This window comes from Streptococcus cristatus (genome assembly GCF_003943515.1).
Lineage (GTDB): Bacteria > Bacillota > Bacilli > Lactobacillales > Streptococcaceae > Streptococcus > Streptococcus cristatus_D.
On the sequence record NZ_RJPT01000003.1, the window covers coordinates 115,343 to 160,672 of the forward strand.

The following is a 45,330-nucleotide window of genomic DNA, read 5'->3' on the forward strand; positions in this document are numbered from 1 at the left end:
TGCGTAAATATGGGTTTGGTGGCGGTGGTGGATCTGACTAAAAAACAGCTCATTTTCGTGGATAAAGGCTGGGAAGTCTCGAAAAAATCCTAGCACCCCCATGTCATTATATTACTTTTTTAACAATTCCATGACAAGGGGCTCCTATTCTTGCCTATCCATTAAAAATTGTATAAAATGAAGGAGCTTCATTATCCGATTAGGCAAATGTCTGAAAATGTGTTATAATAAAACGATATATGAAAAGAGGTATTTATGGACATTTCAGAAATTCGTCAAAAGATTGACGCAAATCGTGAAAAATTAGCTTCTTTCAGGGGGTCTCTTTGACTTAGAGGGCTTGGAAGAAGAAATTGCCATCTTAGAAAATAAGATGACAGAGCCTGACTTTTGGGATGATAATATTGCAGCTCAAAAGACATCTCAGGAGCTCAATGAACTCAAGCAAACCTATGAGAATTTCCATCAGATGACCGAGCTTTTTGATGAATCGGAAATCTTACTTGATTTTCTAGCTGAGGACGACTCGGTTCAGGAAGAGCTGGAAGAAAAGTTGACCGAGCTTGAGAAGATGATGACTAGCTATGAGATGACTCTCTTGCTGTCAGAGCCTTATGATAATAACAATGCCATTCTCGAAATTCACCCAGGTTCTGGTGGAACAGAAGCTCAGGATTGGGGCGATATGCTGCTGCGGATGTACACGCGCTTTGGTAATGCCAAGGGCTTCAAAGTAGAAGTCTTGGATTATCAGGCTGGTGATGAGGCGGGTATTAAGTCAGTGACCCTTTCCTTTGAAGGGCCGCATGCTTATGGTCTACTTAAGTCAGAAATGGGTGTTCACCGCTTGGTTCGAATTTCGCCATTTGATTCAGCGAAACGCCGTCATACTTCCTTTACTTCAGTAGAGGTCATGCCAGAGTTGGACGATACTATTGAAGTAGAAGTCCGTGATGATGATATTAAGATGGACACTTTCCGTTCAGGCGGAGCCGGCGGACAGAACGTCAATAAGGTATCAACTGGCGTGCGATTGACCCATATTCCGACAGGAATTGTCGTACAGTCTACCGTTGACCGGACCCAGTATGGCAACCGTGACCGAGCTATGAAAATGCTGCAGGCTAAGCTCTATCAGTTGGAGCAAGAGAAAAAAGCAGCAGAAGTCGACTCGCTCAAGGGAGATAAAAAAGAGATTTCTTGGGGCAGTCAGATTCGTTCCTATGTCTTTACCCCTTATACAATGGTCAAAGATCATCGAACCAGCTATGAAGTAGCTCAGGTGGATAAGGTCATGGACGGAGACTTAGATGGCTTTATTGATGCCTATTTAAAATGGAGACTCAACTAAAAACAGAGTGAAATCGCTAGATAAAAACTCTGATGAAAGGAATTGTACTAATTCATGTCAATGATTGAAATGAAAGACGTTGTTAAAAAGTATGACAACGGGACAACTGCTCTACGTGGTGTATCTATACATATCGAACCAGGTGAATTTGCCTATATTGTAGGTCCTTCAGGAGCAGGTAAATCAACTTTTATTAGACTCCTCTATCGTGAAATTAAAATCGATAAAGGAAACCTTGCTGTAGCAGGTTTTAACTTGGGAAAAATCAAGAAACGGGATATTCCAATGCTGCGCCGTAGAGTAGGTGTGGTTTTCCAAGACTATAAACTACTTCCTAAAAAGACTGTTTATGAGAATATTGCCTACGCTATGGAAGTTATTGGTGAGCGTCGTAGAAATATCAAGAAACGCGTTATGGAAGTTTTGGATCTGGTTGGCCTTAAGCACAAGGTTCGTTCCTTCCCGAATGAGTTATCAGGGGGAGAACAGCAGCGGATTGCGATTGCGCGTGCCATTGTCAACAATCCTCAGGTCTTGATTGCTGACGAGCCGACTGGTAACTTGGACCCAGATAATTCATGGGAAATCATGAATTTGCTGGAGCGCATTAACCTGCAAGGAACTACAGTTCTGATGGCGACTCACAATAGTCAGATTGTAAATACCCTACGTCACCGCGTCATTGCTATCGAAAATGGTCGTGTGGTGCGTGATGAGGCGGAAGGAGAATACGGATACGATGATTAGAAGGTTTTTCCGTCATTTAATTGAATCGCTTAAGAGCCTTAAGCGGAATGGTTGGATGACAGTCGCAGCTGTGAGTTCAGTCACGATTACTCTCAGTTTAGTTGCTATCTTTGCCTCTGTTATTTTAAATACCGCAAAGCTAGCGTCTGATATTTCAAATAACGTTCGTATTGTTGTCTATATGCGCAAAGACATCGCTGATAACAGCACAACAATCGTTAAAGAAGGTCAGACAGTTAAAAATACTGATTACCACAAGATTTATGACGCCCTAACTTCAATGGATCATGTCTCAAAAGTTACTTACTCAAGTAAAGAAGAGCAGTATGAAAAGCTGACAGAGACAATGGGAAGTGAATGGAAGGTCTTTGAGGGGGATTCAAACCCACTTTATGACGCTTACATTGTCGATACGACAGAGCATAAATATGTAGATTCCGTTGCGGCAGAAGCCAAGAAGCTGGAAGGCGTTTCGGAAGTGCAGGATGGTGGAGCTAATACGAAAAAACTCTTTGCTCTATCTGATTTTATCCGAGTATGGGGACTGGTAGGAGCAGGCTTGCTCATCTTTATTGCAGTCTTCCTGATTTCCAATACTATTCGGATTACCATTATCTCACGGAGCCGTGAAATTCAGATTATGCGTTTGGTAGGGGCAAAAAATAGCTATATCCGCGGTCCCTTCTTATTTGAAGGCGCTTGGATTGGCTTGCTAGGTTCAGTTTTACCAGTAGCTTTAGTTTATTTTGGTTATAATATGGCCTATCAAACCATGAATAAAAATCTTGTTGCGCAAAATCTTTCCATGATTGAGCCACACTTGTTTGTCCCTGCTATGATTGGGGCTGTATCAGTCTTGGGAATCTTTATCGGTTCACTTGGTTCATCCATCTCCATGAGACGCTTCTTGAAGATTTAATAAAAAAACAGCCGTGTAGGCTGTTCGGATTGAAAACAAACATCATTTGGTGTTTGTTTTTTTATTGCATTAAAAGTATAAATTATTGCTATCGCTTTGTTTTCGATAGGCCGAGGCTGATTATAATGAGGGTAAAAAAGAATGCAGACAAGAGGCCTTTTGTGGTACTGTTTAGAAAAGGCTTGTCAAAAACATAAAAATTATAAGCAGAAAAACCTAATCCAAGGAGAGTTATCATGGCTGAAATAGCCAGCAGAATTAACCAAATTTTTCTTTTATCCATCATGAAGACCATCCTTTTTTTTCTATGGACTAAGTATATCATAATAAGCAAAAAGCGACAAGACATGGAAGTCAGGTGGCTGAATAATTTTCTGCCCTTTTTCTAGAGCCTTCTCTTTCCATTCTTATATAGAAATAGTCATTTAGCAACTAATTAAAAATGAGACAGTCTTGTTATCTGCCTCATTATCAGTTTATTGGAAAAATGGATTGAAATTCTTTTCGTGGCCAATCGTTGTGTCATTTCCATGGCCGGGATAGACACGATAGTCTTTGGGCAAGACAAATAACTCTTCGCGGATGCTAGCAAGGAGCTGGTCCATATTACCAGTTGGTAGATCTGTACGGCCGATGGTTTCACGGAAGAGGGCATCACCAGTCAGGACGACCTGATCTTCTGGGAAAATAATGGAAACTCCTCCGATAGAATGACCAGGGGTTGGAACAACGTAGAAAGAAAAGTCATCCAGCTGGTAGTCCTCGTGATAGTTGAAAAAATATTCAGCAGGTCTGAGAATGACGTCTTCCAAATCTGCATGGCGGTCGAGACCTGAAAGATTATCAGTAGGAGTATAGAGCCAGCTTGCTTCGCTCTCAGCTACATAGACGGGTGGATTGGCAAAATTATCTCGGACCTTATCCAGACTCATGATATGATCGTAATGCGTATGAGTCAGTAAAATAGCTGTGATGGGTTTAGCAATTTCTTCTAGCTTGCGTTGAATCTTCCGCCAGTCGCTGCCAGGGTCAACGACGATGACATGACGGTCATTTTCAAGGACATAAGTATTTTCAAAAGCAATGAGATTGACAATTTTGTGAACTTTCATTGGGCTTCCTTTGCGTATGTTTTCTCACTAAAGAGTGTAACAAAAAAGCAGAAATTTTGCACAAAATTAATTTTGAGGCTCAGCTTATTTTCAGATGTTTCAAGCTGGCATTTGTGATATAATCATAGCAGTATGACACAATCGAACTATAAATATGCTGTCATCGACTTGGAGGCTACAAGTGCGAACAGCAATGCAAAAATTATTCAAATCGGCATTGTCATCATTGAAAATGGGGTGATTTGCCAAACGTATGAAACAGATGTGAATCCGCATGAGGATCTGGATGAGCATATTAAACAGCTGACAGGATTGGATGATCAGCGCTTACGCCAAGCTCCGGATTTTTCACAGGTTGCCCGTGAAGTTTATGAACTGATTGAAGATGCGATTTTTGTCGCTCATAATGTCAAGTTTGATGCCAATTTATTGGCAGAAGCTCTCTTTTGGGAAGGCTTTGACCTGCTGACTCCGAGAGTGGATACGGTGGAACTGGCTCAGGTTTTTTACCCGACCTTTGATAAATATGCCTTAGGAAATCTATGCGAGCTTCTGGAGATTCCTCTGGAAAATGCTCATACCGCCTTAGCAGATGCTCAGGCAACAGCTCAGCTATTTCTAAAAATCCAGAAAAAGATGGCTGGACTGCCAAAAGCTTTGCTGGAGAAGGTGCTGGAATTTTCCGATAGTCTCATCTATGAGTCACGGTTAGCGATCGAAGAGATTTTTCAGTCGATGCCAGACTATTCTGGTCAGGCTTTGCAAGAGACGCATGGTATCTTTTTGAAAAAGCCAAGAATCCTGCCGCCTGAAAAGAAACTTTCGCAGGACTTTCTAACCAACCTTTATCTGCTGGGGCTGGACGAGCGCCCCGACCAGCTGAGATTTGCGCAGTATGTGACTGAGGCACTTAGTCAGACTGCGGCTAGCTTTTTGGAGGCTCAGACAGGACTTGGCAAGACCTTTGGCTATTTATTACCTATTTTAGTTCATGGTCAGGAAAGAGTTTTGGTGACCGTTCCGACGAAGATTTTACAGGACCAGCTGATGCAAAAGGAAGGCCGACTCTTAGAGGAAGTCTTTCATATCTCCTTCCATAATCTCAAAAGTTCCGAAAATTATCTGAAATTAGATCATTTTTATCAAAGTCTATCGGTCTTGGATGATAATCGACTTGTTAATCGTTGCAAAATGCAGCTTTTGGTTTGGCTGACAGAGACCGAGACGGGTGATTTAAATGAAATCGGTCAAGCTTATCGTTTCGAGTCTTACTTTAGTCAGATACGCCATGATGGGAAATTAAGTAAGCATTCACTTTTTTATGAAGAGGATTTTTGGCGACTGGGGCAGGTCAAGGCAGCTAGCAGTCGTGTCGTGATTACCAATCATGCTTATCTTTTGACGCGCCTTGAAGATGACCAGTCTTTGCTGGACAATCGGACGCTGGTGGTGGACGAGGCCCAGAAAATGTTTTTTGCCTTGGAAAGTTTTTCGCAGGCCAGTATCAATTTGACCAAACAATTGCAAACTATCAGTCAGGCTCTGCAGACAGAAAAACGGATTTTACAAGAACGCCTCTTGCAAAGCATCCAATTTGAATTGGCGGATGCTGCTGAAAAGCAGCGGGGTAAGACCAGTGAATTGGATTCCCAGAAGATAGCCAAGCTACGTCAGGATGTGTCTGAGCTGGATGAGAGCTTGCTGCCAGAGCTCAGGGAATTGTTTTCAATCAAGTACCAATACTATTGGCTAACGGAAGAACAATTTGCAGACCATCGGGTGACAAGGCTTCATGCTGGGCGCTCAGAACTGATGAGATTTAAGGATTTCCTGCCTGATACAGTTAAGGTAATCTTAGTTTCTTCTACTTTGGAGATTAGTTCCAAGGTGAATTTGCCTCAATTACTAGGTTTTAAGGATTATCATTTTTACAAACTTCCTCAGCAAAAGAAGCCCCTGCAAAAACTTTTTTTAGATCTTGATTTTTCAGATGTGGTGGAGTTATCAACGCAGGAATATGCTGAGGGGATTGTTGCAAGCTTGGAGAGCTTAGCTCTACTGAATCTGCCGATGGTGGTTCTCTTTACCTCCAAGGATTTATTGCTGGCCACTTCAGACCAGCTGACCTTGCCACATTTGGCCCAGTATAAGAACGGCGAGCCAGCCAATATCAAGCGTCGTTTTGATAAGGGAGAGGCGCCCATCTTGCTAGGAGCAGGCAGTTTTTGGGAAGGAGCGGATTTTGCTCAGCAAGAGCAAATCATTCAGCTCATCACGCGGATTCCTTTTGACAATCCCAAAGATTTTTTTGTTCAAAAAATCAATCATCATCTGAAGGAAGAAGGCAAAAATCCTTTTTACGATTATCAGTTACCGTCAGCTATTTTACGATTGAAGCAGGCCATGGGGCGAACCCGTCGTAATGAACACCAGAAGTCGGCGGTTATTCTTTTGGACAAGCGTATTTCAACCAAACGTTACGGTCGGCAAATCCAGCAAAATCTAAATCAGCTGGCATCTTTAGAAATGCTTTCTCAGCGGGATATTGTAAAGGAATTAAAAGAATTTTTCGACTAAAACTGCTTGAAAACAGTCAATTTTATCTGGCTGTTTTTCTAAATGATTGCAAATTTTCTCGGCACTGATGCCAAAAATCTGCTATAATGAAAAGAATAGAAAGAAGGTTATGACATGAAAAAGAATCTACCAGGAATTGCTCTATCATTTGCAATAGCAGCTATTGCCATTTATTTAGGGAATTGGTTTCCGCTGATTGGATCCAGTGTTTTTGCCATTGTTTTAGGAATTTTGCTTAGTAATTTATGGAAACTACCAGACTCCTTTCAGCCGGGCTTGACCTATTCAGGAAAGAAACTGCTTCAATATTCTATTATCTTTTTAGGCTTTTCCATGTCAATCGGCAAGGTCTCTGTAACGGGCTTATCCTCTCTGAAGATTAGTATTTTGACTATTTTGATCACTTTTTTGGCGGCTTATGCCGCTGGGAAATTCTTCAAAATGAGACGTGTTTTAACCATTTTGATTGGCTTTGGAACGGCTATCTGCGGTGGATCGGCTATTGCAGCAGCTTCGCCTATTTTAGAAGCAGAAGAAGAGGATATTGCTCTTTCCATTTCAACCATCTTCTTTTTCAATATTTTAGCTGTTTTCATCTTTCCTTTTCTGGGGCATCTCATGCAAATGTCCGATGCCTATTTTGGGACTTGGGCAGGGACGGCCATCAATGATACTTCGTCAGTCGTCGCGGCAGGTTATACTTACAGTCAAGCGGCGGGCGATTTGGCAACCATTGTCAAACTAAGCCGAGCGCTGATGATTGTACCCGCCTGTCTCATCTTTGCAGGCTATCGCTATGTTCGAGATAAGCGGTCAGCTCAAAAAGTAGACCTCAAGAAGATTTTTCCTTGGTTTATTTTGTGGTTTGTCTTGGCTTCTGTAGTGAGTAGTTTGGGAATTTTCCCATCAAATCTAGTTCCTTACACAAAGCTGTTGTCTCAATGGCTGATGGCTATGGCCTTAGCCGGGATTGGAGCCAAGGTTTCATTCAAACAGTTCAGGGAGGCTGGAGCGGGACCTTTATTAACTGGAGCTTTTGCTTGGTTCTGCGTCGCAGTTTCTAGCTTGATTATCCAATATTTTTTGTAAGAAAGGAAAATTATGCCTTCACAGCGAAGAACATTTGAGTCTCGGATTGATTACAGCTTGCTTTTACCTGTCTTGCTCTTACTATCAATCGGAGTTACAGCTATTTATATAGCGGTTAGTCATGATTATCCAAATAATGTCTTGCAGATTGTTGGTCAGCAAGTAGTTTGGATTTTATTAGGCTTTCTGATTAGCTTTATCGTTATGTTTTTTAACACTAAGTTTCTTTGGAAGATGACGCCTTTTCTGTATGTTTTAGGCTTAGGACTTATGGTTCTTCCGCTTGTATTTTATAGTGAGAGCTTAGTGGCTTCTACAGGGGCGAAAAACTGGGTATCTATTCGCGGGGTTACTCTCTTTCAGCCATCTGAATTTATGAAAATCTCTTATATTTTAATGCTGTCACGAGTCGTAGTGAAGTTTCTGCAGCAAAATAAGAACTATGAGCGAACCATTGCTTTAGATCTCTTTTTGATTGTAAAATTAGCATTATACACCTTGCCAGTCTTGTTTCTTTTAGCCTTGCAGAGTGATTTGGGGACAGCTCTAGTATTTGCTGCGATTTACTGCGGCATTGTTCTCTTATCTGGTGTTTCGTGGAAGATTATTCTACCGGTTTTCTTGACAGTATCCCTTCTTTTTACTGTCTTTATGTTGATCTTTATTTCAAATGGTGGCCGTGCTTTTCTCCATGGGTTAGGGATGCCGACTTACCAGATCAATCGGATCTCAGCCTGGCTCCATCCATTTGAATATGCTCAGACAGTAACTTATCAGCAGGCACAAGGACAGATTGCTATTGGAAGTGGTGGTTTGCTAGGTCAAGGATTTAATGTCTCAAATCTTCTAGTACCTGTCCGTGAAAGTGATATGATTTTCACTGTAATTGCAGAGGATTTTGGTTTTCTTGGTTCGAGTTTGGTGATTGTTATTTATCTGTTCTTGATTCATCGTATGCTTCAGATTACTATCAAGTCCAACAATCAGTTCTATACCTATATCTCGACCGGTCTCATTATGATGCTGCTCTTTCATATTTTTGAAAATATTGGTGCTGTGACAGGGATTTTGCCTTTGACAGGGATTCCTCTCCCCTTCATTTCTCAAGGGGGGTCCTCCATTGTCAGCAATCTCATCGGAATCGGTCTCTTACTGTCTGTCTCTTATCAAAATAGCCTAGAAGAAGAGAAGCATGCGGTGACTCCGTCTGTTCGTAAAAAAATTGTCCTTAGAAAAATAAAATAAGAAATGGATACCTCGTATCCTAGAAAGGTGTTTTATATGAAAAAAGTAGCTCTTATGTTAGCCAATGGCTTTGAAGAAATAGAAGCTCTCACCGTTGTTGATGTCTTGCGTCGCGCAGGCTTTATCTGTGATATGATTGGTTTTGAGGAGGCTGTGACAGGTTCTCATCAGATTACTGTCAAAGCGGATCAAGTCTGGAATGGGAATCTATCTGCCTATGATATGGTTGTTCTTCCAGGCGGTATGCCAGGATCAACAAATCTGCGAGATGATGACCGCCTAATGGAAGTTCTACAGGAATTTCAAGCAGAAGATAAATTTGTCGCAGCGATTTGTGCGGCTCCTATTGCCCTTGACCGCGCAGGCCTGCTGAATGGCAAGAACTTCACTTGCTATGATGGAGTGGAAGCCAACATTGAGAAGGGTAGCTATCAGAAGCAGACCGTTGTCGTAGATGGAAAGTTAATCACCAGCCGTGGCCCATCTACAGCCCTGCCTTTTGCCTATGAGTTGGTTCACCAGCTAGGTGGAGATGCGGATCAATTGGCAAGTTCTATGCTTTTTAAAGACGTTTTTGAGAAGTAAAAAATTCACTCGATTTTCGAGTGAATTTTTTCTGTCTAAGTTGGATGAAAAATCTATGAAAATATGCTATTTCATCATAAATAAAAGCCCCTTTTTTTCAAAAAATATGGTATAATAAAGGGTATGAATTATCAAGATTACATCTGGGATTTAGGTGGGACTCTCTTGGATAATTATGGGACTTCTACCGCAGCTTTTGTCCATACCTTGCAGGACTTTGGTCTAACTGCGAGTCATGATGAAGTTTATAAGGCTCTCAAGGTTTCGACAGAGTATGCAGTCCGCCAGTTTGCCCCTAGAAACAAGGAATTTTTAAAGGCTTATAAGGCCAACGAGGCTAAGGCATTAGAGCATCCGATTTTATTTGACGGTGCATCAGAATTATTGGCGCAAATTATCCAGCAAGGTGGCAGAAACTTTTTGATTTCTCACCGAGATGATCAGGTGTTAGAGATTTTGCAGAAGACGCAGATTGGTCTTTATTTTACAGAAGTAGTGACGGCTATTAATGGTTTTAAACGTAAGCCAGATCCTGAGTCTATGCTGTATTTAAAAGACAAGTACCAGATTCAGTCTGGGCTGGTTATAGGAGATCGACCGATTGATATCGAAGCTGGTCAGGCGGCAGGATTTAGCTGCTATCTCTTTGATAATATGAGAAATCTTGAAGAATTTGTAGATATTGAACTAGAAAAGGAATAACATGACAGAAGAAAAGCAACAAGACATACAAGCGCAAGAATATGACGCCAGTCAGATTCAGGTCTTGGAGGGCTTAGAAGCCGTTCGGATGCGCCCTGGTATGTATATTGGTTCGACCTCCAAGGAAGGTCTGCACCACTTAGTATGGGAAATTGTTGACAACTCGATTGATGAGGCCTTGGCTGGCTTTGCCACTCATATTCAAGTCTTTATTGAAAAAGATAATTCGATTACAGTTGTTGACGATGGTCGAGGCATTCCCGTTGACATTCAGGAGAAAACAGGTCGCCCAGCTGTGGAAACTGTCTTTACTGTCCTTCACGCAGGAGGAAAATTCGGCGGTGGTGGCTACAAGGTCTCAGGAGGTCTGCACGGTGTAGGCTCTTCCGTTGTAAATGCCCTGTCTACTCAGCTAGATGTCCGCGTTTATAAAAACGGCCAGATTCATTACCAAGAATACCGTCGAGGTCATGTAGTCGCGGATCTAGAAGTCATCGGTGAGACAGATCGTACAGGTACGACAGTCCACTTTACACCAGATCCAGAGATTTTCACTGAAACAGTAGAATTTGACTTTGAAAAGCTCAATAAGCGGGTACAAGAACTGGCCTTCCTCAATCGTGGCCTTAGAATTTCCATCACAGATAAGCGGGATGGAATGGAGCAGGTCAAGGATTACCACTATGAGGGTGGGATTGCCAGCTATGTCCAATACATCAATGAAAACAAGGATGTAATCTTTGAAACGCCGATCTATACCGACGGCGAAATGGACGACATTACGGTTGAAGTAGCTATGCAGTATACGACTGGCTACCATGAAACAGTCATGAGCTTTGCTAATAACATCCACACCCACGAGGGTGGAACGCATGAGCAAGGCTTCCGGACAGCCCTGACACGGGTTATCAATGACTATGCCAAGAAAAACAAGCTTCTCAAAGAAAATGAGGACAATCTGACTGGGGAAGATGTGCGTGAGGGACTGACAGCGGTCATTTCTGTCAAGCATCCTAACCCTCAGTTTGAAGGTCAGACCAAGACCAAGCTGGGCAATAGCGAAGTGGTCAAGATTACGAATCGCCTCTTTAGTGAAGCTTTCTCGGATTTTCTTTTGGAAAATCCTGCGGTGGCTCGAAAAATCGTTGAAAAGGGAATTTTGGCTTCTAAGGCTAGAATTGCTGCTAAGCGAGCTCGTGAAGTAACCCGCAAGAAGTCTGGATTGGAAATCTCTAATCTGCCAGGGAAATTGGCTGATTGCTCGTCCAACAACCCACAGGAAACAGAACTCTTCATCGTGGAGGGAGACTCAGCGGGTGGTTCAGCTAAGTCTGGGCGTAACCGTGAATTTCAGGCTATTTTGCCGATTCGCGGTAAGATTCTCAACGTTGAAAAAGCTAGCATGGATAAGATTTTGGCTAATGAAGAAATTCGCAGTCTCTTTACTGCTATGGGAACGGGCTTTGGAGCGGACTTTGATGTCAGCAAAGCTCGCTATCATAAATTAGTCATCATGACCGATGCGGATGTGGATGGAGCTCACATTCGGACTTTGCTCCTAACTTTGATTTACCGCTACATGAAGCCGGTTCTGGAAGCAGGCTATGTCTACATCGCCCAACCACCAATCTATGGTGTCAAGGTCGGTAGCGAGGTAAAAGAATACATCCAGCCAGGTGCTAATCAAGAAGAAGAACTGCAAGCTGCTCTCGAGCGCTATAGCGAAGGTCGCTCTAAGCCGACGATTCAGCGCTACAAAGGTTTGGGAGAAATGGATGACCATCAGTTGTGGGAAACGACCATGAACCCAGAACACCGCCTAATGGCGCGAGTTTCTGTCGATGATGCAGCAGAAGCTGATAAGATTTTTGATATGCTGATGGGAGATCGTGTAGAGCCTCGTCGTGATTTTATCGAAAAAAATGCAGTATATAGCACACTTGATGTCTAAAAAGTTAGAAAAAACAACCATTACAGATAAATTTGTGATATAATCAATGTGTTTGCTTTTTAGTAAAAGAATGAAGGAGTTTTATATGTCTAATGGACTGATTATTCTCATTATTGTAGTAGCGGCACTATTAATTTTAGGCTATTTTACTGCTATCTATATGAGAAAACGAAATGAAGCGAAGCTTCGAAGTTTGGAGGAGAAAAAAGAGGAACTTTACAATCTTCCCGTGAATGATGAAGTGGAAGAAGTTAAAAATTTACATTTGATTGGGCAAAGTCAAGTGACTTTCCGTGAATGGAATCAAAAATGGGTAGACCTCTCTTTAAATTCATTTGCTGATATTGAGAACAATCTCTTTGAGGCAGAGGGCTACAATAATTCTTTCCGTTTCCTCAAAGCCAAGCATGCGATTGAAAACATTGAAAGCCAAATTGATTTAATCAGTGAAGATATTCATGCAATTCGTCAAGCTTTAGAAGATCTGAAAAAACAAGAATCTAAAAATAGCGGACGAGTTTTACACGCTCTGGATCTGTTTGAAAATTTGCAGCATACTGTGGCTAGCAATCCTGACGCCTATGGACGAGCTCTTGCAGAAATTCAGAAGCAAATGGAAAATATTGAGTCTGATTTCTCTCAATTTGTTACTCTCAACTCTTCAGGGGATCCTGTGGAAGCGGCAGAAATCTTAGACAAAACAGAAGATCGTATCTTGGCACTAACACAGATCGTCGAAAAAGTTCCAGCAATTGTAGAAGACTTGACTGAGAAATTACCAGATCAATTAGAAGATTTGGAGTCTGGCTACCGTAAATTATTGGAAACCAATTATCATTTTATTGAGACTGACTTAGAGGCGCGTTTCCAACAACTTCGTGCCAGTTTGAAACGAAATGAAGAAAATATTGCGGCGTTGGAGTTGGATAATGCCTTGTATGAGAATGAACAAATTCAAGAGGAAATCGATGCTCTGTATGCCATCTTTACTCGAGAAATTGAGGCTCATAAAGTCGTTGAGAAGTTGGTGAACTACCTTCCTGACTACCTAGAACACACTAAAGAGAATAACCAACAGCTTCAAAGCGAAATGGAACGTTTATCACATTCCTTCTTGCTACCAGAGCCTGAAATAAATCATATCAAAGATTTGAAATCTGAATTATCTGCTCAAGAAGCAGTCGTTCACTCTTCACTTGAAGATACAGCTGAAATGAAGAAACCTTTCTCAGTGGTTAGAGAAGAGTTGGAAGCTATTCAAGACCGATTGAAAGAAATCGAAGATGAACAGATTGAACTTGGTGAGCAGCTAGAAAAGATCGAAAAAGACGATGTCAATGCCCGTCAAAAAGTTACGATTTACGCCAATAAATTGCATACGATTAAGCGATTTATGGAAAAACGTAATTTACCGGGTATTCCAGAGTCCTTCTTAACAATTTTCTTTGGAGCAAGCGACTATATTGAGGAGCTGGCTAGAGAGTTGGAGGCAACTCGTGTGAATATCGAATCTGTTAACCGCTGGTTAGAGATTCTGGCAAATACAATGAATGAATTGGAAGAAGAGACATATCGAATCGTTCGAAATTCTACCTTAACAGAGCAGTTGCTACAATACTCTAACCGTTATCGTTCATTTGATGACAATGTGCAGGCAGCCTTCAATGAATCCCTTCATGCTTTTGAAGTTGAATTTGATTACGCAAAATCTTTGGAAATTATTTCAAAAGCCTTGGATGTTGTTGAGCCTGGAGTTTCAGCTCGTTTTATCAATTCATATGAAAAAACACGCGAAAATATTCGCTTCTAAGAAAGTTCCTTCGGGAACTTTTTTCTTTGCAATCTAGCTTGTCTTGTCACTGAAAATCCTGTATAATACAACAAATCATAGAAAACATGAGGTGAACAGATGAGTCGGGTCAAAGGCTTATTGGTGATGGATGTCGATAGCACGCTTATTATGGAAGAGGGCATTGATTTGCTGGGCGAGGAAGCTGGAGTTGGGCAGCAAGTGGCTGCTATCACTGAGCGAGCTATGCGCGGGGAATTAGATTTCGAGGCTGCCTTACGGGAGAGGGTTTCACTTTTGGCGGGACTTCCGGAAACTATCTTTTCTCGGATAGCTGACAAGATTCATTTCACGCCTGGCGCCAAAAAATTAGTAGATGAGCTGCATGCGCGGGGCTACAAGGTTGGCTTGGTTTCAGGTGGCTTTCATGAAACGGTGGATAGACTGGCTGAAGAGCTAGGAATTGACTATGTAAAGGCCAATCGCTTAGAAATCAAGAATGGCTTGCTTACAGGTCATGTGTTGGGAGACATTGTTAGCAAAGATACTAAAGTTCAGATGCTGAAAGAATGGGCTCAAGAAAACAATTTGGAATTAAATCAAACCATTGCTATGGGGGATGGCGCCAATGATTTGCCCATGATTCAAACGGCAGGTATTGGAATTGCTTTTAATGCCAAGCCAATTGTAAGAGAGCAAGCACCCTATCAAATCAATGTTTATGACCTCTATCAAGTAATGGATATTTTAGATGGGAAGGAAAAATAGGAGGCACGATGCATATCTTGTTAGCACCAGATTCTTTTAAGGAAAGTTTGTCTGCCGCTCAGGTAGCAGAAGCCTTGAAAGAAGGTTTTTCCCAAGCCTTGCCAGAGGTGACTTTTGACTTACTGCCTATTGGAGATGGCGGCGAAGGGACTGTGGCTGCCTTGATTTCTGCTATGAAGCTAAAAGAGTTTCGTCATTGGGTGACTGGACCTTTTGGCCAGCCAGTCGAAATGAAATATGCTAGACAAGACCAGCTAGCCCTTTTTGAAATGGCAGATTTAGTGGGACTGGCTTTAATTCCTAAGGAAAAACGCAATCCTTTAGACTTGGAAACCAGAGGTCTGGGAGAGCTGATTCTTCACCTGGCTGAAAATGGAGTCAGGAAGATTCTGGTCGGTGTTGGCGGCTCGGCAACGAATGATGGTGGAATCGGTATAGCAGCTGGTCTGGGCTATGACTTTTTTGATGAAAACAATCATCGACTGCGGCCTGTCGGCTCTTCTTTAGGGAGAGTTGCCCGAATTTCTGCGGAACATGTTCCAGCTTGCTTGGATGATATTGACATCGAAATTTTGACAGATGTTTCCAGTCCTTTATGTGGGCAGCAGGGAGCGACTCAGGTCTTTGGACGACAGAAAGGCCTGTCTGAATGGCTTCTTTCATCTGTCGATCAGGAAATGAGGAACTTCTATGAACTGGCCAATCCGCAGATTTTCACCCAAGCTGGTGCTGGTGCAGGAGGAGGCATGGCAGCAGGGCTAGTCACATTTGCCAAGGGGAAAGTCGTGTCAGGAATTGATACCTGCCTGGATTTGCTGGATTTTGACCGCAAGGTTAAAGAAGCGGACTTAGTTGTTGTTGGTGAGGGCCGCATGGATAAGCAGTCCTTGGCCGGAAAGGCTCCAGTTGGGGTAGCAAGGCGGACGCCAAAAGAGATTCCTGTTCTTGCGATCTGTGGCAGTTTGGCTGATGATTTGCCTCCATTTCCTAGGGAGAATATCCATGCAGCTTTTCCCATTATCTCGCAAGTGGCGGATTTGGACGTAACCTTAGCTCAAGCGAGGGAAAATCTGGTTCGTACAGCTTGCAATATTGGCAACCTATTAGCCATCAAAAAAAGAGAGTGGGACAGAAATCGGTAATTGGTTAGAATTCGATTTCGTCGTCCCACCTCCGCACAGTTGAGCAGGGCTGTAAAAGCTGATGAAATCAGCGTAGTAGAGCCCGCTCAACCACTGCGTCTTGCTCGACAATCTAAAGACAATTGAGAGGCTAGGACTTTTGTCCCAGCCTCTTTTTCAGTAAATATTCGATTTCTTTGACGATTAAGCCGTTTGCAAATTCAAATAGATCGCAGGAAAGTTCCCCGTGGTCATTAACCAAAATTGTTAGAATCCGACTTTGCTCAGAATTGCTGTGATAGTATTGGCAACTAAACTGTGCGGAACTGTTCTGATAGGCCTCCTTTATCCTGTGGAGGTAGGCTTCTTTTCCCTGAATGATTTCTGAGGATTCTCCATGCAGCTCCCAGACGACATGCTCGTCTAAACAAGTTTGATAAATGTCCCAGTCACGCTGATTTTCCGCCTCGAAAAAGGCAAATAATTTCTCTAAATTTGTCATTTATGAAACATTTTTTTCCAAAGGGAGGTTTTCTTGTGGGTAGATGGTTTACTCTCTGCTGGGTGGAGGATGTCGGCAAATTGTTTGCTCAAGTCCTTTTCTTCTATGGTCACAGGATGATCGCTATGAATCACCAAACCAAAAGGAGAGGATTGGCAAAAAGCAGAGACGATGGTGGCCTCGCAGCCTAAATCTTTGGCGGTTTTTAGGTAGAAAACCTGCTGGCTGGATATGACTTCAGGAGATATTTTGACTGTGACGGGATGGTAGCTTTCAGTGATGTATTCGACTATTTCTTTAAAATGCTTCTTTAGAAGCGAGGAATTGGCATCCGAAATAGAGCAGTAAGCAATCACCCGCTCTTCAAAAGTTTCCAAAAATTTGCGCTGTTCATCAGGATTGAGCTTAGCATTTCCCTGAGATTTTTCCATGATAATGTTATTTAGATCTGTCATATTTCTAGTATATCATAAATAAAGGATTTCTGATTTTCAAACTGTTAAGAAAAAGATAGAATGTAACCGATTGCATTTTAAAAATTGTGATTTTTCAAGCAAAGCTGCTGTTTTTCCTTGAAAAAAAAGCGCTTTTGAGGTATCATAGACTAGTAAATAATTTTAAACAATAAGGAGAGTCAAAATGTCAATTATTACTGATGTTTATGCTCGCGAAGTCCTAGACTCACGCGGTAACCCAACACTTGAAGTAGAAGTTTATACTGAATCAGGTGCTTTCGGACGTGGTATGGTTCCTTCAGGAGCTTCTACTGGTGAACACGAAGCAGTTGAACTTCGTGATGGTGACAAATCTCGTTACGGCGGTCTTGGTACACAAAAAGCAGTTGACAACGTGAACAACGTTATCGCTGAAGCTATTATCGGTTACGATGTACGTGACCAACAAGCTATCGACCGTGCAATGATCGCTTTGGACGGTACTCCAAACAAAGGTAAATTGGGTGCGAACGCAATTCTTGGTGTGTCTATCGCTGTAGCTCGTGCTGCTGCTGACTACCTTGAAATCCCACTTTACAGCTACCTTGGTGGATTCAACACTAAAGTTCTTCCAACTCCAATGATGAACATCATCAATGGTGGTTCTCACTCTGACGCTCCAATCGCTTTCCAAGAATTCATGATCGTACCTGCTGGTGCACCATCATTCAAAGAAGCTCTTCGTTGGGGTGCTGAAATCTTCCACGCTCTTAAGAAAATTCTTAAATCTCGTGGTTTGGAAACTGCTGTTGGTGACGAAGGTGGATTTGCTCCTCGTTTCGAAGGAACTGAAGATGGCGTAGAAACTATTATTGCTGCTATCGAAGCTGCTGGTTATGTTCCAGGTAAAGACGTATTTATCGGATTTGACTGTGCTTCATCAGAATTCTACGATAAAGAACGTAAAGTATACGACTACACTAAATTCGAAGGTGAAGGAGCTGCTGTACGTACTGCTGCAGAACAAATCGACTACCTTGAAGAATTGGTAAACAAATATCCAATCATCACTATCGAAGATGGTATGGACGAAAACGACTGGGATGGTTGGAAAGCTCTTACTGAACGTCTTGGTGGTAAAGTTCAATTGGTTGGTGACGACTTCTTCGTAACAAACACTTCTTACCTTGAAAAAGGTATTGCAGAAGGCGCAGCTAACTCAATCCTTATCAAAGTTAACCAAATCGGTACTCTTACTGAAACATTCGACGCTATCGAAATGGCAAAAGAAGCTGGTTATACTGCCGTTGTATCACACCGTTCAGGTGAAACTGAAGATTCAACAATCGCTGACATCGCAGTTGCAACTAATGCAGGACAAATCAAGACTGGTTCACTTTCACGTACAGACCGTATTGCTAAATACAACCAATTGCTTCGTATCGAAGATCAACTTGGTGAAGTTGCTGAATACCGTGGATTGAAATCATTCTACAACTTGAAAAAATAATTCCTTCTAATGGAATGAAGCAAATCCCTTGAGGCTAACTCAAGGGATTTTTAATAAATAAGGGGAGACTTTTGGGATGTTGTATTTCATTTTGTATATCCTAAGCAGAGAGTGGCTAGCTCTTACTGTTTTATTTATAGGCCTCTTTTTGGCTTATAAACGCAAATCATGCTCTCTGGCACTTTTGGCAGTTCTATTATTTCTTATAATTACCAGTATATTCTGGTATCCTCGGTTCAGCCCATGGTTTGCTTTTCCCTTTTTGTTTCTCGCTTTCTATTTATTGGTAAAAAGATATAGGTGGGTTCTTTATCCCGCTCTTGCTCTAGGAGTATTGTTAGTGGCATTTTCTCCTATTCTTGGGATATTTTTTACGGTTTATGTTCCGGTGAACCATTATGCCTATCTTGAGGAAAAAGGGCAGACAGTTGTGGTTCGGGAAGATTACTATGGAGCATTTTTTAGTGAAAGCGATATAGAAATCACGACCTATGTAAATGGTCAACTCCCTCTTGCTAATAAGATAGTTTATAAAAGGGTTGCTCAACCCTTGACAAGCGAACGACTGGAAGAATTACATGTTTTTATGAATCGGAAATGGACTAAATAAGGCTCGATCAAATAAAAAAGCTGTTGGATTTTCATCCAACAGCTTTTTTTAATTAAGATTTTAGAAAATAGACTTAACTTTGTTGATGACGTCGTTGAGCCCTTTTGAATTTGCTACTAAATCTTTTGCCTTATCTAAGTATTCGCCCAGCTCATCCTTGTGGTCTTCGACAAACTTCTTAGCTGCATCAAAATCTTTCTTTTCGATCAATTCTTTTACTTGATTAAACAATTCTACTGGATTCATTTTGAATGCTCCTTTGATAATTTTCTTTTGATTATTGGAAGGTCACGCAGACAGCTTCTGGCACATAGAAATCATGAGAAATTTCTGTTAATCGGCCTGTTTCAGGATCGCGTTTGAAAATAGTTGCATTGTCCGAGTCTTGGTGAACAGCGATGAGGTAGTTTTGGTCAGGGGTGATATTGAAATCACGTGGATTTTTGCCCTTTGTTGGCGTGATTTCAACGAGCTGTAGGCTTCCATCAGCTAGAATTTGATAAACCGCTATTGAGTCATGGCCACGGTTAGAGCCATAGAGGAATTTACCGTCTGCTGAAAGGCGGATGGCTGCAGTTCCGTTAAAATCTTTAAATTCTTCTGGGAGAGTTGAGACGGTCTGCATGTGTTCAAACTGACCAACGCCGTCATAAATCAATACTTCGATAGTAGAATTTAGTTCGCAGATAAGGTAAGCAATTTTATAGTGGTTATGAAAGACAATGTGACGTGCCCCGGCCCCAGCAGCACATGTGTAGGTGGCCAGTTTGTTTAGTTGTCCGTCTTCCGTCACATCGTAGGTGGTGACTTGGTCTGTTCCGAGGTCGCAGGTAACTAGATATTGATCGGGAGTCAAGTCAGCATAGTGGACATGAGCAGAGGCTTGATTGGCGTGGGGTCCTTGCCCGATGTGGGTGTCTGAATCAGCCAGTTTTAGGCTGCCATCTTTTTGTTGCTTGTAGATCAGCACTTGTCCCTTGTGGTAGTTAGCTCCGTAGACAAGACCTCTTTCATTATCTACAGCAACATAGCAAAGAGGCGCGCCTTCTTCAACCACATGATTGAGAAGATGTCTCTGTTGGTTATAGGCCGCAATCCCGCCTTGTCCGTCTTTTGAACCAACGGTGTACAGATGACCAGCTTGGTCAAAGGCTAGATAAGTGGGGCTTGGCTCTTCGGCTACTAATTCTAAGTTTGAGAGTTGTCCCTTTTCAGTATCAAAATCCGCCTTATAAATTCCTTTGGAAACTCGTCGGGTGTATGTTCCAAAATAAACTGTTTGAGTCATGTTTCCACCTCATTTTTTAAAATCAATCTATTATACCATAAAACGACTTAAGAAGCTGTTTGGATAGGAAAAGTCCTGTATCTAGAGGACAATCTCCAATTTTATTAAAAAATAGATAAAAAACAGATGGTGGGTAGGAAGGGGATAGAACACTTTGATAGAATGGAATTGTTCAAAAAAACAAATACGATCAGGAAAGCTCAAAATTCCTGTTTTCTAAAACAAAGGAGAAATCAAATGAACGTAAAAAAATTCGCTATGCTTGTAACTCTTATCGGAATGTCTGTCTTTTTCCTAGCTGCATGTGGTTCTAAGAATGCTGACAATAAAGAAATTAGCGATGGGAAAAAAGTAGATTTTAAGAAAGATGCTGTTGATCAAAAAACGAAAACAGTAGACGGCAAGGAAGTGACAGAGTACACCATGCCGGATGGAAATGTAATTCAAATCCCAGCGGATGGAGAAGAATTACCAACAGATGAATCTGAATCAACTGATAAATAAAAGTTAGAACTTGTAGGTTGGAGGCAATATGTTTCAAAGAAAAAAAATGAATCGTAAAACCATAATATTGGGCAGCACGGTCATTCTCGCTTGTGCTGGGCTGGGAGGCTATGTACTTCTCAATCAGGTTAATCAAAAACAGGCCATGCAAATGGTTGATAATAAGATTGATTCTCTGACGGTCCAGGATGCTGTCAATAACAGTAAAAAAACAAGCCTGGTTTTATCTGGAGAAGTAGTTGCTAACAATAGTAGTAAGGTCAAGATTGACCCATCAAAAGGTGAAGTTAAGGAAGTATTCGTCAAAAATGGCGATACTGTTACACAAGGGCAGCCCCTCTTTTCCTATGTGACGTCTCAGGAATTGACAGCTCAGTCTGCTCAGTATGATGCTCAAGCTAAGGCCAACGGCATTACGACTGCTCAAACCAGCGCATCAATCAAATGGGAAACTTATAACCGTAAGCTGGCTAGTCTCAATGCCCTTAGGAATAAATACAATTCTAGTAAGGATGAATCTTTGTTAGATCAGATAAAATCTGCTGAAGATGAGCTGGCTCAAGCGCTAAGTGACGCTAAGACTGCTGACAATGAAGTAACGAATGCGCAGATTGAGGCTGAAAAGGCTCAGGTGACAGCTCAGACGGAATCAGACCGCATGAAATATGATACCGTGACGGCTGATACAGCGGGAACCATTACCTCTATGAACGAAGATCTTCCGACTCAGTCCAAAGCTAAAAAGGAAGAAGAAACCTTTATCGAAATCATGGACAAGTCCAAGACTTTGGTAAAAGGAACTGTCAGCGAATTTGACCGTGAGAAGCTGAGCGTGGGTCAGAGAGTAGATATTGTAGATCGCAAGGATCCTAAGAAGCGCTGGAGTGGCACCGTCACTCAGGTCGGCACCTTGACAACTGCGAATGCTGGAAATAGCAATGGTGGAAATAAACAACAGGAAAACCCCAACCAAGGCAAGTTCCCTTATACTGTCGAGCTGGATCAAGGCGGTGAAATGCCACTTGTAGGCTCCCATTCTTATGTCAATGTCGTAGAAAATGCTCCTGAAGCCGGCAAAGTTGTCGTCAATAAGGCCTATACTTTCAGTAAAAATGGCAAGACCTATGTCTGGAAGGTAGAGGGTAAAAAGGTGAAAATGAAGGAAGTCAAGATCAAGAAAGTCTCTGACCGTTTGGTAGAGATTACAGAAGGCTTGACTATGAATGATACCATTTCGACGCCTAGAGAAGGCATGAAAGACGGAATGGAGGTAGGACAGAATGTTAAAGCTTAAGAACATCCACAAATCTTATCAACAGGGCAGTCAGGAATTTCCGATTTTGAAAGGAATTGATTTGCATGTGAAAGAGGGGGATTTTCTAGCGATCATGGGGCCGTCTGGATCAGGTAAGTCCACTTTGATGAACATTATCGGCTGTTTGGACAAGGCTAGCGCAGGTTCTTATCATATCGAAGGAACTGACGTCTCTGACTTATCCGACAACCAACTATCTGATTTGCGTAATCAGAAAATTGGCTTTGTTTTCCAGAATTTCAACCTCATGCCCAAGCTGACAGCCTGTCAGAATGTTGAACTGCCTCTGACTTACATGAAAGTTCCTAAAAAAGAGCGACGCGAGCGCGCTTTGGAAATGCTACGACTGGTCGGTCTGGAAGAAAGAAGTGACTTCAAGCCGATGGAGCTGTCCGGCGGTCAAAAGCAACGGGTAGCCATTGCGCGTGCCCTTGTGACCAATCCCAGCTTTATCTTGGGAGACGAGCCGACTGGGGCGCTGGATACCAAGACCAGTGTTCAGATTATGGAGCTTTTCAAGCAATTTAATGAACAAGGCAAGACCATTGTCATCATTACCCACGAGCCGGAAGTGGCTCAGCTTTGCAAGCAAACGGTTGTCTTGCGGGACGGTAATATAGAGACTCGGGCATTAGGATAGAAGGGGGCTATATGGAAGATATTTTTGTAGCTCTAAACTCAATCCTGTCCCACAAAATGCGCTCTATGCTGACCATGCTGGGGATTATCATCGGGATTGGCGCTATTATTGCTATCTTTTCTATCATTGAAGGAAATACAGAAAATACCAAGCGCCAGCTGATCGGTGGCACTAATAATACCATTAAGGTTGTTTACGATAAGAAAAGCGCCATCGATCCCTCTATCCCAGAGAAATCCCAAGCGCAGAAGCCTTCCTACATTCCCTTCATGGGAGAGGATGTCTTATCCAAAATCAAGGAAATTCCTGGAGTTAAAAATGCTTTGATGACCTATGGGGCGGACGAAAAGATTTACTATCTCAGTCAAAAGTCATCTGGCAAGGTTCAGGCAGTTTCCCAGTCAGTAGCTGATATCAAGCAGCAACGACTGTTGGAAGGGGAGGGCTTTGACTCTGAAGCCTTCAAAAATCAAGAGCAAGTAACCTACCTAGAAAAGTCTCTTTATGATACCCTCTTTCCTAAGGGGGATGGTATCGGTAAGTATGTAGAAGTCAAGGGCAATCCTTTTAAAGTTATCGGCGTCTTTGAGTCTACTGAGCAGAGTGGCTTAACCTCTGGTTCGGAAAAGGTGGCCTATATTCCTCTGCAACAATGGCATCGGATTTTTGATACCATCAATGTCAGTCCAGAAGTCACCGTTCAGACCCACAAAGCCGATGATTTGAAAAAGGTGGCTAAGAAAGTTAGTGACTATCTCAATCAGCAGATGCCTCAGTCAGACTATATGTTTGGTGTGTTAAATCTGCAAGAATTTGAGCGTCAATTGGATAACCTCAACCAGTCTAACTTTGTCTTGCTAGCGGGTATTGCCAGCATCTCCCTCTTAGTCGGAGGTATTGGGGTTATGAATATCATGCTGGTCTCAGTGACAGAGCGGACACGTGAAATCGGGATTAAAAAGGCTCTGGGAGCTCGGCGAAAGATCATTCTCAAGCAGTTCCTGATCGAAGCGGTCATCCTGACTCTGATGGGAGGAGTTATTGGTGTGGTAGCAGGTATCGCCTCTGGCTTTGCTATTACCCAGTCTCTGGCCTACCCATATATTTTATCTCTATTTTCGGTCTTTGTAAGTTTGCTCTTTTGTTGTATAATAGGAGTAGTATTTGGGCTCCTGCCGGCTGTGAAAGCATCCAAGCTGGATCCAATTGAAGCCCTGCGATTTGAATAAATAAAGGAGAATCAAGCGTATATGCACAAGATTTTAGTAGTGGAAGACGATACTACGATCAATCAAGTCATTTGTGAATTTTTAAAAGAAAGTAACTATGCAGTTACACCAGTCTTTGATGGAGGCGAGGCTTTGCTTCAATTTGAAGCAGAGTCTTTTGACTTAGTTATTTTAGACATGATGTTGCCAACCATGAGTGGACTGGATGTCCTCAAGGAAATTCGCAAGACTTCTCAGATTCCGGTCATGATCCTGACGGCACTAGATGATGAGTACACTCAGCTGGTCAGCTTTAACCACCTCATCAGTGACTATGTGACCAAGCCTTTCTCACCGCTAATCTTGGTCAAACGGATCGAGAATATTCTGCGACGAAATACGGTTGCGTCAGAGATTACTGTCGGTGAATTGACCGTCTCTATCGATGATTGTACTGTTTATTGGCAGGAAGAAAAGATGCCTCTGACCAAGAAAGAGTACGAAATCTTGCAGGCTCTAGCCAAGAGAAAAGATCACTTAGTGACCCGCGATCAGCTCATGAATACCATCTGGGGTTACAGCGAGCTGGACAGCCGGGTGCTGGATAATCATATCAAGAATATTCGTAAGAAGATTCCAGGTATTCCTCTGAAAACCATCACAGGTATGGGCTATCAGCTTGGAGGAGAAGACACGTGAAGATTGTCAAAAAGAACTTCCTCTTGACGACTTTCATCATCTTTGTCGTTGTGACGATCGTTCTATCCACTCTCTATTTCGCCATGCCGGTTTATTACCAGCAGGTCAAGGGAGGAGAAGCCCAGCGTGAGTTTGCTCAGGTAGCCAAGCAGGTCAAGGGAAAGTCCAGCCAAGAAATCAGTGAGCTCTTGAGCAATTATAGCAAAAAAAGCAATCAGATCTGGTTCACCTTGCTGGCGAAAGACAATACGATTCTTTACCCAGCACTTGAAACGAATGGAGAAAGCTCTCTCCAGCTGACCATTGTTCCGACCATTGCCAATAGCAATTATGAGAGTAAGACCCTGTCAGAAAGTTTTCGGACATCAGATGGCAAAGAAGTAGTCCTGCGTGGGGAATATTCCCTGCAACCCGTTTCGGATGCCAGTCGGATCTTGCTCAATCTCTATCCCTTTGTATTATTCTTGTCGCTGAGTCTGGGTGGGCTTGCCGCCTATCTCTATAGTCGGACCTCCAGTCAGCGGATTAAGGATATCTCTTCTAGCACTCGACAAATGACGAGTCTGCTTCCAGACGTTTCCTGTCAGGTGAAAGGGCATGACGAGATTGCTGATTTGGCTCAGGATATCAATCACTTATATGCTAACCTCTTAACCAGTATGGAAGCTCTGCGATTAGAAAATGAGAAAGTCGCAGAAAGCGAGCGCGAAAAGGCAGAATTTCTCCGAATGACCTCCCACGAACTCAAGACCCCCATCACCAGCATGATGGGAATGATTGACGGGATGATTTATGGAGTGGGTGATTTTAAAGATCGGGACAAATACCTACAGAAGTGCCGCGAAATATTGGAAGAACAATCAGGCTTAGTTCAGTCTATCCTAGCCATTTCAAAGCTAGAAATGACCATGGAGACAGAGCGAGAAATCTTCTCTCTCAAAGAGCTGCTTGAAGCAAATATCAGTACCTACAAGGTTCTAGCTGACCTCAAGCATTATCAATTTAATGTCCAACTTACAGAAACAAAAGTCCGAGGAAATAAGACCTATTTACTGAAAGCTATTAAAAATCTGATTGATAATGCCTTCCATTATACAGTAGAAGGCGGAGAAATCTTGGTTCGTTTAGAAGATGGAGTATTAATTGTAGAAAATGAAGCTGAGCGAGTGTTGGATGAATCACAGATTCAGCAGATTTTCCAGCCGTTTTATCGACCAGACTACAGTCGCAATCGTAAGGATGGCGGTACAGGACTGGGACTCTTTATCGTGCAGCAAATTTTAGAAAAGCACCATCTCACTTATCGCTTTGAAGCAGTTGAAAATAAGTGGATGCGCTTCACGATTTTTTTACCTCAAATGGAACAGATATGAGGCTGGGACAAAGTCCTAGCCTCTCAATTGTTTGGATTGTCGAGCAAGACGCAGTGGTTGAGTGGGCTCTACTAGGCTGATTTCATTAGCTTTTACAGCTCTACTCAACTGTGCGGAGGTGGGACGACGAAATCGAATTCTAATGAATTACTGATTTCTGTCCCACTCTCATTTTTGCTTGGATTTTTATAGGATAAATGTTTGAAAAGCACTTTTATTCAAGTTTTGTTTTAAATTTAAAAGAAAAGCGCGAAAAACGCTTACAATATCACAAAATAATTGACTATTACCTTTATTAGGAGTAAACTAATGGGGTACATTTAAAAAATATAAAAGGAGAATTCATCATGAATTTAACATTTTTAGGACTTTGTATTGCCTGCTTTGGCGTCTCATTAGCTGAAGGTTTGATTATGAGTAATCTGTTTAAAGCAGCTTCACGTCAGCCAGAAATGGTTGATCAATTAAGAAGCTTGCTCATCATGGGTGTCGCTTTTGTTGAAGGTACTTTCTTCGTTACTTTGGTTATGTCTTTCATTATCAAATAGTTTTTTCTATTTTAGAAAAGGGGGTGTCAAACCTTGGAAGAGAGTCTTAATCCGACTATTCAGCTAGGCCCAATATCCTTTGATTTGACCCTGCTTGCTATGTCACTTGTGACCGTTTTGATGGTCTTTGGCTTTATCTACTGGGGCAGTAGAAAAATGTCCATCCGACCAAAAGGAAAGCAAAATTTACTTGAGTACGTCTATGATTTTGTCATTGGCTTTACTAAAGAAAATATTGGGGAACATTACATCAAAGATTATTCTTTGTTTATGTTTGCCTTGTTCCTTTTTATTGCAGTTGCCAATAATATCGGTTTGATGGCTAAAATTCAAACCACCAATGGCTACAATCTCTGGACCTCACCGACGGCAAATTTGGGCTATGACCTAGCCTTGTCCTTTATCATTACATTGATTAGTCATGTGGAAGGAATCCGTCGTCGTGGTTTTAAAGATTACTTAAAAGCTTTTGCAACACCTGGATTTATGACTCCAATGAATATCTTGGAAGAATTTACCAATTTTGCCTCCTTAGCTCTGCGGATTTTCGGAAATATCTTTGCAGGGGAAGTTTTGGCTGGCTTGTTGCTTACCTTGTCACAACAAGCATTTTATTGGTATCCAGCTGCTTTCCTAGGTAGTATGTTATGGACAGCCTTCTCGATATTTATTTCATGTATCCAGGCCTATGTCTTTACCATGCTGTCTTCGATGTATATCGGTAAGAAAATAAACGGTGAAGAATAGTAAGTAGAAAGGAAGAAAAGGAATGCACGTAACTATCGGTGCCATTATTGGTGACTTTATTCTCATCGCTGGTTCCTTCCTTTTATTAATTTTTTTAGTAAAGAAGTTTGCCTGGGGCAATATTACCAGTATCTTAGAAGAACGTTCTAAAAAGATTACGGATGATATTGACGGGGCTGAGTCAGCCCGTAAAAAGGCTGAGGAACTTGCGCAAAAACGTGAGAATGAATTAGCAGGAAGTCGTCAGGAAGCAACGACGATTATCGAACATGCTAAGGAAACAGCTGAAAAAAATAAGGCTGGAATTTTAGCGGATGCAGCTGAAGAAGCTGGACGTTTGAAAGCAAAAGCCAATCAAGAAATTGCTCAAAGCAAGGCAGAAGCCTTGAATAGCATTAAAGACGATGTGGCTGACCTAACAGTAAGTCTTGCAAGTAAGATCTTGAGCCAGCAGCTTGATACAAAAGCACACAATGAGCTCATTGATCGTTATATTGATAAATTAGGAGATGCTTAATGGACAAAAAGCACTATGCGGTAGTTGAAAAATATACCTTGCCTTTTGTTCAATTAGTATTTGAAAAAGGTCAGCAACAAGATGTTTTTGAAAAACTAAGCCAAATTAGGGCCGTGTTTGAGGAAACAAATCTTGCTGACTTTTTATCACATATTGGCGTTGATGATGGAGAAAAGGAGAAGGCTCTTCGACTTTTTCAAAACTCAGATTCACAGCTGATTGATAACTTTATCGAAGTCGTTATTCTCAATCATCGAGCAGATTTGTTCTACGATATGTTGGTAGAAATTCAGCATCAGATTGAGAAACAAAGCAATGAATTTGAAGTGACGGTTAAATCTGTTCAAGCCTTGACAGAAAGTCAAAAAGACAGATTGAAACCAATGATTGAGCAAAAAATGGGCCTCAAAGTTCGCTCGCTCAAGCAGGAATTAGATGCTAGCCTGATTGGTGGCTTCATCATTTCAGCCAATAATAAGACAATTGATGCAAGTATAAAACGTCAATTACAACTCGTAAAAGAAAATTTGAAATAGAAAGTGGTGTGAATTTTGGCGATTAACGCACAAGAAATCAGCGCTTTAATTAAGCAACAAATTGAAAATTTCCAGCCAAATTTTGACGTCACAGAAACTGGGGTCGTCACTTATATTGGTGATGGAATCGCTCGTGCCCACGGTCTTGATAATGCCATGAGTGGCGAGCTCTTGATTTTTGAAAATGGTTCTTATGGTATGGCACAAAACTTGGAGTCAACCGATGTCGGAATCATTATCTTGGGTGATTTTACAGATATTCGTGAGGGCGATACGATTCGTCGCACGGGTAAAATCATGGAAGTTCCTGTCGGAGATGCTTTGATTGGTCGTGTCGTAGATCCACTTGGTCGTCCTGTTGACGGCTTGGGTGAGCTTGCTACAACTAAAACACGCCCTGTAGAAGCACCAGCTCCAGGAGTTATGCAACGGAAGTCTGTATCAGAACCATTGCAAACAGGTTTGAAAGCTATTGATGCCCTTGTACCAATTGGTCGTGGTCAGCGGGAATTGATTATCGGTGACCGTCAGACTGGTAAAACTAGTATTGCCATCGATGCGATCCTCAACCAAAAAGGGCAGGATATGATCTGTATCTATGTTGCCATTGGTCAAAAGGAATCTACTGTCCGTACACAAGTGGAAACTCTCCGTCAGTATGGAGCCTTGGATTATACTATCGTGGTAACAGCGTCAGCTTCTCAACCTTCTCCTTTGCTCTTCTTGGCTCCTTATGCCGGTGTAGCAATGGCTGAAGAATTTATGTACAATGGCAAGCACGTCCTCATCGTTTATGATGACTTGTCAAAACAAGCGGTAGCTTATCGTGAACTTTCTCTCTTGCTTCGCCGTCCGCCAGGTCGTGAAGCCTTCCCAGGGGATGTCTTCTACCTTCACAGCCGTCTGCTTGAACGTTCAGCTAAAGTTTCTGATGAGCTTGGTGGTGGATCAATCACTGCATTGCCATTCATCGAAACGCAGGCAGGAGATATCTCAGCTTATATTGCAACCAACGTAATTTCAATTACGGATGGTCAGATTTTCCTCAGCGATAGCCTCTTTAATGCAGGTATTCGCCCAGCCATTGATGCCGGTTCTTCTGTATCTCGGGTAGGTGGATCTGCACAAATCAAGGCTATGAAGAAGGTTGCAGGAACTCTGCGTATTGACCTTGCTTCATATCGTGAGCTGGAAGCCTTTACCAAATTTGGTAGTGACCTCGATGCAGCAACTCAGGCTAAGTTGAACCGTGGACGCCGTACAGTAGAAGTATTGAAACAGCCAGTTCATGAGCCACTGCCAGTTGAAAAGCAAGTTGTGATCCTCTATGCGTTGACTCACGGCTTCCTTGATGCAGTACCAGTAGATGAGATTCTTCGATTTGAAGCAGAGATTTTTGCTTACTTTGACGCTCATCATGAAGACATTTATGAAACCATTCGTCAGACAAAAGATTTGCCGAGTGAAGAAGTGCTGGACGCCGCTATTACTGAATTTATCAATCAGTCTAACTTCAAATAAGAATAGAGGTGTCAGATGGCAGTTTCATTAAATGATATCAAAAATAAAATTGCATCCACAAAAAACACCAGTCAAATCACCAATGCTATGCAGATGGTTTCTGCATCTAAGTTGGGAAAATCCGAAGAAGCAGCAAAGAACTTTCAAGTCTATGCTTCTAAGGTTCGGAAACTCTTGACCGACCTTTTGCATGGTCATGAGGCAGAAAATGTTAGCCATCATCCACTGCTCAAGAGCAGACCGGTTCAGAAAACGGCTTATATCGTCATTACATCTGATCGTGGTTTGGTCGGTGGCTACAACGCAACCATCCTCAAATCAATGATGGAATTGATTTCTGAATACCACGAAAAGGATGATTATGTCATTATTTCGATCGGAGGAATGGGAGCTGATTTCTTCCGCGCACGAGGCATTCAGCCGATTTATGAATTGCGCGGCTTAGCCAATCATCCGAGTTTTGATGAAGTTCGGAAAATCATTTCCAAGACCATTGAAATGTATAAGAATGAGCTTTTTGATGAACTTTATGTGTGTTATAACCACCATGTCAACAGCCTGACCAGTCAGATGCGGGTAGAGCAGATGTTGCCAATCGTCGATTTAGATCCTAGTGAAGCGGATGAGAACTATATTCTCAATCTAGAATTAGAATCCAGTCGAAATGCGATTTTGGATCAGCTCTTGCCTCAGTTTGCTGAAAGTATGATTTACGGGGCGATTATTGACGCAAAAACTGCTGAAAATGCTGCTGGTATGACAGCCATGCAGACAGCAACGGATAACGCTAAAAAAGTTATCAATGATTTGACCATTCAGTATAACCGTGCTAGACAAGCAGCTATCACGCAGGAAATTACTGAAATTGTGGCGGGTGCAAGTGCACTGGAATAGTGTCACAGAAAATAAATAGTATAAAGAGGAGAAAAGAATGAGCTCAGGCAAAATTACTCAGGTTATCGGACCGGTTGTAGATGTAGCATTTGCAGCTGGCGACAAGCTACCTGAGATCAATAATGCACTTGTAGTCTATAAAAATGACGAAAAAAAATCAAAAATCGTCCTTGAAGTAGCTCTTGAGCTTGGTGATGGAGTGGTTCGGACCATCGCTATGGAATCAACAGATGGCTTGACTCGTGGCATGGAAGTGCTAGATACTGGCCGTCCAATTTCTGTACCAGTCGGCAAAGAAACACTTGGTCGCGTCTTTAACGTTTTGGGAGATACCATTGACTTGGATGCTCCTTTTGCGGATGATGCAGAGCGCCAGCCAATCCATAAGAAAGCTCCAACCTTTGATGAGTTGTCTACTTCATCAGAGATCTTAGAAACAGGTATCAAGGTTATCGACCTTTTAGCACCTTATCTGAAAGGTGGTAAAGTCGGACTCTTCGGTGGTGCCGGAGTTGGTAAGACCGTCTTGATTCAGGAATTGATTCATAACATTGCCCAAGAACACGGTGGTATTTCTGTATTTACTGGCGTTGGGGAACGTACCCGTGAAGGGAATGACCTTTATTGGGAAATGAAAGAGTCTGGTGTTATCGAGAAAACAGCCATGGTCTTCGGTCAGATGAATGAGCCGCCAGGAGCGCGTATGCGGGTTGCTTTGACTGGTTTGACGATTGCAGAATACTTCCGTGATGTGGAAGGTCAAGATGTCTTGCTTTTCATTGACAACATCTTCCGTTTCACGCAGGCAGGTTCTGAAGTTTCTGCCCTTTTGGGTCGGATGCCGTCAGCCGTTGGTTACCAACCAACACTTGCGACAGAAATGGGACAATTGCAAGAACGTATCACATCGACTAAGAAGGGTTCTGTAACCTCGATTCAAGCCATCTACGTGCCAGCCGATGACTATACTGACCCAGCGCCAGCGACAGCTTTTGCCCACTTGGACTCTACAACCAACTTGGAACGTAAATTGGTTCAATTGGGGATTTATCCAGCCGTGGATCCGCTCGCTTCAAGCTCTCGAGCTCTTTCTCCTGAGATTGTTGGTGAAGAGCACTATGCAGTGGCTGCCGAAGTGAAACGCGTATTGCAACGTTATCATGAATTGCAGGATATCATTGCCATCCTAGGTATGGATGAGTTGTCAGATGAAGAAAAGACTTTGGTTGCGCGTGCGCGCCGGATTCAGTTCTTCCTGTCTCAAAACTTCAACGTTGCGGAGCAATTTACTGGCCAGCCAGGATCTTATGTGCCTGTAGCTGAGACGGTTCGTGGCTTTAAAGAAATCCTCGAAGGAAAGTATGATAAGTTACCAGAAGATGCCTTCCGTGGTGTCGGTTCGATTGAGGATGTCATCGCTAAAGCTGAAAAAATGGGATTCTAAGAGGTGAATGATGGCTCAAATGACAGTACAAATCGTTACACCGGATGGTCTGATTTATGACCACCATGCTGCATTTGTTTCCGTAAAAACGATTGACGGAGAAATGGGAATTTTGCCTCGCCATATCAATACAATTGCTGTTTTGGAAGTGGATCAAGTCAAGGTACGCAGAATCGATGATGACAAGCATATTGACTGGATTGCGGTCAACGGTGGCATCATAGAAATTGCTGATAATGTGATTACCATTATCGCGGACTCAGCTGAGCGTGAGCGTGATATTGATATCAGCCGTGCCGAGCGAGCTAAGTTACGTGCTGAGAAAGAGATCGAAGAAGCCCAAGACAAGCATTTGATTGACCAAGAGCGACGTGCTAAAATCGCCCTCCAGCGTGCCATCAACCGTATTAACGTTGGAACAAGAATGTAATGAAAAAAGAATGGAATTTCCATTCTTTTTTATTGTCCCATACTCCTTTCCGCTAGAAACAGCTCTTCTTATGGTATAATAAAATCTATGATAGAATTAATGTTTCGATTATGCAGTCATCTGCTCTTTATCTTTATGTCTTTTCATCTTTTGTCTACAGTGGTCAGTTGGGAAAGATTTCTAAAAGTAAATGCTGATAATGCCATCAAAATTCGTTTTTTGATTTTGTTGCTAAGTATTGCCTTGGGCTACATGGCTAGCCTATTTTTTATCGGTATTTATGACATGAGTCGGGCAATTTTTAATGGAGCTTTATAAGGTCAGAATCTTGATTTTATGATATGATAGTAAGGATGAATTTTTAAGATTTGGAGTAACTAGTTAGTATGGAAAAAATTATTATTCAGGGTGGAAATAACCGTCTGGTTGGCAGAGTTAGGATTGAAGGAGCTAAAAATGCGGTGTTGCCGCTGTTGGCGGCAACAGTCTTGGCCAGTGAGGGAAAAACAATACTCAAGAATGTGCCAGTCCTTTCGGATGTTTTTACCATGAACAATGTTGTTCGTGGCTTGAATACGCAGGTAGACTTTAACCAAGATGAAAATACTGTAGTTGTAGATGCAACTCAACCATTGACCGAAGAAGCTCCCTACAAATATGTCAGCAAAATGCGGGCTTCGATTGTTGTATTGGGTCCCATTCTTGCTCGAAATGGGCATGCAAAAGTATCCATGCCGGGTGGTTGTACGATTGGTAGCCGTCCGATTGACCTTCATTTGAAGGGATTGGAGGCAATGGGTGCTCAGATTACGCAGACTGCGGGTTATATTGAGGCCAAGGCAGACCGCTTGATGGGAGCCCATATCTACATGGACTTCCCAAGTGTTGGCGCGACACAGAATATTATGATGGCGGCAACTTTGGCTCAAGGCACCACTGTTATCGAAAATGCTGCTCGGGAGCCTGAAATTGTTGATTTGGCTTTATTGTTAAATAAAATGGGCGCTAAAGTCAGAGGGGCAGGAACGGAGAATATAACAATCATCGGTGTTGAAAAACTTAATGGAGCTGAGCATAATGTCGTGCAAGACCGTATCGAAGCTGGAACCTTTATGGTTGCTGCTGCCATGACAGGCGGTGACTTGCTGATTGAAGATGCGATTTGGGAGCACAACCGTCCGCTTTTATCAAAAATGCAAGAAATGGGTGTGGAAGTGACTGAAGAAGACGAAGGAATTCGCGTCCGCTCAGATGTTTCAAAGTTAAAAGCTGTTTCTGTCAAAACTCTACCTTATCCAGGTTTTCCAACCGATATGCAGGCTCAGTTTACTGCCTTGATGGCGATAGCTCAAGGAGAGTCTGTCATGGTTGAGACGGTCTTTGAAAACCGCTTCCAGCACTTAGAAGAGATGCGACGGATGGGTCTTCACTCCGATATTATGCGGGATACCGCTCGGATTTGGGGCGGTAGCAGCCTGCAAGGAGCAGAAGTGATGTCGACAGATCTCCGGGCTAGTGCGACCTTGATTTTGATGGGCTTGATTGCTGAAGGGGAGACAAAAGTTAGCAAGTTAGTTCATTTGGATCGTGGCTATTATAAATTTCACGAAAAGCTAGCGGCTCTTGGTGCCAACATCAAACGCGTAAAGGAAGAAGATGATGAGTGAAAATTGGAAATATTTGGCTAGACAACTAGGCATCATTGCCTTGGTGCTGGTAGTTGCTTTTATCATTTTTTGTCTTGGTCTGGTCATCGGATATGGTGTGATTGGAAATGCAGATAATCCTTGGTCTATCTTATCACCAGATACTTGGAAAGAGCTTATTTCTAAGTTTACTGGTCAATGATCTGCCGAGAGTGTTCGTTAATTTACCGACTGTGCAGAATCTTTGCACAGTCCTTTTAAATGGATAGGAAAATATGCCAAAAAGAAAGAAATTACAAAAAAAGAGCACTAAATCTACTCAGACTATAGCTGGGCTTCTGGTTGCTCTGACTTTATCACTGGGAGCCTACTTTTTTGGAAATGGCAATCAGTCACCAGCAGTAAATACACCTGCAGTTGTCAGTCAAAATAAGGATACAAGTACACCAGATCAAGCGCTGGCTGAGAGTGTTCTCACTGACTCGGTGCGTTCTCAACTCGGTGGAAAAATCGAGTGGAATGGGGTTGGCGCCTTCATCATCGATGGGAATAAAACGAACTTAAATGCCAAAGTGTCGAGTGCGCCTTATGCAGATAATAAAACGAAGATTGTTCAGGGGCAGACGATTCCAACAGTTGCCAATGCCTTGCTTGCCAAATCGACCCGCCAATATAAATCGCGTGAAGAAACGGGAAATGGTTCCACTCCTTGGGTTCCTGCCGGTTGGCACCAAGTCAAACATCTATCAGGTGAATACAACCATGCAGTAGATCGCGGGCATCTCTTGGCTTACTCGCTGATCGGTGGCTTAAAGGGCTTTGATGCTTCCACTAGCAACCCAGCCAATATCGCAGTCCAGACAGCTTGGGCCAATCAGGCCAATAAAGACAACTCGACAGGGCAGAACTACTATGAAACTCAGATTCGTCGTGCTTTGGACCAGAATAAGCGAGTTCGCTATCGTGTCACCTTGATCTATGCTTCTGAAAATGATCTGGTGCCCTCTGGCTCGCATTTAGAAGCTAAGTCCAGCGATGGAAGTTTGGAATTCAATGTTTTTGTCCCAAATGTCCAGTCAGGAATTGTCCTTGATTATCGCACTGGCAGAGTGAGCATTAGATAAATATGATTTAAATAATATGATCCATTTGAAGTGAGCAGCTAGTATTGATTGTAGATTTCAAATGGATTTTTCTATCTTTCTTCTAAGAATAATCTACATTTCTACTGTAAAATAATTTGACACTTCTTAAAATATTTGATATAGTAAAAAAGAGTATATTAACATAAAATAAGAAAGGGATAGAAGGGGTTTATAACAGCCTAAAAATTTTAAGGCTTATTGTAAACGCTTACTATTGGTGGTTGTCAGATGGATAGAGATTTATTTGATAAAAGATGTAAGTTTGGGATTCGCAAGCTAACTTTAGGTGTTTGCTCTGTTATAATCGGAGCAATCTTGTTTGGGGTCAATCAAGTATCGGCTGACAGTCTAGCAGAGACAACAACTAGCCCAGCAGGAGTAGTTGCGGTATCTCAACCAAGTGTGGCACCTCCTGCTACTGAAGTTACGGGAGAGACAACATCTTCTGAGGTAAATGGGAAAGTAGAAAAAGAGGATAAGCCTGTAGCAGCAACTGCTACTGCACCAGTATCTACAGAAAATGCAGCTACACCCGTATCTCCATCAACAGATACAGGTACCACTTTAGAAAAACCTTCTGATGCAACTGCTGAGACAGAAGAAACGGTTGAAAGAGACTATTATTCCCGTTCTTTAAAGAATGTCAAGCCTGTCTTGGAAAAAGAAGATATTACGATTAACAAAACAGATCACGCCAAAGAGGATCTATCCAGCGAGCTAGATAAAGTAAAAAAATTAAAGAATGCAACGGTTCATTTGGAGTTTAAGCCAGATACAAACTCACCAAAGTTTTATAGTGTATTCTCTGCTTCTAGCTCCTCGCATGTCAACGAATACTTTACTCTTGCGGTTAATAATGGAACAGCAGTTGTCGAAGGTCGTGATCGCAATGGGCAGCAATTCTATGAAAATTATAACACTGCCCCTTTGAAAGTAACTGCGGGTCAATGGAACTCCATCACCTATACAGTAGAAAGACTAAAACCAGATTCGCCAGAGGGTCGCGTGCGCCTCTATGTCAATGGGGTTCTATCAAGAACCAGCTATCAGTCAGGGAAATTCCTGAGTGACATGCCGGATTTGACCAACATGCAGCTGGGTGCTACAGTGCGTGGTAAGCAAAACCATTGGCCAGGAACGTTTGCCGTTCGAAATCTAACTATTTATGACCGCGCTCTTTCGCCAGAGGAAGTAGCTCAGCGTAGCCAAATTTTAAAACGGAAAGAACTAGAAGGACAGCTAGCTCCTGGTGCCTCCCTGAGTGAAAAGGCAGATGTATTTGAGAGTGGAGCTGGCAGTCAGGCTAATAGTCAAGGAATTAAAAGCTATCGAATCCCAGCCTTGTTAAAGACTCAGAAAGGAACCTTGATTGCAGCTGCGGATCAGCGCCGCTTGCATGCGTCAGACTGGGGGGATATCGGCACAGTTATTCGCCGTAGTACAGATGGCGGCCAGACTTGGGGGCCAGAAAAGACGATTGTCAATTTGCGCAATAATCCCAAAGCAACGGATCCGAATCAGGGCTCTCCTGTAACGATTGATGTGGCTATGGTTCAGGATAAAGACGGAACCATTCATGCCATCTATGATATGTTTACAGAAGGGAGGGCTGTTTTTGACCTGCCTGCTAAAAACGAAGAAGCCTATACAACGATTGATGGCAAGGTTTATCAGATTCTTTATCACGAAAATGGTCAAAAATATACAATTCGTGAAAATGGAACAGTCTATGATGCAAACGGTGTAGCGACAACCTATCGTGTAGTGGTCAATCCACAGGAAAAAGACTATCGAGATAAAGGTGACCTTTACGACGGAGACCGCCTGATTGATAATATTTATTTCACGACTAAGAAAGATTCGCCTTTCCGTGTTGCTCGGACTAGCTATCTATGGACATCAGTGAGTAAGGATGATGGACTGACTTGGTCTGCTCCGCGTGATATCACTCCTATGGTCAAGGAAAACTGGATGAAGTTCTACGGGGTCGGCCCTGGTACAGGCATTCGTCTTCATACAGGCCCGCACAAAGGACGTTTAGTTATTCCGACTTATTCGACTAACGAATCTTCCCATTTACATGGTTCTCAGTCTTCTCGGGTTATCTATTCAGATGATAATGGACAAACTTGGCATTCTGGAGCAGCAGTTAATGATGGTCGCAGAGTGAATAATACAGAGATTCAATCCAGTACCATGAATCATCCTTCGGCTCAAAACACTGAAGCAAGCATCGTGCAGTTAGCAAACGGCCAGCTAAAAATGTTCATGCGTGGATTGACGCGAGACCTGCAAGTTGCAACCAGTGAAGATGGAGGTGCTACTTGGCTTCCTGAAGTGAAACGCTACAAAGATGTGCCTGATGTCTATGTACAAATGTCAGCGATTAGCACAGTCAAAGATGGACAAGAATATGTGATTTTGGCGAATGCAAGCGGGCCTGGCAGAAATAATGGTCATGTTCGAGTTGCCAGAGTGGATCAGGCTGGTAATCTGACTTGGATTGCTCATCGGGAAATCAATAAAGGAAAATTTGCCTACAACTCTCTGCAACAAATCAATGATCAAGAGTTTGGCTTGCTCTATGAAGGAGCGGAAGGTAATAAAAATGACTATACTCTCTCCTTCAAGAAGTTTAACTGGGATTTCTTACTGAAAAACAGTGTTTATCCTACAGAGGCTAAGGTAGTCAGCGCGAAAAACACAGAAGAAGGACTCGTTGCCCTGCGTTTTGATCACGAAGTGATTGTTAATGAAGCGCCAGTATTTGAGCTAGAAAATGGCAAGAAAGCTACCTTTGTTACTCAGGCAGACAGTAAGACACTCCTGTTTTACGCAGATGATGATTCGGCTGGTCAGAAGATTACTAAGATAAAATCAGGCAACATCGAAAGTATTCATAATTTGGCTGTTTCTGTAATCGGAACGAGACTTCCAGCCGCAGGTTCGGCTCCAGAAGCAGTCACACCTTATATTGCACCAACACCAACAGTTCCAGATCCTGATTTAGTTGCAAGATTTGCAGCTAAGAAGGCAGCTGAGTGGACTCCTGTCGGAACAACAGAGCAGCATGGAACAGTCACTACGGTTGAGAAGAACGGTGTACGCTATAACCAGCTCTCCTCAAAATCTACTCATGATAACAACCAAAACCCAGCTCTCTTCCAGAAAGAAGGCTTGCAGGTAGATCAAGAAGGAAATGCTAGCGTAAACTTAACTTTTGTAGAAAATTCTGAAACAAACCATGGTCGCTTTGGTGTCTTTATGAAATATAAAGATACATCAAACAATGTCTTTGTCGGTTATGACAAAGAAGGCTGGTTCTGGGAATATAAAACGCCAGGCAATGGCAATAGTGCTTGGTATCGCCAAACTCGTGTACCAGCACCGAAAAAAGGTTCAACCAATAACTTGGTGGTAACTCTGAAAGCAGATGGTCAGCTCAATGCGACCAATAATGGCGAGCAACTCTTTAATACAGTGACCTTACCAGCTGCAGTCAAGGAAAATCTCAAGAATGAGCGCAAGATTTTGGTCAAGGCCGGTACTTATCAGGGCACTGAACTGACTTCTGTTTTGATAAAGACAGATAACCAAGAAGGCATGACCCAAACTCAGCCGACAGGAGAAAAGGAAACAGGTCCTGTGGTAGATGACTCTAAAGTCACTTATGATAAGATTCACTCAGCAACGATGGAAGTGCTGATTGATAAGGCCTTCCCGCGTGTCAAGAGCTACACAGTCAACAAGCACACACTGACAGGTCAAGTCAAACAGCTGGATCAAGTCACTATTAACTCACATGCTATCAAGCCGAAAGTGACTTACCGCAAGGTTGATGAGCAGACAGCTGAGTATGATTTGGTCTTGAAGGATCCAGAGCATTTGATTGATGCAGAAATGACCGTTCGCTTGAAAGTAGTGGACAACCAGTTGCACTTTGATGTGACAAGAATCGTCAACCATAATCAAGTTGAAGCTGGTAAGCCAGTCGATGATGTTAGAAAATTAATTTCTTCTATCAACTTTGCAGATAATGCTTTAGTATCTGTATCTAGCGAGCAGGCTGGTGCTAAGTTTGATGGGGCGACCATGTCCAACAATACCCATGTCAGCGGAGATGACCATATCAATGTGACCAATCCGATGTCGGATTTGCGCAAGGGCTACATGTACGGATTTGTCTCAACAGACAAGCTGGCGGCTGGTGTATGGAGTAACTCTCAAAACAGCTTTGGCGGTGGATCAAACGATTTTACACGCTTGACTGCTTACAAGCAAACAGTGGGTAACGCTAACTATGTCGCAATCAAGAGCTCACCATGGCAATGGCAAAAAGAATATAAAGGAATTGTTTACCCAGATTATACTTTGGAATTGCCAAGTGCTAAGGTGGTCGTGACCGAAGATGCCAACAAGGATAATCAAGTAGACTGGCAGGATGCTGCTGTAGCTTATCGTCAAATCATGAACAACCCGCAAGGCTGGGAAAAGGTTAAAGACATTACCGCTTATCGGATTGCTATGAACTTTGGCTCTCAAGCTCAAAATCCATTCCTGATGACTCTGGATGGTATTAAGAAAATCAATCTTCATACCGATGGACTTGGCCAAGGTGTCCTCTTGAAGGGATATGGAAATGAAGGGCATGACTCAGGTCACTTGAACTATGCAGATATTGGTAAACGAATCGGTGGAGTTGAAGATTTCAAAACTCTGATCGCCAAGGCTAAGGAATATGGTGCTCACATCGGTATCCACGTCAACGCATCAGAAACCTATCCAGAATCCAAATATTTCAAAGAGGAAATCCTACGCAAGAATCCTGACGGTAGCTATAGCTATGGCTGGAACTGGCTTGACCAAGGTATCAATATTGATGCTGCCTATGACCTCGCTCATGGTCGACTCAAACGCTGGCAAGATTTGAAAGAAAAACTTGGCGAAGGGTTAGACTTTATCTATGTCGATGTTTGGGGTAATGGTCAGTCAGGTGATAATGGTGCTTGGGCAACTCACGTCTTGGCAAAAGAAATCAACCAACAAGGCTGGCGCTTTGCGATTGAGTGGGGCCATGGTGGTGAGTACGACTCTACCTTCCAGCACTGGGCAGCTGACTTGACCTATGGTGGCTATACCAACAAGGGGATTAACAGCAGCATTGTCCGCTTTATCCGCAACCACCAAAAAGATTCTTGGATTGGTGACTATCCGTCCTATGGCGGCGCAGCCAACTATCCGCTGCTTGGTGGTTACAGCATGAAGGATTTTGAGGGCTGGCAAGGACGGAGTGACTACAATGGCTACGTGACCAACCTCTTTGCTCATGATGTCATGACCAAGTATTTCCAACACTTCACTGTCACAACATGGAAGAATGGTAATCCGGTTACCATGAATGATAATGGCGGTAGCTACAAGTGGACACCAGAAATGGAAATCGGTCTGACAGACAGGGACAACAATCAAGTTACTATTCGCCGTAAATCAAACGATGTGGCAAATCCAGGCTACCGTGAAAGAACAGTTACACTTAATGGTCGCGTGATTCAAGACGGCTCAGCTTATCTGGTGCCATGGAATTGGGATGCCAACGGTAATAAGCTGGAAAAAGCTCAAGAAAAGATGTATTATTACAATACAAAAGCAGGCCAGACAACTTGGACCCTGCCGAGTGATTGGAATGATAAGGTTTACCTCTATAAGCTGACCGACCAAGGTAAGGTTGAAGAGCAAGAGCTGACAGTGACGAATAATCAGCTGACGCTGGATCTTTTGGCAAATCAGCCATACGTTCTCTATCGTACAAGACAGGTCAACAAGGAAATGTCTTGGAGCGAAGGAATGCATATCTATGATCAAGGCTTCAACAGTGGCAAGCTGGATCATTGGACAATTACAGGCGACAAGTCTAAGGCTGAGATTGTCAAGTCACAGGGTGCCAATGATATGCTCCGTATTCAAAACAATACAAGTACTGTGACTCTGACTCAGAAATTAACGGGTCTCAAGCCAAATACTAAGTATGCTGCTTATGTCGGAGTGGATAATAGAAGTGATGCTAAGGCAAGTATCACAGTCCAATCAGGTGGTAAGACAATCACCAACTATACTAATAAATCTATTGCTCAAAACTATGTTAAGGCATATGCTCACAATACAAATCGTAGCAATGCGACAGTGGACAACACCAGCTATTTCCAAAATATGTATGTTTACTTCACGACAGGTGATGACGTGTCCAATGTGACTCTGACCCTGAGCCGTGAAGCAGGTGAAAAAGCAACTTACTTTGACGAAATTCGAGTCTTTGAGAATAATTCTACAATGTATGCCGGCGGTCATGATAACCAAAAAGGTGTCTTCAAACAGAACTTTGAAAATGTCGGTCAAGGGATCTTCCCATTTGTTATCGGTGGTATCGAAGGTGTTGAGGACAATCGGACTCACTTATCAGAAAAGAACGCACCATATACACAACGTGGCTGGAATGGTAAGAAGATTGATGATGTTATCGAGGGCGACTGGTCACTCAAGACCAATGGTTTAGTTAGCCGTCAACGCATGGTTTACCAAACTATTCCGCAAAACTTCCGCTTTGAAGCAGGTAAGACTTACCGAGTAACCTTTGACTACGAAGCGGGCTCTGATGGCACTTACGCCTTTGTCAGCGGCAATGGTGAAGTAACTTGGAAGCAAGCAGGTAACCAATGGACTAGTGATTTGGGCAATGCACAAGTGCATGAGCTACCAAACACTTGGAAAGGCTCTCAAAAAGCCAAAAGAGCGACCTTCCTCGTTACGGGAGCGCCAGATGGCAATACTTGGATTGGTATCTATTCTACTGCTAGAGGTGGGAATACAAATGGTGATGCAGGCGGAGATGCAAACTTCCGTGGCTACAATGACTTTGTAATGGATCGTCTACAAATTGAAGAAGTCGAGCTGACAGGTAAGATGCTGATTGACGAAGCAGTGAACAACTACCTGCCACTAGTTGCCAGAACGAATTACACTACTGAGTCTATGAATGCGTTGAAAGATGCGGTTTATAATCTGACTCAGCAGGATGATGACATCTCAGTTGATGCTGCTAGACAGGTAATCGCTGCAGTGGATCACCTCAAGGCTGCCTTGGTAGAGAAGAAGACTTCCCTCAAAGCAGCAGACTTTGAATCTCTGGAAGCACCTGCACAGCCAGGAGAAGAGTTAGCTAAAGCCTTTGATGGTAACCGCTCTAGCCTGTGGCACACACCGTGGTCTGGTGGTGGTGCTAATAAACCGGCTACTATGGTCTTGAGAGAACCAACTGATTTGACAGGTTTGACTTATGTACCACGTTCTTCAGGATCCAATGGTAATCTCAAAAATGTAACTCTGGTGGTAACGGATGAAGCAGGGCGAGAACACCGCTTCTCAGTCGATAATTGGCCAAATAATGCAGCAACTAAAACTATTGACTTTGGTCGGGTTATCAAGGCTAAGAAGATTGTCTTGACAGGTACTCAGACTTATGGCGATAGCGAAAATGAATACCAATCAGCGGCGGAACTAGTCTTTAATCTACCAACAACAAGCGAGGCTGCTCTGGACACAAGTGCTTATGATAAGGCTCTTGCGCGTGCTAAAACGTTGACAAGTCAGGCTAATCGTGAAGCAGTAGAAGAGTTCTTGCAGGTGGCTGCTTACGTGACAAATAACCACTTGTTAACTCCGACTCGCTTGGCAGAATTTACAACTTATCTCAATAGTTTAGAAGATACACCAGCTACACCGCCAGTTCACAAGACGACTCCAGACGAAGGAGTTAAGATTCCAGTTGTCGAACAGCCACGCTTGGATGTGGTAACTGAGGCTCTACCGTTCAACACCGTTGAGCGTGAAAATGCACAATTGCCGAAAGGTACACGAAAAGTTGTCCAAGAAGGCAATGACGGTGAAAAGACTACGCTCGTTGAAGTGACCATCGAAAATGGTCAGGAAACCAGCCGTTTGACTCGCGACAGCTTCGTTTCTAAATCCCCAGTCGATAAGATTGTGGAAATTGGCAAGCCAGTTGAGCAAGTAACACCAGATCAAGGTATTAAGAATCTTGTTGTCGAACAGCCACGCTTGGATATTGTGACAGAGGCTCTACCGTTTAACACCGTCGAACGTGAAAACCCACAATTGCCTAAAGGCACACGAAAAGTTGTCCAAGAAGGCAAGGCCGGTGAGAAGACCACACTTGTGGAAGTGACCATCGAAAATAGTCAAGAAACTGGTCGCACCACTCGTGACAGCTTCGTTTCTAAAGACCCAGTCGACAAGATTGTGGAAATCGGCAAACCAGTTGAGCAAGTAGCACCAGATCAAGGTCTTAAGAATCTTGTTGTTGAACAGCCACGCTTGGATGTTGTAACTGAAGCTCTACCGTTCAACACCGTTGAGCGCAAAAATCCACAATTGCCGAAGGGCATCCGAAAAGTTGTCCAAGAAGGCAAGGCCGGTGAAAAGACCACGCTGGTTGAAGTAACAATCGAAAATGGCCAAGAAACTGGTCGTGTGACTCGCGATAGCTTCGTTTCTAAAGATCCAGTAGATCAGATTGTGGAAGTTGGCAAGCCAGTTGAGCAAGTAACACCAGATCAAGGTATTAAGAATCTTGTTGTCGAGCAACCACGACTTGATATCGTGACAGAAGTTCTACCGTTTAATACCGTCGAACGAGAAAATCCACAATTGCCGAAGGGCACACGAAAAGTTGTCCAAGAAGGCAAGGACGGTGAAAAGACAACGCTTGTGGAAGTGGCGATTGAGAATGGTCAAGAAACCGGTCGCATCACTCGTGATAGTTTCGTTTCCAAAGCCCCAGTGGATCAAATCGTGGAAGTTGGCAAGCCAGTTGAGCAAGTAACACCAGATCAAGGTCTTAAGAATCTTGTTGTCGAACAGCCGCGCTTAGATATTGTGACAGAGGCTCTACCGTTTAATACCATCGAACGTGAAAATCCACAATTGTCTAAGGGTACTCGAAAAGTTATCCAAGAAGGTAAGGCCGGCGAGAAGACCACACTTGTGGAAGTGACCATCGAAAATGGTCGAGAAACTGGACGTGTGACTCGCGACAGCTTCGTTTCTAAAGATCCAGTTGATCAGATTGTGGAAGTTGGAAGCAAGGAAGAGAAACCAAACAAACCAACTACACCAGAGAAGCCTGTAGAGCCATCTAAACCATCTAAGCCAGAAAATAACTTGCGTATCTTGACGGACGAAGCTACCAAGGTTCAAGTGATTGGCATGAAGTCTACGCTTGATCAAGTTGTAGCCTTGAAGGTTAAGAAAGTAGCAGCTCAAAGCCTAGAAGGTAAGCTTTATGATGCTTATGACATTAGACTAGAAGACCAATTTGGCAAAGCTGTTCAGCCTAAGGGCAAAGTCTTTGTCAGCCTTCCAGTTGCATCTAACAAAGATGTTGAAAATGTCTTCTTTATGATAGCGGCTAATCAGCTTGATGCGGTATCCTTCCAGCAAAAAGGTCATTATGTCGAGTACATGACAGATCAGCTAGGTGTTTATGCGGTTGTTTACAAGTCAACTGCAACCCCGCAGATGCAGGAGCAAGTGCAAGGATCTAAAGTAGATGGTTCTACTAAAGGCCGAGCTACTAAGTCAGCAACCTTACCAAGTACAGGCACAGCAACAGATTCAGCCTTCCTTCTCGGCCTTCTGTTAGCATTGACAGGATTATTCCTGATGAAGAAGAAGGAAAATATGTAAAAAAACATTTCCGACACAAAGTTTGGTACATAGCCATTAGTCTATGTACCAGCGATTTAAGGGCGGAACATGGCTTGAGAAAAGATATAGTGTAAGTTATGTTC

The 45,330-nt window shown here is 42.8% G+C and carries 38 protein-coding genes and 3 pseudogenes; 36 read left to right on the top strand and 5 right to left on the bottom strand.

Annotated elements, in window-relative coordinates; translation table 11 throughout:
• The first annotated feature begins 255 nt into the window (after positions 1-255).
• The 3 genes from prfB (at position 256) to ftsX (ending at position 3,017) form a co-directional block, all read left to right on the top strand.
• Positions 256-1,351, top strand: a protein-coding gene (prfB, locus tag D8791_RS04895) for a peptide chain release factor 2 (protein ID WP_111705360.1) whose coding sequence is annotated in 2 segments (ribosomal slippage) — positions 256-327 and positions 329-1,351 — 1,095 coding nt in all. Because the reading frame shifts where the segments join, the coding sequence is not laid out codon by codon here.
• Positions 1,352-1,405: 54 nt separating this feature from the next.
• Positions 1,406-2,098, top strand: coding sequence for a cell division ATP-binding protein FtsE (ftsE, locus tag D8791_RS04900; RefSeq protein ID WP_005589698.1), 693 nt, complete (start codon positions 1,406-1,408; stop codon positions 2,096-2,098).
• Entirely contained in the window at positions 2,091-3,017 is a 927-nt protein-coding gene (gene ftsX, locus D8791_RS04905) for a permease-like cell division protein FtsX (protein WP_125446487.1), read from the top strand. The genes ftsE and ftsX overlap by 8 nt, the downstream gene beginning before the upstream one ends.
• Before the next feature lie 476 nt (positions 3,018-3,493).
• Here the strand turns inward: ftsX and D8791_RS04915 are convergent, their stop codons facing one another.
• Entirely contained in the window at positions 3,494-4,129 is a 636-nt protein-coding gene (locus tag D8791_RS04915; protein ID WP_125446488.1) for an MBL fold metallo-hydrolase, read from the bottom strand.
• A gap of 132 nt (positions 4,130-4,261) precedes the next feature.
• Between D8791_RS04915 and D8791_RS04920 the strand changes: the two genes are divergently transcribed.
• From D8791_RS04920 to D8791_RS04960, 9 genes are all read left to right on the top strand, one after another.
• Positions 4,262-6,706 carry a bifunctional DnaQ family exonuclease/ATP-dependent helicase gene (locus tag D8791_RS04920; protein ID WP_125446489.1) on the top strand — a complete coding sequence of 815 codons (2,445 nt, stop codon included), beginning with the start codon at positions 4,262-4,264 and terminating at the stop codon, positions 6,704-6,706.
• A 114-nt stretch (positions 6,707-6,820) separates the two neighbouring features.
• Positions 6,821-7,795, top strand: a complete 975-nt coding sequence (locus tag D8791_RS04925) for a YeiH family protein (RefSeq protein WP_125446490.1) — start codon at positions 6,821-6,823, stop codon at positions 7,793-7,795.
• A 12-nt stretch (positions 7,796-7,807) separates the two neighbouring features.
• Positions 7,808-9,040 carry an FtsW/RodA/SpoVE family cell cycle protein gene (locus tag D8791_RS04930; protein WP_125446491.1) on the top strand — a complete coding sequence of 411 codons (1,233 nt, stop codon included), beginning with the start codon at positions 7,808-7,810 and terminating at the stop codon, positions 9,038-9,040.
• Positions 9,041-9,076: 36 nt separating this feature from the next.
• Positions 9,077-9,625, top strand: coding sequence for a DJ-1 family glyoxalase III (locus D8791_RS04935; RefSeq protein ID WP_125446492.1), 549 nt, complete (start codon positions 9,077-9,079; stop codon positions 9,623-9,625).
• Between the two features lie 123 nt (positions 9,626-9,748).
• Positions 9,749-10,327 (top strand): HAD-IA family hydrolase, encoded by a 579-nt coding sequence (locus tag D8791_RS04940; protein ID WP_185760562.1) that lies wholly within the window; start codon positions 9,749-9,751, stop codon positions 10,325-10,327.
• 1 nt (position 10,328) lies between these two features.
• Positions 10,329-12,278 carry a DNA topoisomerase (ATP-hydrolyzing) subunit B gene (gyrB, locus tag D8791_RS04945; RefSeq protein WP_125446494.1) on the top strand — a complete coding sequence of 650 codons (1,950 nt, stop codon included), beginning with the start codon at positions 10,329-10,331 and terminating at the stop codon, positions 12,276-12,278.
• A gap of 85 nt (positions 12,279-12,363) precedes the next feature.
• The gene (gene ezrA, locus D8791_RS04950) at positions 12,364-14,088 is read left to right on the top strand and encodes a septation ring formation regulator EzrA (protein WP_125446495.1); all 1,725 of its coding nucleotides are present in this window, start codon (positions 12,364-12,366) and stop codon (positions 14,086-14,088) included.
• Between the two features lie 99 nt (positions 14,089-14,187).
• Positions 14,188-14,835 carry a phosphoserine phosphatase SerB gene (gene serB, locus D8791_RS04955; RefSeq protein ID WP_125446496.1) on the top strand — a complete coding sequence of 216 codons (648 nt, stop codon included), beginning with the start codon at positions 14,188-14,190 and terminating at the stop codon, positions 14,833-14,835.
• Between the two features lie 8 nt (positions 14,836-14,843).
• Positions 14,844-15,977 carry a glycerate kinase gene (locus tag D8791_RS04960; RefSeq protein ID WP_125446497.1) on the top strand — a complete coding sequence of 378 codons (1,134 nt, stop codon included), beginning with the start codon at positions 14,844-14,846 and terminating at the stop codon, positions 15,975-15,977.
• Positions 15,978-16,107: 130 nt separating this feature from the next.
• On the opposite strand, the gene D8791_RS04975 is transcribed toward D8791_RS04960, so the two are convergent.
• A complete protein-coding gene (locus tag D8791_RS04975) occupies positions 16,108-16,458 on the bottom strand; it encodes a nuclear transport factor 2 family protein (protein WP_125446498.1) in 351 nt (116 codons plus the stop codon).
• Positions 16,455-16,913 (bottom strand): DUF1694 domain-containing protein, encoded by a 459-nt coding sequence (locus tag D8791_RS04980; protein WP_125446499.1) that lies wholly within the window; start codon positions 16,911-16,913, stop codon positions 16,455-16,457. The genes D8791_RS04975 and D8791_RS04980 overlap by 4 nt, the downstream gene beginning before the upstream one ends.
• Before the next feature lie 184 nt (positions 16,914-17,097).
• Here D8791_RS04980 and eno point away from each other — a divergent pair, with 184 nt between their 5' ends.
• Entirely contained in the window at positions 17,098-18,402 is a 1,305-nt protein-coding gene (gene eno / locus D8791_RS04985) for a surface-displayed alpha-enolase (protein WP_015604660.1), read from the top strand.
• Positions 18,403-18,478: 76 nt separating this feature from the next.
• The gene (locus D8791_RS04990; RefSeq protein WP_125446500.1) at positions 18,479-19,012 is read left to right on the top strand and encodes a hypothetical protein; all 534 of its coding nucleotides are present in this window, start codon (positions 18,479-18,481) and stop codon (positions 19,010-19,012) included.
• Positions 19,013-19,072: 60 nt separating this feature from the next.
• On the opposite strand, the gene D8791_RS04995 is transcribed toward D8791_RS04990, so the two are convergent.
• Entirely contained in the window at positions 19,073-19,258 is a 186-nt protein-coding gene (locus D8791_RS04995; RefSeq protein WP_005589722.1) for a hypothetical protein, read from the bottom strand.
• Between the two features lie 31 nt (positions 19,259-19,289).
• Positions 19,290-20,300, bottom strand: a complete 1,011-nt coding sequence (locus D8791_RS05000) for a lactonase family protein (protein ID WP_125446501.1) — start codon at positions 20,298-20,300, stop codon at positions 19,290-19,292.
• 237 nt (positions 20,301-20,537) lie between these two features.
• Here D8791_RS05000 and D8791_RS05005 point away from each other — a divergent pair, with 237 nt between their 5' ends.
• The 22 genes and pseudogenes from D8791_RS05005 (at position 20,538) to D8791_RS10730 (ending at position 45,226) form a co-directional block, all read left to right on the top strand.
• Complete coding sequence (locus tag D8791_RS05005) at positions 20,538-20,804, top strand: hypothetical protein (protein WP_005592220.1); 267 nt, start codon at positions 20,538-20,540, stop codon at positions 20,802-20,804.
• Between the two features lie 28 nt (positions 20,805-20,832).
• On the top strand, positions 20,833-22,098 hold the full coding sequence (locus D8791_RS05010) for an efflux RND transporter periplasmic adaptor subunit (protein WP_125446502.1): 1,266 nt from the start codon (positions 20,833-20,835) through the stop codon (positions 22,096-22,098).
• The gene (locus tag D8791_RS05015; protein WP_005589728.1) at positions 22,085-22,759 is read left to right on the top strand and encodes an ABC transporter ATP-binding protein; all 675 of its coding nucleotides are present in this window, start codon (positions 22,085-22,087) and stop codon (positions 22,757-22,759) included. Before D8791_RS05010 ends, D8791_RS05015 begins: the two co-directional genes overlap by 14 nt.
• Positions 22,760-22,770: 11 nt before the next feature.
• Positions 22,771-23,988, top strand: coding sequence for an ABC transporter permease (locus tag D8791_RS05020; RefSeq protein ID WP_125446503.1), 1,218 nt, complete (start codon positions 22,771-22,773; stop codon positions 23,986-23,988).
• Positions 23,989-24,009: 21 nt separating this feature from the next.
• Positions 24,010-24,666, top strand: coding sequence for a response regulator transcription factor (locus tag D8791_RS05025; RefSeq protein ID WP_015604682.1), 657 nt, complete (start codon positions 24,010-24,012; stop codon positions 24,664-24,666).
• Positions 24,663-26,039: a sensor histidine kinase gene (locus D8791_RS05030; RefSeq protein WP_125446504.1), complete on the top strand. Its 1,377-nt coding sequence runs from the start codon at positions 24,663-24,665 to the stop codon at positions 26,037-26,039. The genes D8791_RS05025 and D8791_RS05030 overlap by 4 nt, the downstream gene beginning before the upstream one ends.
• Positions 26,040-26,386: 347 nt before the next feature.
• Positions 26,387-26,587: a F0F1 ATP synthase subunit C gene (locus tag D8791_RS05040; RefSeq protein ID WP_005589732.1), complete on the top strand. Its 201-nt coding sequence runs from the start codon at positions 26,387-26,389 to the stop codon at positions 26,585-26,587.
• A gap of 33 nt (positions 26,588-26,620) precedes the next feature.
• A complete protein-coding gene (gene atpB, locus D8791_RS05045; protein ID WP_045496788.1) occupies positions 26,621-27,334 on the top strand; it encodes a F0F1 ATP synthase subunit A in 714 nt (237 codons plus the stop codon).
• A gap of 22 nt (positions 27,335-27,356) precedes the next feature.
• Positions 27,357-27,851: a F0F1 ATP synthase subunit B gene (gene atpF, locus D8791_RS05050; protein WP_125446505.1), complete on the top strand. Its 495-nt coding sequence runs from the start codon at positions 27,357-27,359 to the stop codon at positions 27,849-27,851.
• On the top strand, positions 27,851-28,387 hold the full coding sequence (locus tag D8791_RS05055; protein WP_125446506.1) for a F0F1 ATP synthase subunit delta: 537 nt from the start codon (positions 27,851-27,853) through the stop codon (positions 28,385-28,387). The genes atpF and D8791_RS05055 overlap by 1 nt, the downstream gene beginning before the upstream one ends.
• A 15-nt stretch (positions 28,388-28,402) precedes the next feature.
• A complete protein-coding gene (gene atpA / locus D8791_RS05060) occupies positions 28,403-29,908 on the top strand; it encodes a F0F1 ATP synthase subunit alpha (protein WP_125389904.1) in 1,506 nt (501 codons plus the stop codon).
• 15 nt (positions 29,909-29,923) lie between these two features.
• Complete coding sequence (locus tag D8791_RS05065; protein WP_125446507.1) at positions 29,924-30,802, top strand: F0F1 ATP synthase subunit gamma; 879 nt, start codon at positions 29,924-29,926, stop codon at positions 30,800-30,802.
• Between the two features lie 37 nt (positions 30,803-30,839).
• Positions 30,840-32,246 (top strand): F0F1 ATP synthase subunit beta, encoded by a 1,407-nt coding sequence (gene atpD, locus D8791_RS05070; protein ID WP_005589740.1) that lies wholly within the window; start codon positions 30,840-30,842, stop codon positions 32,244-32,246.
• A 7-nt stretch (positions 32,247-32,253) separates the two neighbouring features.
• Positions 32,254-32,676: a F0F1 ATP synthase subunit epsilon gene (locus D8791_RS05075; RefSeq protein WP_125446508.1), complete on the top strand. Its 423-nt coding sequence runs from the start codon at positions 32,254-32,256 to the stop codon at positions 32,674-32,676.
• Positions 32,677-32,763: 87 nt separating this feature from the next.
• The gene (locus D8791_RS05080; protein WP_048764292.1) at positions 32,764-32,994 is read left to right on the top strand and encodes a DUF1146 family protein; all 231 of its coding nucleotides are present in this window, start codon (positions 32,764-32,766) and stop codon (positions 32,992-32,994) included.
• A 68-nt stretch (positions 32,995-33,062) separates the two neighbouring features.
• Positions 33,063-34,343: a UDP-N-acetylglucosamine 1-carboxyvinyltransferase gene (gene murA / locus D8791_RS05085; RefSeq protein ID WP_125446509.1), complete on the top strand. Its 1,281-nt coding sequence runs from the start codon at positions 33,063-33,065 to the stop codon at positions 34,341-34,343.
• Positions 34,336-34,524, top strand: a complete 189-nt coding sequence (locus tag D8791_RS05090) for a DNA-directed RNA polymerase subunit beta (RefSeq protein ID WP_125388145.1) — start codon at positions 34,336-34,338, stop codon at positions 34,522-34,524. The genes murA and D8791_RS05090 overlap by 8 nt, the downstream gene beginning before the upstream one ends.
• Before the next feature lie 73 nt (positions 34,525-34,597).
• Complete coding sequence (locus D8791_RS05095; RefSeq protein WP_125446510.1) at positions 34,598-35,446, top strand: DNA/RNA non-specific endonuclease; 849 nt, start codon at positions 34,598-34,600, stop codon at positions 35,444-35,446.
• A gap of 249 nt (positions 35,447-35,695) precedes the next feature.
• A pseudogene (locus tag D8791_RS10615) lies at positions 35,696-38,020 on the top strand (sialidase domain-containing protein); the annotation flags it as partial.
• A 432-nt stretch (positions 38,021-38,452) separates the two neighbouring features.
• Positions 38,453-43,504 (top strand): annotated as a pseudogene (locus D8791_RS10620) (SpGH101 family endo-alpha-N-acetylgalactosaminidase); the annotation flags it as partial.
• A gap of 93 nt (positions 43,505-43,597) precedes the next feature.
• Positions 43,598-44,614 (top strand): annotated as a pseudogene (locus D8791_RS10725) (G5 domain-containing protein); the annotation flags it as partial.
• Between the two features lie 444 nt (positions 44,615-45,058).
• A complete protein-coding gene (locus D8791_RS10730) occupies positions 45,059-45,226 on the top strand; it encodes an LPXTG cell wall anchor domain-containing protein (protein WP_376739479.1) in 168 nt (55 codons plus the stop codon).
• Positions 45,227-45,330: the final 104 nt, after the last annotated feature.

Bases quoted from the DNA above. Each gene is read 5' to 3' on its own strand.
- ftsE (WP_005589698.1), top strand. From the start codon at position 1,406: ATGTCAATGATTGAAATGAAAGACGTTGTTAAAAAGTATGACAACGGG.
- ftsX (WP_125446487.1), top strand. From the start codon at position 2,091: ATGATTAGAAGGTTTTTCCGTCATTTAATTGAATCGCTTAAGAGCCTT.
- D8791_RS04915 (WP_125446488.1), bottom strand. From the start codon at position 4,129: ATGAAAGTTCACAAAATTGTCAATCTCATTGCTTTTGAAAATACTTAT.
- D8791_RS04920 (WP_125446489.1), top strand. From the start codon at position 4,262: ATGACACAATCGAACTATAAATATGCTGTCATCGACTTGGAGGCTACA.
- D8791_RS04925 (WP_125446490.1), top strand. From the start codon at position 6,821: ATGAAAAAGAATCTACCAGGAATTGCTCTATCATTTGCAATAGCAGCT.
- D8791_RS04930 (WP_125446491.1), top strand. From the start codon at position 7,808: ATGCCTTCACAGCGAAGAACATTTGAGTCTCGGATTGATTACAGCTTG.
- D8791_RS04935 (WP_125446492.1), top strand. From the start codon at position 9,077: ATGAAAAAAGTAGCTCTTATGTTAGCCAATGGCTTTGAAGAAATAGAA.
- D8791_RS04940 (WP_185760562.1), top strand. From the start codon at position 9,749: ATGAATTATCAAGATTACATCTGGGATTTAGGTGGGACTCTCTTGGAT.
- gyrB (WP_125446494.1), top strand. From the start codon at position 10,329: ATGACAGAAGAAAAGCAACAAGACATACAAGCGCAAGAATATGACGCC.
- ezrA (WP_125446495.1), top strand. From the start codon at position 12,364: ATGTCTAATGGACTGATTATTCTCATTATTGTAGTAGCGGCACTATTA.
- serB (WP_125446496.1), top strand. From the start codon at position 14,188: ATGAGTCGGGTCAAAGGCTTATTGGTGATGGATGTCGATAGCACGCTT.
- D8791_RS04960 (WP_125446497.1), top strand. From the start codon at position 14,844: ATGCATATCTTGTTAGCACCAGATTCTTTTAAGGAAAGTTTGTCTGCC.
- D8791_RS04975 (WP_125446498.1), bottom strand. From the start codon at position 16,458: ATGACAAATTTAGAGAAATTATTTGCCTTTTTCGAGGCGGAAAATCAG.
- D8791_RS04980 (WP_125446499.1), bottom strand. From the start codon at position 16,913: ATGACAGATCTAAATAACATTATCATGGAAAAATCTCAGGGAAATGCT.
- eno (WP_015604660.1), top strand. From the start codon at position 17,098: ATGTCAATTATTACTGATGTTTATGCTCGCGAAGTCCTAGACTCACGC.
- D8791_RS04990 (WP_125446500.1), top strand. From the start codon at position 18,479: ATGTTGTATTTCATTTTGTATATCCTAAGCAGAGAGTGGCTAGCTCTT.
- D8791_RS04995 (WP_005589722.1), bottom strand. From the start codon at position 19,258: ATGAATCCAGTAGAATTGTTTAATCAAGTAAAAGAATTGATCGAAAAG.
- D8791_RS05000 (WP_125446501.1), bottom strand. From the start codon at position 20,300: ATGACTCAAACAGTTTATTTTGGAACATACACCCGACGAGTTTCCAAA.
- D8791_RS05005 (WP_005592220.1), top strand. From the start codon at position 20,538: ATGAACGTAAAAAAATTCGCTATGCTTGTAACTCTTATCGGAATGTCT.
- D8791_RS05010 (WP_125446502.1), top strand. From the start codon at position 20,833: ATGTTTCAAAGAAAAAAAATGAATCGTAAAACCATAATATTGGGCAGC.
- D8791_RS05015 (WP_005589728.1), top strand. From the start codon at position 22,085: ATGTTAAAGCTTAAGAACATCCACAAATCTTATCAACAGGGCAGTCAG.
- D8791_RS05020 (WP_125446503.1), top strand. From the start codon at position 22,771: ATGGAAGATATTTTTGTAGCTCTAAACTCAATCCTGTCCCACAAAATG.
- D8791_RS05025 (WP_015604682.1), top strand. From the start codon at position 24,010: ATGCACAAGATTTTAGTAGTGGAAGACGATACTACGATCAATCAAGTC.
- D8791_RS05040 (WP_005589732.1), top strand. From the start codon at position 26,387: ATGAATTTAACATTTTTAGGACTTTGTATTGCCTGCTTTGGCGTCTCA.
- atpF (WP_125446505.1), top strand. From the start codon at position 27,357: ATGCACGTAACTATCGGTGCCATTATTGGTGACTTTATTCTCATCGCT.
- D8791_RS05055 (WP_125446506.1), top strand. From the start codon at position 27,851: ATGGACAAAAAGCACTATGCGGTAGTTGAAAAATATACCTTGCCTTTT.
- D8791_RS05065 (WP_125446507.1), top strand. From the start codon at position 29,924: ATGGCAGTTTCATTAAATGATATCAAAAATAAAATTGCATCCACAAAA.
- atpD (WP_005589740.1), top strand. From the start codon at position 30,840: ATGAGCTCAGGCAAAATTACTCAGGTTATCGGACCGGTTGTAGATGTA.
- D8791_RS05075 (WP_125446508.1), top strand. From the start codon at position 32,254: ATGATGGCTCAAATGACAGTACAAATCGTTACACCGGATGGTCTGATT.
- D8791_RS05080 (WP_048764292.1), top strand. From the start codon at position 32,764: ATGATAGAATTAATGTTTCGATTATGCAGTCATCTGCTCTTTATCTTT.
- murA (WP_125446509.1), top strand. From the start codon at position 33,063: ATGGAAAAAATTATTATTCAGGGTGGAAATAACCGTCTGGTTGGCAGA.
- D8791_RS05090 (WP_125388145.1), top strand. From the start codon at position 34,336: ATGAGTGAAAATTGGAAATATTTGGCTAGACAACTAGGCATCATTGCC.
- D8791_RS05095 (WP_125446510.1), top strand. From the start codon at position 34,598: ATGCCAAAAAGAAAGAAATTACAAAAAAAGAGCACTAAATCTACTCAG.
- D8791_RS10730 (WP_376739479.1), top strand. From the start codon at position 45,059: ATGCAGGAGCAAGTGCAAGGATCTAAAGTAGATGGTTCTACTAAAGGC.